Source organism: Caballeronia sp. S22 (assembly GCF_964261745.1).
GTDB classification, from domain to species: domain Bacteria; phylum Pseudomonadota; class Gammaproteobacteria; order Burkholderiales; family Burkholderiaceae; genus Caballeronia; species Caballeronia jiangsuensis.
Genome location: NZ_OZ180040.1, coordinates 799,883 through 857,553, shown reverse-complemented (window position 1 = coordinate 857,553; position 57,671 = coordinate 799,883). Strand labels below are relative to the sequence as shown.

The 57,671-nt window shown below is 59.3% G+C and carries 47 protein-coding genes and 8 pseudogenes (2 of these 55 running past the window's edge); 34 read left to right on the top strand and 21 right to left on the bottom strand.

Annotated elements, in window-relative coordinates; translation table 11 throughout:
* The 6 genes and pseudogenes from chrA to ACEN42_RS42325 form a co-directional block, all read right to left on the bottom strand.
* Nucleotides 1-7: the beginning of a chromate efflux transporter gene (gene chrA, locus ACEN42_RS42350; RefSeq protein WP_371884289.1), read on the bottom strand. It extends 1,232 nt beyond the left edge of the window; only the first 7 of its 1,239 coding nucleotides appear in the window; its start codon is at nt 5-7; its stop codon lies beyond the left edge, outside the window.
* 258 nt (nt 8-265) lie between these two features.
* Complete coding sequence (locus ACEN42_RS42345; RefSeq protein ID WP_371884288.1) at nt 266-757, bottom strand: low affinity iron permease family protein; 492 nt, start codon at nt 755-757, stop codon at nt 266-268.
* 1,116 nt (nt 758-1,873) lie between these two features.
* Nucleotides 1,874-2,875, bottom strand: coding sequence for a hypothetical protein (locus ACEN42_RS42340; protein WP_371884287.1), 1,002 nt, complete (start codon nt 2,873-2,875; stop codon nt 1,874-1,876).
* A complete protein-coding gene (locus ACEN42_RS42335) occupies nt 2,835-3,323 on the bottom strand; it encodes a hypothetical protein (protein ID WP_371884286.1) in 489 nt (162 codons plus the stop codon). The genes ACEN42_RS42340 and ACEN42_RS42335 overlap by 41 nt, the downstream gene beginning before the upstream one ends.
* Before the next feature lie 554 nt (nt 3,324-3,877).
* Nucleotides 3,878-5,007 (bottom strand): annotated as a pseudogene (locus ACEN42_RS42330) (DSD1 family PLP-dependent enzyme).
* 214 nt (nt 5,008-5,221) lie between these two features.
* A complete protein-coding gene (locus tag ACEN42_RS42325) occupies nt 5,222-6,070 on the bottom strand; it encodes a LysR family transcriptional regulator (protein ID WP_371884695.1) in 849 nt (282 codons plus the stop codon).
* A gap of 136 nt (nt 6,071-6,206) precedes the next feature.
* Between ACEN42_RS42325 and ACEN42_RS42320 the strand changes: the two genes are divergently transcribed.
* The 5 genes and pseudogenes from ACEN42_RS42320 to ACEN42_RS42300 all read left to right on the top strand — a co-directional run bounded on the left by ACEN42_RS42320 (nt 6,207) and on the right by ACEN42_RS42300 (nt 10,721).
* Nucleotides 6,207-6,518, top strand: a complete 312-nt coding sequence (locus ACEN42_RS42320; RefSeq protein WP_371884285.1) for a RidA family protein — start codon at nt 6,207-6,209, stop codon at nt 6,516-6,518.
* 62 nt (nt 6,519-6,580) lie between these two features.
* Nucleotides 6,581-7,464, top strand: a pseudogene (locus ACEN42_RS42315) (GNAT family N-acetyltransferase).
* A 211-nt stretch (nt 7,465-7,675) separates the two neighbouring features.
* Nucleotides 7,676-9,001, top strand: coding sequence for an NAD(P)/FAD-dependent oxidoreductase (locus ACEN42_RS42310; RefSeq protein WP_371884284.1), 1,326 nt, complete (start codon nt 7,676-7,678; stop codon nt 8,999-9,001).
* Nucleotides 9,002-9,093: 92 nt separating this feature from the next.
* Nucleotides 9,094-10,453, top strand: a pseudogene (locus tag ACEN42_RS42305) (aldehyde dehydrogenase family protein).
* Between the two features lie 47 nt (nt 10,454-10,500).
* Nucleotides 10,501-10,721: pseudogene (locus ACEN42_RS42300) on the top strand (hypothetical protein).
* 54 nt (nt 10,722-10,775) lie between these two features.
* Here ACEN42_RS42300 and ACEN42_RS42295 read toward each other — a convergent pair.
* From ACEN42_RS42295 to ACEN42_RS42270, 6 genes are all read right to left on the bottom strand, one after another.
* Nucleotides 10,776-11,210 carry a hypothetical protein gene (locus ACEN42_RS42295; protein WP_371884283.1) on the bottom strand — a complete coding sequence of 145 codons (435 nt, stop codon included), beginning with the start codon at nt 11,208-11,210 and terminating at the stop codon, nt 10,776-10,778.
* A 21-nt stretch (nt 11,211-11,231) separates the two neighbouring features.
* Nucleotides 11,232-11,834 (bottom strand): hypothetical protein, encoded by a 603-nt coding sequence (locus ACEN42_RS42290; RefSeq protein ID WP_371884282.1) that lies wholly within the window; start codon nt 11,832-11,834, stop codon nt 11,232-11,234.
* A gap of 335 nt (nt 11,835-12,169) precedes the next feature.
* Nucleotides 12,170-13,099, bottom strand: coding sequence for a Gfo/Idh/MocA family protein (locus ACEN42_RS42285; RefSeq protein ID WP_371884281.1), 930 nt, complete (start codon nt 13,097-13,099; stop codon nt 12,170-12,172).
* 32 nt (nt 13,100-13,131) lie between these two features.
* Entirely contained in the window at nt 13,132-14,058 is a 927-nt protein-coding gene (locus ACEN42_RS42280) for a dihydrodipicolinate synthase family protein (protein ID WP_371884280.1), read from the bottom strand.
* A gap of 55 nt (nt 14,059-14,113) precedes the next feature.
* A complete protein-coding gene (locus ACEN42_RS42275; RefSeq protein ID WP_371884279.1) occupies nt 14,114-15,847 on the bottom strand; it encodes an IlvD/Edd family dehydratase in 1,734 nt (577 codons plus the stop codon).
* Between the two features lie 123 nt (nt 15,848-15,970).
* Nucleotides 15,971-16,945 (bottom strand): LysR family transcriptional regulator, encoded by a 975-nt coding sequence (locus tag ACEN42_RS42270; protein WP_371884278.1) that lies wholly within the window; start codon nt 16,943-16,945, stop codon nt 15,971-15,973.
* A gap of 143 nt (nt 16,946-17,088) precedes the next feature.
* Between ACEN42_RS42270 and ACEN42_RS42265 the strand changes: the two genes are divergently transcribed.
* The 6 genes and pseudogenes from ACEN42_RS42265 (at nt 17,089) to argE (ending at nt 24,488) form a co-directional block, all read left to right on the top strand.
* Entirely contained in the window at nt 17,089-18,456 is a 1,368-nt protein-coding gene (locus ACEN42_RS42265) for an aldehyde dehydrogenase family protein (protein ID WP_371884277.1), read from the top strand.
* A gap of 64 nt (nt 18,457-18,520) precedes the next feature.
* Nucleotides 18,521-19,585 (top strand): multiple monosaccharide ABC transporter substrate-binding protein, encoded by a 1,065-nt coding sequence (gene chvE, locus ACEN42_RS42260; protein ID WP_061124969.1) that lies wholly within the window; start codon nt 18,521-18,523, stop codon nt 19,583-19,585.
* A gap of 118 nt (nt 19,586-19,703) precedes the next feature.
* Nucleotides 19,704-21,233, top strand: a complete 1,530-nt coding sequence (gene mmsA / locus ACEN42_RS42255) for a multiple monosaccharide ABC transporter ATP-binding protein (RefSeq protein WP_371884694.1) — start codon at nt 19,704-19,706, stop codon at nt 21,231-21,233.
* A 1-nt stretch (nt 21,234) separates the two neighbouring features.
* Entirely contained in the window at nt 21,235-22,446 is a 1,212-nt protein-coding gene (mmsB, locus tag ACEN42_RS42250; protein WP_371884276.1) for a multiple monosaccharide ABC transporter permease, read from the top strand.
* Nucleotides 22,447-23,136: 690 nt separating this feature from the next.
* Nucleotides 23,137-23,310: a cupin domain-containing protein gene (locus ACEN42_RS42245; protein ID WP_371884275.1), complete on the top strand. Its 174-nt coding sequence runs from the start codon at nt 23,137-23,139 to the stop codon at nt 23,308-23,310.
* 72 nt (nt 23,311-23,382) lie between these two features.
* Nucleotides 23,383-24,488, top strand: a pseudogene (argE, locus tag ACEN42_RS42240) (acetylornithine deacetylase).
* 284 nt (nt 24,489-24,772) lie between these two features.
* Here the strand turns inward: argE and ACEN42_RS42235 are convergent.
* Nucleotides 24,773-25,834 (bottom strand): EamA family transporter, encoded by a 1,062-nt coding sequence (locus ACEN42_RS42235; RefSeq protein ID WP_371884274.1) that lies wholly within the window; start codon nt 25,832-25,834, stop codon nt 24,773-24,775.
* 144 nt (nt 25,835-25,978) lie between these two features.
* On the opposite strand from ACEN42_RS42235, the gene ACEN42_RS42230 reads away from it, so the two are divergent.
* The 13 genes and pseudogenes from ACEN42_RS42230 to ACEN42_RS42170 all read left to right on the top strand — a co-directional run bounded on the left by ACEN42_RS42230 (nt 25,979) and on the right by ACEN42_RS42170 (nt 34,860).
* The gene (locus ACEN42_RS42230; RefSeq protein WP_371884273.1) at nt 25,979-26,959 is read left to right on the top strand and encodes a chromate resistance protein ChrB domain-containing protein; all 981 of its coding nucleotides are present in this window, start codon (nt 25,979-25,981) and stop codon (nt 26,957-26,959) included.
* A gap of 53 nt (nt 26,960-27,012) precedes the next feature.
* Nucleotides 27,013-28,140 (top strand): chromate transporter, encoded by a 1,128-nt coding sequence (locus ACEN42_RS42225; protein ID WP_371884693.1) that lies wholly within the window; start codon nt 27,013-27,015, stop codon nt 28,138-28,140.
* Nucleotides 28,141-28,175: 35 nt separating this feature from the next.
* Complete coding sequence (locus ACEN42_RS42220; RefSeq protein ID WP_371884272.1) at nt 28,176-28,907, top strand: superoxide dismutase; 732 nt, start codon at nt 28,176-28,178, stop codon at nt 28,905-28,907.
* A gap of 205 nt (nt 28,908-29,112) precedes the next feature.
* A pseudogene (locus tag ACEN42_RS42215) lies at nt 29,113-30,150 on the top strand (hypothetical protein).
* Between the two features lie 79 nt (nt 30,151-30,229).
* Nucleotides 30,230-30,589 carry a transcriptional regulator gene (locus tag ACEN42_RS42210; protein WP_371884271.1) on the top strand — a complete coding sequence of 120 codons (360 nt, stop codon included), beginning with the start codon at nt 30,230-30,232 and terminating at the stop codon, nt 30,587-30,589.
* Between the two features lie 1,253 nt (nt 30,590-31,842).
* Nucleotides 31,843-32,079, top strand: coding sequence for a type II toxin-antitoxin system VapB family antitoxin (gene vapB, locus ACEN42_RS42205; protein ID WP_371884270.1), 237 nt, complete (start codon nt 31,843-31,845; stop codon nt 32,077-32,079).
* Entirely contained in the window at nt 32,079-32,480 is a 402-nt protein-coding gene (locus ACEN42_RS42200; RefSeq protein WP_371884269.1) for a type II toxin-antitoxin system VapC family toxin, read from the top strand. The genes vapB and ACEN42_RS42200 overlap by 1 nt, the downstream gene beginning before the upstream one ends.
* Nucleotides 32,481-32,498: 18 nt before the next feature.
* Nucleotides 32,499-32,771: a hypothetical protein gene (locus ACEN42_RS42195; RefSeq protein WP_371884268.1), complete on the top strand. Its 273-nt coding sequence runs from the start codon at nt 32,499-32,501 to the stop codon at nt 32,769-32,771.
* Nucleotides 32,772-32,967: 196 nt separating this feature from the next.
* Nucleotides 32,968-33,213: an AbrB/MazE/SpoVT family DNA-binding domain-containing protein gene (locus tag ACEN42_RS42190; protein ID WP_371884267.1), complete on the top strand. Its 246-nt coding sequence runs from the start codon at nt 32,968-32,970 to the stop codon at nt 33,211-33,213.
* Entirely contained in the window at nt 33,210-33,608 is a 399-nt protein-coding gene (locus ACEN42_RS42185) for a PIN domain-containing protein (RefSeq protein WP_371884266.1), read from the top strand. Before ACEN42_RS42190 ends, ACEN42_RS42185 begins: the two co-directional genes overlap by 4 nt.
* Before the next feature lie 132 nt (nt 33,609-33,740).
* Complete coding sequence (locus ACEN42_RS42180) at nt 33,741-33,917, top strand: hypothetical protein (RefSeq protein WP_371884265.1); 177 nt, start codon at nt 33,741-33,743, stop codon at nt 33,915-33,917.
* Nucleotides 33,918-34,220: 303 nt separating this feature from the next.
* Nucleotides 34,221-34,469, top strand: a complete 249-nt coding sequence (locus tag ACEN42_RS42175; protein ID WP_371884264.1) for a DUF2471 family protein — start codon at nt 34,221-34,223, stop codon at nt 34,467-34,469.
* Between the two features lie 142 nt (nt 34,470-34,611).
* Nucleotides 34,612-34,860, top strand: coding sequence for a hypothetical protein (locus ACEN42_RS42170; protein ID WP_371884263.1), 249 nt, complete (start codon nt 34,612-34,614; stop codon nt 34,858-34,860).
* A gap of 194 nt (nt 34,861-35,054) precedes the next feature.
* Here ACEN42_RS42170 and ACEN42_RS42165 read toward each other — a convergent pair whose 3' ends face one another.
* The 3 genes from ACEN42_RS42165 to ACEN42_RS42155 form a co-directional block, all read right to left on the bottom strand.
* Nucleotides 35,055-35,213, bottom strand: a complete 159-nt coding sequence (locus ACEN42_RS42165; protein WP_371884262.1) for a hypothetical protein — start codon at nt 35,211-35,213, stop codon at nt 35,055-35,057.
* Nucleotides 35,214-35,576: 363 nt separating this feature from the next.
* Nucleotides 35,577-39,734, bottom strand: coding sequence for a CheR family methyltransferase (locus ACEN42_RS42160; RefSeq protein WP_371884261.1), 4,158 nt, complete (start codon nt 39,732-39,734; stop codon nt 35,577-35,579).
* Between the two features lie 489 nt (nt 39,735-40,223).
* Nucleotides 40,224-40,796 carry an HAD family hydrolase gene (locus ACEN42_RS42155; protein WP_371884260.1) on the bottom strand — a complete coding sequence of 191 codons (573 nt, stop codon included), beginning with the start codon at nt 40,794-40,796 and terminating at the stop codon, nt 40,224-40,226.
* Nucleotides 40,797-41,111: 315 nt separating this feature from the next.
* On the opposite strand from ACEN42_RS42155, the gene ACEN42_RS42150 reads away from it, so the two are divergent.
* Complete coding sequence (locus tag ACEN42_RS42150; protein ID WP_371884259.1) at nt 41,112-41,615, top strand: DUF2934 domain-containing protein; 504 nt, start codon at nt 41,112-41,114, stop codon at nt 41,613-41,615.
* Nucleotides 41,616-41,667: 52 nt separating this feature from the next.
* Nucleotides 41,668-42,108: pseudogene (locus tag ACEN42_RS42145) on the top strand (phosphohydrolase); the annotation flags it as partial.
* A gap of 389 nt (nt 42,109-42,497) precedes the next feature.
* Here the strand turns inward: ACEN42_RS42145 and ACEN42_RS42140 are convergent.
* The gene (locus tag ACEN42_RS42140) at nt 42,498-43,415 is read right to left on the bottom strand and encodes a LysR family transcriptional regulator (protein WP_371884258.1); all 918 of its coding nucleotides are present in this window, start codon (nt 43,413-43,415) and stop codon (nt 42,498-42,500) included.
* A 141-nt stretch (nt 43,416-43,556) separates the two neighbouring features.
* On the opposite strand from ACEN42_RS42140, the gene ACEN42_RS42135 reads away from it, so the two are divergent.
* The 5 genes from ACEN42_RS42135 to ACEN42_RS42115 all read left to right on the top strand — a co-directional run bounded on the left by ACEN42_RS42135 (nt 43,557) and on the right by ACEN42_RS42115 (nt 49,680).
* Nucleotides 43,557-45,023 (top strand): amidase family protein, encoded by a 1,467-nt coding sequence (locus ACEN42_RS42135; protein WP_371884257.1) that lies wholly within the window; start codon nt 43,557-43,559, stop codon nt 45,021-45,023.
* A gap of 96 nt (nt 45,024-45,119) precedes the next feature.
* The gene (locus tag ACEN42_RS42130; protein WP_371884256.1) at nt 45,120-46,499 is read left to right on the top strand and encodes an MFS transporter; all 1,380 of its coding nucleotides are present in this window, start codon (nt 45,120-45,122) and stop codon (nt 46,497-46,499) included.
* A gap of 97 nt (nt 46,500-46,596) precedes the next feature.
* Complete coding sequence (locus ACEN42_RS42125) at nt 46,597-47,724, top strand: porin (RefSeq protein WP_371884255.1); 1,128 nt, start codon at nt 46,597-46,599, stop codon at nt 47,722-47,724.
* A gap of 55 nt (nt 47,725-47,779) precedes the next feature.
* Nucleotides 47,780-48,802, top strand: a complete 1,023-nt coding sequence (locus ACEN42_RS42120) for an MBL fold metallo-hydrolase (RefSeq protein WP_371884254.1) — start codon at nt 47,780-47,782, stop codon at nt 48,800-48,802.
* Nucleotides 48,803-49,485: 683 nt separating this feature from the next.
* Nucleotides 49,486-49,680: a hypothetical protein gene (locus tag ACEN42_RS42115; protein WP_371884253.1), complete on the top strand. Its 195-nt coding sequence runs from the start codon at nt 49,486-49,488 to the stop codon at nt 49,678-49,680.
* 132 nt (nt 49,681-49,812) lie between these two features.
* Here ACEN42_RS42115 and ACEN42_RS42110 read toward each other — a convergent pair whose 3' ends face one another.
* Nucleotides 49,813-49,962 carry a hypothetical protein gene (locus ACEN42_RS42110; RefSeq protein ID WP_374191239.1) on the bottom strand — a complete coding sequence of 50 codons (150 nt, stop codon included), beginning with the start codon at nt 49,960-49,962 and terminating at the stop codon, nt 49,813-49,815.
* A 794-nt stretch (nt 49,963-50,756) separates the two neighbouring features.
* Between ACEN42_RS42110 and ACEN42_RS42105 the strand changes: the two genes are divergently transcribed.
* The 3 genes and pseudogenes from ACEN42_RS42105 (at nt 50,757) to ACEN42_RS42095 (ending at nt 53,938) form a co-directional block, all read left to right on the top strand.
* Nucleotides 50,757-51,671: a LysR family transcriptional regulator gene (locus ACEN42_RS42105; protein WP_371884251.1), complete on the top strand. Its 915-nt coding sequence runs from the start codon at nt 50,757-50,759 to the stop codon at nt 51,669-51,671.
* A gap of 185 nt (nt 51,672-51,856) precedes the next feature.
* Entirely contained in the window at nt 51,857-52,624 is a 768-nt protein-coding gene (locus tag ACEN42_RS42100) for an SDR family NAD(P)-dependent oxidoreductase (protein ID WP_213233135.1), read from the top strand.
* A gap of 445 nt (nt 52,625-53,069) precedes the next feature.
* Nucleotides 53,070-53,938, top strand: a pseudogene (locus ACEN42_RS42095) (LysR family transcriptional regulator).
* 275 nt (nt 53,939-54,213) lie between these two features.
* Here ACEN42_RS42095 and ACEN42_RS42090 read toward each other — a convergent pair.
* From ACEN42_RS42090 to ACEN42_RS42080, 3 genes are all read right to left on the bottom strand, one after another.
* Nucleotides 54,214-55,650 carry an IS1182 family transposase gene (locus ACEN42_RS42090; RefSeq protein ID WP_371884250.1) on the bottom strand — a complete coding sequence of 479 codons (1,437 nt, stop codon included), beginning with the start codon at nt 55,648-55,650 and terminating at the stop codon, nt 54,214-54,216.
* A 517-nt stretch (nt 55,651-56,167) separates the two neighbouring features.
* Nucleotides 56,168-56,437, bottom strand: coding sequence for a DUF1488 family protein (locus tag ACEN42_RS42085; RefSeq protein ID WP_371884249.1), 270 nt, complete (start codon nt 56,435-56,437; stop codon nt 56,168-56,170).
* 106 nt (nt 56,438-56,543) lie between these two features.
* On the bottom strand, nt 56,544-57,671 hold the 3' portion of the coding sequence (locus tag ACEN42_RS42080) for a tyrosine-type recombinase/integrase (protein WP_371884248.1). Its footprint extends 51 nt past the window's final position; the window shows 1,128 of its 1,179 coding nt (coding positions 52-1,179); the start codon falls outside the window, past its right edge; the stop codon is at nt 56,544-56,546.

Sequence of the window (57,671 nt, the reverse complement as noted above, 5' to 3'; positions counted from 1 at the left end):
CGTCCATAAACTGCCTTCTGGGAGAATTGTGCGCGCATCTTACATCGGCGATCGCCAAGCCAAATACCATCCCGGCAAGACAGATCGCTTTCAGGCCGCGAACGTCCCTTAACTGGAAGTCGAATGGCCGGTGAGGGCGACCTGAGCCGGTCGCCGTCCGCCTCAGTGCGGCCACTTTCGGTCATTCGCTCGCCGTCTAGAAAAGCGCTAGCCAAGGTGTTGACGCGCGCAAGCGAATGCGCCCCGCAGTCGGACAGCGCGTTTGCTATCCGCATAGCGGCGCGGCCCCCGGTTTGGCATCGCGATTCTCATCGCCTCGCCGCTCGTCATCATTGCCATCGTGGTTGTCGACGAACGGCGAACCGGTGTCGCTATCGCCCGCGCGCAGCGCGGTCCGCGCTTCTTCCGCCAATTTTTCATAGTGTTTTCGGAAACGACTCAGATCTTTTTCCTCGAGTTCTTCGAGATCGAGCAGCGCGTTATGCGCACCTTCCATTGCGCGGATCAGCTCGTCGAGCTTGATCTGCATCGCGGCCGTGTCACGGTTCTGCGTGTTCTGGATCAGGAAGACCATCAGGAACGTGACGATCGTGGTCGACGTGTTGATCACGAGTTGCCATGTGTCGCTGTAGTGAAAGAACGGGCCGGTGATCGCCCACACGAGCACAAGGGCAACGGCCATCACAAAGGTGGCGGGCCTACCGGTCATTGTGGAAAGGTAGCTCGCGAATTTCGAAAACCACTTGCTGCTCATCATGATCTCCGGTAGTCGGGTCAATATACCGGATGATGGCATAGACGGTGGATTCGCTTCTTTCTACTGATGTGACTTGCAGGCACTAAAGGACCGTTTCAAAGTGGGACGACCGTCTCTTGTGGGTCGTCAAGCGTCCCTTGGCTTCGCGCATGTGTTTTGGAAGTCCGCGGCATTGGCGACCTTCCCCTTAAGCATCGACGTCCAAAGCTCGTCGCGGCGAACCGGCGGCAGCTCATGCCATTGACTCAGCACCATCCCCGCTTTTTCGTAGTCGCCTTTGGCGCGCATCGCAGCATAGTTCTCTTCAATCGTAACAATGTGGACTGCCTCGTAGCCGAGGAGAGTGATAAGGAACTCCTCTCAGTTTGGTCCAACTTGGCGGTGACGTTCGACTAGATCCGTGAGCGTTGTTTGGATGCGTCGATAGTGCTCGAGGCGTAGCCCGGTCCCGTTGCCAGCTGCTGCTGTCCGGGAAACCAGGCCAGTGAACCGGCGCACGCGCAACTTGACGCTCTCGGCCATCACATGCGTGTACCAGGCGCGTGCGCGACTCGCTGTGACATTCGGGCGCGCGGCGAGCCACATCATCTTTTCATAGATGGATTCGAGGGCGACGCGAAGTTCCGGCGATGATGATTGGGGGGCGTGATTTGGCGTTCCCGTTGACACGCATACGAAACTCCAGTAATGCGTATCAAGCGGCGTGCTATCTGATTAGCAACGGCCGGTCGGACTTTGATGTCGGCCTCGTGCAGGTGAACGGTGAACCGTAACCTTTGAAGCTGTTACACCACGATTCGAGCCATCGAAACGGTTTCAGCGCCGCGGTTTTCGCATCCCGCACGGATATTGCAATAAGATCGATTATCGAAATAGCGTCGTTCCGGATACGGACCAGGCGAGGGTACATGACTGCAGGGCGGCAATACTTCGGAGTACGACCGCGACGGCAAGCGCTACTGCAAGACATACGCACCGGTTGCGGCACGATGTCCGTGCGCAGCGCGCCCGTGATCGTTCGGTGGGCGGGCCATGGCCCACAGCAAGACGACGACCTACCCGGTAGACGGACTATGGCGTGGACGGTTTCGCCGACGAGGATCCGGAAATCGAAGATCAAATTGCCACGCATCGGCAGCCGATCGCCGGTTTCGCAAGTCGCACGGGCATCCGTCGGCACTGCGATCGGGTGCATCGCCGAGGGGCTGAGCCGACGGGTGAGCGGGACGACAATAGAAATCCTTTGCCACCGCTCGTCTTGACGAAGGAGCGAAGGCCTGTCTCATCAAGCACGACCTTCACCAGCGTCGCGGCTTCGAGCATCGCGGACCAGGGCAGCGCGGGGTCGGGGTCGAGATCGAAGATCACGCGGTCCGGATGGGCGAGATCGGGCGCGACGCCGTTCCACGAGTGAATTTCAACAACGCTCATTTGCGCTAGGCCGGCGAGTGCCTCCGCGGTTTTCACGACCAGTAATGGCGCATGATTGGGGAACACGCTCGTGGGCAGCTCCTCGATTCCAGGAATTCGGGCGCGTTCACTGTGCTTCTGGAGGAACTGTTCGCCCTTACTGCCGTCGGGCGCTCGCACCAGTGCTAACGGTCTGCAACGCAGATAGGGCAGTGCCCATTCGGCGATGGCGTCGTAGTACCGGACGATGTCGAGCTTCGTCAGTCCCGAGACGTCGTCCATGATCCGCTGCGGATTGCTGATCCCAATGTCGTGGATGAAAACTGTGCCACGTGAACCTCGCTTCTCATGGTTCGAGCCGCCGACCCCGTACATAGGTTCGTCGATGGCCTTTTCTTCGATCATAGCGCTCGCTGGTTTGTCTTCTCGCAACGCTTGGAAGACCGGATGTTGCACCTCGCCCGAGGATGTCCATTCGAGAAAGGCGACTTCGGCAACGATGGCGGGAGCCAAATAGTAAAAGTCGCAGCCACGCTCGGGCGTTGGGGCATTGTAGAAGGCGGGCTTGGCCTCGCGATGCGCTTCGGCGCGCTTGGCAAACGACGCGGCGCGAGAAGGGGCAAAATGAGGCGCAACGTGCCCTGCGTACCGCAGCGAACCATCCTTTTCATAGACGCCTAACAGCAGAGCGCACGCCTGACTTTGCATCCTTGACACGGGAGAATCCCCCGACGACGAATTCCTGGCGGGTATTGCATTTGAGCTTGACCCAGTCGGTCGACCGACCCGAGCGATAGGGGGCGTTCGCTCTCTTGCCGATAATCCCCTCGAGTTGCATCTTGCAGGCTGAGGCAACGAATGACACTGGATCTTCGGCGAAGTCGTCGGAGAAGCGAAGCAGCGAATGTTCAATGCCGCGCGTGAGTTCACGAAGAAGGCTCCGGCGATCGCCAGGGGGATGCTCGCACAAATCGGTACCGTTAAGCCACAGCAGGTCGAATACGAAGAGGACGATGTCTGACGTACTGCGTCGATCAAATGCGTTCTGCAGGGCGTTGAAATCCGGTTTGCCGCTCGCATCGAGGACCACCGCTTCTCCATCGATCCATGCGGAATCCACGTGCAGGGTGCGCAGGGCTTCCGACAGTCGCGGCATGCGATCAGTCCAGTCATGCCCGAGCAACCGCGCTGATTCGGCTGCGTAGCGATCGCGCGAGCGCTTCACTAAAAGGGGCTTCGCGCATCTCTGTCGATGCTCGATTGAGTATAAAAAGCACTTTGGCGAATCGCCGTCCGCTTCTCTACGTTGCCGGCGCAATTCGGTGAGTAGCGGCATCAACCTGCCGGGGTGAGTGAGTATCGCTAGCAGACTCTTGGCATCCTAACCGCCCGCGTTTTCAGTGAGGCTAGCGAAATGACGAGCAACCCGCGAGCGCTATTCCATTTCCCTATCAGGCCAGATCGCGTCTTACGCGATGCATGACGGCGAGTGTGATGAAGAGGAAGTCGGCGAGTGGATGCTTCGACCACCCATTTTGGACCTTCTGCCGGCGAGACGACAACGGTCGCTTCCAAGGACACTCGGTCACCCGTAACTTTCGTCGGCCGAGCGGCACCGGGCCAAACCAGCGAGCGAGCTTTCGCAAACGGCGAATAGGCATTTTCGACGCGCCTCCGTCGTTCGAACTTGCGGCGCGATCACCGCGCGTATCACCAGCCGTAGAAACGCGGCCAGGTTTCCACGCTGCCGTCAGCGGTAAGCGCATGATAGACGGGATGCTGCGCGCCGGTTGCACATGCGTGGTTAGGCAAAATACGCAAACGCGTTCCGATTGGAAAGCGCGTCTCTATGTCTTGATCCGGCGTGCCGATGCGCGAGATGATGCCGTGCTCCTGGTTCGCGCCGCTCATCATATAGTCGCCTACGACCTCGCCGTCTTCGAGGCAGACCAGCCCATAGCCGAAGTCCTGCTTCGGGCGCTGCGTGCCCCGGTCACGGCTCATCGCCATCCAGCCTGCATCGACGATAACCCAGCCTTTCTCCTGCTGGTGGCAATGACCGTGGTCAACACGCTCAGCGCGATCTCCGAGGTCTCGCTTACGCCTACGTTTTGCATCACAAGGTCAAACAACACATAGACACCCGCGCGAACTTCGGTCACACCGTCCAGATGCGTGGCGGCCAGCGCGGTCGGCGTCGAGCCAATACTGACCACGTCGCACGGCAGACCGGCCGCCCGAATGCGTTGCGCTGCGCGCACGCTACGCGCGCGCTCTTGTTCCGCGATGCGAACCAGGTCTTTATGCGTGTCGTAGTCATAGCTCGAACCCGCATGGGCGATGACACCGCCTAGTTGCATACCGCCTTTGACGAGCGTGGTGGCGACCATGAGGAGCAGATCGTCTTCCGGTTCGATACCCGAGCGGTGGCCGTCCACGTCGACTTCGATCCACACTTCGAATTCTTCCTGATGCTCCCGGCCAAACGCGACGATGGCCTGTGCGCACACAATGCTATCCGCTACGATCTTTAGCGCGCAGCCTTTGCGACGCAGCATCAGTGCTTGCGGCAGTTTGGCGGGCGCCATGCCGACCGCGTAGACGATGTCACGCATGCCGCTCGCAAAAACCTGCTCGGCTTCCTTCAGCGTTGACACGGTGATGCCGCGCGCACCCGCCTCCACCTGGGCTTGCACCACCTGATTGCATTTGGTCGTTTTCACGTGCGGCCGGAAACTCACGCCGAGCGCATCTAGGCGGTGCTGCATCCGCTTGATATTACGGATCATGCGTTCGACATCGATCAATGCGGCCGGGGTATTTAGGGACTGCAATTCCATCTGCGGCTCCTTCCAATTCCATGCGCGAGTGGGGTCCGGGTATCGGCATGACGCCGTGCGGATCGAGCCACCAATATAGGATTCGCGTCGAAGCTTGTGTTTAACGAACAGTAAAGCGAGCGTTAAACCAGATTGAACATCAGAGGGGCACGGGGCCGGATGCCGCGGTGGGCCTGCCCCAAAGCGCGTCGGATCGATATGAGTGAAGCGCGCCTCAACTGCGCCACGAAACTGGGTCGAACGCGCGCTTGGCGGCTTCGAGAAACACTCGCTGACGGATCGTCAGGCCTTGACGGGTCGGCATCAACGCCATCACCGGCGCGGATTCGAGACGCCATGCCGGCAAAACACGTTTGAGTTTCCCCGTTGCAATCAGGCGCGCAGCGTCCCATTCGGAGCGCTCGACAATGCCGAGTCCTTCGACGGCCCAGTCGCTGACAACCGTGCCGTCGTTGGACGACAGCGCCCCGTCCAGCCTGACGGTGACGGCTTTCGCACTGCGTTTTTCGGCGGCGTCGGCTTGCGTGAAACGCAGACGCGTTACGTCCTCGTCGTTTTCGCGCAATGTCAGCCACGGGTACTGCGTGAGTTCCGACGGATGCGCGAGCTTTGACATGCGGCGCGCGAGGCCAGGGCTTGCGCAGAGGATGCGGTCGTTGGGGGCGAGGTAGTGCCCGATCCACGACGACCCCTTGACGTTGCCGATGGATACCACGGCGTCGGCACCATGAGCCGAAGTGAGCGGACTGTCGGACAGGATCAGCGAAATCTCAAGGACCCGCAAGTGTCCGCCGACGCCGCCCAAGTCGCCCGAGACGCGTGACGGAATCGACTCGATCCGCTCCATGATCTCAACGGCTTCCTGAACCAGCCGCTGACCTTCCGTCGTGAGCGAGATGCCGCGGGCCGCACGCGTGGCAAGACGAACGCCCATGCGGTCCTCGATGCGCTGAAGACGAACTGTCACCGCCGGCGGCGTGAGATTCAGCAGCCGCGCGGCAGCGGCAAGCGATGGCGATACACCGAGCGCGCGAAAAAGACGCATGTCATCCAGTTCGATCATTAAACGGCCTTTAACGGTGTGTTCGATGCATATTAAACATGACAAAAAGTTTTTTCTATAGTGCGTCGTACAAGCCCGGTATTGGCTGTGTCTGAGCGATGACACGGGGAATTCTGATTCAACGTGGAGCACTCACATGAACCAATCCGACCATCCGGGGCATCTTTTCCAGGCGCTAAGCCCGGCCGAACTGGCGCCGCCGGGCGGTCACTACAGTCATGTTTCGATTGCCAATGGACTGGTCTTCGTGTCTGGTCAATTGCCCATCGACACGCACGGCACGAAGCTCACCGACAGCGATTTCGACACCCAGGCCGCGCAGGCGCTCGCCAATTTGGGCGCGGCGTTGCGCTGGGCCTGCGACGCCAAGCCCGCTCGCGCGGTCGTGCCGGTTCCGGCCTTGCACTTTGGCCTGAAGATCGAAATCGAAGCAGTAGCGACGCTGTAGCGTCGTCTCGGACCTCGCCCGGCTCGGGCACCCATACGGCAAAACGAATCAGACAAGAGGCAATGATGAACGCACCATCCACGACGAGTCTCCACTATCGAGCCTTTACCGCCGCCGATATCCCGACGGCGCACGCGCTGTCACAGGCGGTCAGCTGGCCGCATCGCGCGGAGGACTGGCAGTTCGCCGCCGCGCACGGCACCGGCTTCGCGGCCGAAGAAAACGCAGTCGTGATCGGCACGGGACTGTGCTGGAAATATGGCTCGTATCGAGCATCGCTGGGTCTCGTGATTGTGTCGCCCGAGCATCAGGGGCGGGGGATTGGTCGCAAGCTGATGGAACTGCTGCTCGAACAACTTGGCCCGCGCATCACATTCTTGCACGCGACGCCTGCTGGCAAGCCGCTGTACGAAAAACTCGACTTCACCGTCTGCGATACGCTCGATCAGCATCAGGGCAATGTGAGCGAAGTATCGCCGGTGGCATTGCCCGACGGCGAACGGCTCCGCGCGGCGACCGCCGACGATGTTCCTACGCTCATCGAACTCGCCACGCGTGCCTATGGCCTCGAACGCAAGGCGATGTATGCGGCGCTGCTGGAAATGGGCGAGAGCGCGGTACTCGAACGTGACGGCGAGATTGGCGGCTTTTCGGTGCTGCGCCGCTTCGGTCGGGGTCTTGTGCTCGGTCCGGTCGTCGCAATGCCTTCACCGGACGATTGCACGCCCGGGCGCTAATCGGCCATTGGCTGGCCGGGCGCGAAGGCAAGTTCGTTCGTATCGACGTCCCCTCGGGCGCGATGCTGGACGGGTGGTTGATCGCGCAAGGCCTCAAGCGCGTCGACACCACGGCAAAGATGGTTCGCAGTGCACCCGCCGATGCACATAGCGGTCCGCCCGATGCGGTCTACCGCCCGTACGGACTCGTCAGTCAAGCCATGCGCTAGAACGGCAATGCGGCGATTGCCCGGCATGAATGACCGGAAAGCGCACAATCCGATGCGTCGTTGCGTGCAGGGGCCTGCGAAGAACAGGGTCGTTTCGTGTAGACCAGTCTATTCGATATTTTCTGCCGCGAGCCCTCTGTAGTATTAGTTGCAGCCGTCCGGCGCGAACCACGCGTGGCACTTGATATCTCGATGAGAAAGGATTTTGCAGATGCGCGTACCGTTGACCCGCATTGTTACCACCCCGGCGCCGCCGGCCATCGCCGATGTCGTCGTGATAGGCGCGGGTATCGTCGGCGTGTTCACCGCATGGTTTCTAGCGAAGCGCGGCGTGAAAGTGGCGCTGATCGAAAAAGGCATTGTCGGCGGTGAGCAATCCAGCCGGAACTGGGGTTGGTGCCGTCAACAGAACCGCGACGCGCGCGAATTGCCAATCGCAACCGAAAGCCTGCGGCTGTGGGAACAGTTTGAGGCCGAGTCGGGTGCGACGACTGGCTTTCGTCGCAGTGGACTGCTGTATCTGAGCAACGACGAAAGCGAACTGGCTGGCTGGGCGAAATGGTGCAACTTCGCGCGCTCGGCAGGCGTGAGGACGGAAGTGCTTGGCGGCAAGGCCGCAACCGAGCGCGGCGGTTCGACAGGGAAAATTTGGAAAGGCGGTGTGTTTGCGCCGACGGATGGCACTGCGGACCCCGGCGCTGCCGCGCCCGCGGTGGCGCGCAGCATTATGAAACTCGGCGGGACGGTGCACCAAAACTGCGCGGCGCGCGGGATCGAAACAGAAGGCGGACGCGTCAGCGCCGTGGTGACGGAGCACGGCACGATCCGTACGAAGATCGCGGTGCTGTCGGGCGGTGCATGGGCGTCGACGTTTTGCCGCCAACTCGGTATCCGTTTGCCGCAAGCCACGATCCGCTCGTCGCTGATGTCGGTTTTGCTACCGCGCGGCACGCTGCCCGACGCGATGCACACGAAGGCCATCACGATTACGCGACGGGGTGACGAAACGTATTCGCTTGCCATCAGCGGCCTTGGCAAACTGGATCTCACGCTGCAAAAGTTTCGTTACGCTAAAGACTTCCTGCCAATGTTCACGCGTCGCTGGCGCAGCCTGAGCCCGGGATATCTCGAAGGCGTGCGCTCCAGTCACGAGAATATGGGGCGCTGGGCACTCGATCGCCCCACGCCGATGGAAAGGATGCGCGTACTCGATCCATGCGTCGACCAAGCCACGATCAAAACAATTCACCGGCGGGCCATCGAACTGTGTCCGGCCATTGGTGCGGCGCAGGTGGCGGCGTCCTGGGCCGGTTATATCGACTTGACGCCGGATGGCGTGCCTGCCATCGGCGAAGTGAACGAAGTGCCCGGCTTCGTGCTGGCTGCAGGCCTGAGCGGTCACGGTTTTGGCATCGGTCCGGGATGCGGTCATCTCGTTGCGGACCTGGTGATGGGCCTGAAACCGATCGTTGATCCCCAACCTTACCGCCCGGAGCGCTTCGACCAGTCGGTGTGGGGAAAGGTCGCCGAGTTTTAACCGTCGCGCACCCCGACACAACATTGCAAGTCATCGCGTTCGCCCTCGCAGGACGCATGGTCAAGACTGTCAAGACTCCAGGATACGCTGCAATGATTTCGCCCGTTCTTCATCTGAAGCAAGCGGCCCGGCTGGACCGGTTCTATATCGATGGCGAATGGACGCTGCCTTCGACCATTTCAGCCATGGCGCGCACTGCGGTAATCTGCCCGTCTACGGAGGAAACGCTGTGCGAGATTCCGCTGGGTGACGCGAAAGACGTCGACCATGCCGTGCTAGCGGCGCGTAGAGCATTCCCGCAGTGGTCCGCGACGTCGCCGCGGGCGCGCGCGGCGCTGCTGGATCGCATACATGGGCTGATGACTGAGCGCACCGAACTGTTCGCCCAGGCGTATTGTCCAGCGCGGCGCCACGGCAATTGCACGCGAACCTATCGGCGTGTGCGCACTCATCACGCCGTGGAACTGGCCGATATACCAAATCACGGCGAAAGTCGGCCCGGCACTGGCTGCAGGTTGCACGGTTGTTCTGAAACCCAGCGAACTATCGGCGCTAAGCGCGTTGCTGTTTGCCGAAGTGATGGCCGATGCAGGCATTCCCGAGGGCGTGTTCAATCTGGTCAGCGGGACAGGACCGGAAGTGGGTGCGGCACTCGCCTCACATCCTCAGGTGGACATGGTATCGATCACCGGATCAACGCGTGCGGGCGTGCTGGTCGCGCAGACGGCTGCGCCAACCGTCAAGCGCGTGGCTCAGGAGCTTGGCGGCAAGTCCCCAAATATCGTGCTGCCGGACGCTGATCTGCCGCGCGCTGTTTCACTTGGCGTGGCGTCGGCTTTCCGTAACATGGGCCAGTCGTGCAGCGCGCCGACCCGGATGATCGTCCCGCGCGGCGTCCTCGCTGAAGTTGGGGCACTCGCCGTGGCGGCAACCGAGCAGATCCGCGTCGGCGATCCATTCGCGGAGGCGACGACGCACGGTCCGCTCGCCAATAGGGCGCAGTTCGACCGGGTACAGCAAATGATCGAAAGCTTCATCGACGAAGGCACGAAACTGGTCTTCGGCGGAGCTGGCAAGCCCGAGGGGCTTGCTACAGGCTTCTATGCGCGTCCGACAATCTTCTCCGACGTCCACGCCGAGATGAGCGTGGCTCAGCAGGAAATCTTCGGGCCGGTGCTGGCGATCTTGCCTTATGACACGGTTGACGACGCCATCGCTATCGCAAACGACACCGTCTATGGACTCGGCGCGCACGTGCAAGGCACCGACAAGGCGCTGATGCGTTCGGTTGCGTCGCGTATCCGGTCGGGTCAGGTGCATCTGAACTATCCGGCGTGGGACCCACAGGCGCCGTTTGGCGGCTACAAGCAATCCGGCAATGGCCGGGAGTATGGTGTCGAAGGCATGGAAGAGTATATGGAGATCAAGTCGATCCTCGGTTACTACGATTGAAACCATGCGGGGCAGCTGTCTTGGTTCTTTACCGAGGAGGTGCAACGATGGCAGGCGACAATTCGTATAAGCCCGGTGAGATCGTCAAGGTGTCCGGCATCTTCTCCGTCGTCCATGACGATGGCAAGAATACGTTTGAAGTCACGTGCGTCGAGGGCGAACATTTCCTCCGACTGGAAGCGGCAAGGGCGCCCATTTCGAACTCAAAAACGCGGCGACGCACTCGCACAAGCACGGCGAACTGAAGGGCACGGAGGCACGTGGCTAAGTTGCTAACATTGACAGCTAAGGTCCGATCGATCGGCGTGCAAGCGCTACTTGTCTAGCGCTTCATGCCGCTCGCGCGGCGCATCGCGGCAGTGATCCGTTGCCGCTTGCGCCAGTAACCCTCCCACGGGTCGGCTGCGAGCGTGCGTTGTCGGTGGACGGCTTGCGCCATGGTCCACTGATCGCCGCTTTTGACGTCCTTCAACTCATCCCACGATACCGGCATCGATACCGCCATGCCTGGGCGGGCCCGCACTGAAAACGCAGCCACCGTACTGGCGGTACGTGAAAAACGGCGACTTTCCGCTCGCGCCCCTTTTCGCGTTGGCGGCCCTGCCCGACGCGACGTCGGCAGTTTCCACATTCGCGCAGTTTTCAGCACTGCGCAAGCCTGGATTGCCATGTGCACTTCATCGCTCGCGTCATAAGTCAGGCGGGCGACTGCAGCGTCCACGTCACCGCGGCTTTCCATGACCATCGACTGGAACATGTCCTCGAGCAAAACGAAGGGCTAGGCAAATTGCTCAAATGTATTGCGATGAAGTCGGCCGGCACTTCTCTTCACGTCCCGCATCATCTGCGTCATGCGCGTCGGCTGGTGTCCCTCGGGGATGCGGAATTTCCTTGGCACGAATGTTCCGCCCGCACAAGGGTTCCACGTTTTCTCGTCGTCCGAGTAGAAGATGGAAAAAATGAATACGCCCCCTTCGGGGTAATGCTGACGAATCAAAGGCGTTTCCTTTAGACCCGCTATGGGTGTATGGTCTGCAGTCGTCTCCCAGCACAGGGCGATGCGGTGAGTCGACAAGCTTTCCTGTACACCAGCCACGGTTGCCGTTAAACCGCTATCCGCCTTGCGCCATGGCGCCTCGAACACGGTCACTGGATACGGCAACAGCAACAGTTCCAGATGCGTTTCGCGAATGTTTTGGACGTCGACCAGTTCGGCGCAGTTCGGCAGCAAAAATTTTGGCGCTTCTGACAGCATCTGGATCACGGCCTGGAGACGCGGGGCCGTGCCGGTGAGTCCTCGTGCACGGACCGCCTTCGCCGTGTCTTTAAGCTGCTCGATTGCATGACTGCAATAATTAACCGGCGTGATGGCATCGGACATGGTCAAGACTCTGCTCTCATCCAAAGCGGGTTGATAATTAATATCTGGCCCGCGACGGAAGTTCGCCGAGCATCGCTCGCGAAAACATGCCACAGTCCGAACGTTCGGGAACGTTTTCAGCAAAGAAGATGATTGATTTTTGCGACACAGTCGCTCCCCCGCAAACGATGAATACGTTCAACGTTGTGCGAAGAGGAACGAAGTGGTTCTGAACCGACAAGTCAGACCGGCGCGCTGATGCGCGCGAGTCCCCGAGAACATCAAGATGGATGAGAACGACGATCGGCGGATCGTCGTCTTACGACAGTGCTTCCGACGGGCGCAACGTCATCCCTTCAAGGCACAAAGGCTTCCGTTTCCACACGTCGACCAAGCAGGAATGCGTCAGCGACGAGACGCAGAGGCCGCACGTCGACATCATGCGAGTGCTCGCTAATAAGCGCGTGAAAACGCTCGTACAGTGCGCCGTACTCCCGCTCTGGCTCGAGAGACACCGGTTCGCCGGAGATAACCAGACGCTTTCCCCCTTCGCGAATGGATAGCAATCCTGCATCCGTTTCCACGTCGATGTCCCATTGTTCGACGGGACCGTGACGCCAGTCGAATTCCGCGGTCACAGGTGCTCCATTCGTGTCAATGCAGTCGAGCTCGGCAGCGATCGGGGTATGCGCATTACGCGGCACGACGAGTTGTGCCCCGCGCAATAGCACTTCGCCAGGCAATATTTCAGTGACGATCGACAAAGCATTAATGCCCGGATCGAAAACGCCCAGACCCCCCGGTTCCCAGATCCATTGTTGTCCCGGATGCCAGCGTCGCACGTCCTCTTTCCAGCGTGTTCTAACCGCCTGAACCTGCCGGCCGCTGAGCCAGGCACGAGCCGGCGCAACGGCGCTGGCGTAGCGCGAGTGCCAGGTCGCGAACAGAGTCAAGCCATTGGCGCGTGCGATCTCATGCAAGGCATTCACCTCGCCCAGGTTTGCGCCCGGCGGCTTTTCCAGCATGACGTGCTTGCCCGCTTCGAGTGCTCTGCGTGCTAGCGCATATCGTCCCTGCGGCGGAGTACAAAGGGAGACGGCATCGACTTCAGGTTCGGCGTTCAGCAACGAATCGATGTCGCGATAATTGCGTACATCCTGTACCTCCGCGTGCTGGCTTGCACACGCGACAAGCCTGAAGCCGGAACTATTGGCGATGGCCGGCAAGTGTTGATCGCGCGCGATCTTGCCAATGCCTATGACGGCAAGAGAAAACACTGAGGCCATGTCTGATTGTCTCGGAGAGATGATGTCTGCTGTCAGGCCCAGCGCAGCACGAGCGGATCGAGCCGTCGGGCAATGTCGATGAGTTCTGTTCGCGTTTCCGGGTGCATCGCCGGCAGCGGGTGACGCGGACTTTCGCACGCGATGATCCCGCCTTCCTTCATCAGCGCCTTTGCCGTGAGCAGCCCTGCCTGTCGGTTCTCGTGGTTTATCAGCGGCAGCCAGCGCTGATAATGCGCGAATGCTTCATCGCGCTTGCCTTCATGGTACGCCGTGAGGATCGGGCGAATACCATCCGGGAATCCACCGCCCGTCATCGAACCTGTTGCCCCGGCATTCAGATCCGCAAAGAGCGTGATCGCTTCTTCGCCATCCCACGGGCCTTCGATCGCCTCGCCGCCGAGCCGGATGAGCTCGCGAAGCTTCGCGGCCGCACCGGGCGTCTCGATCTTGAAGTACGAAACCCGTTCGATTTCCCGCGCCATGCGCGCCAGGAACGTCGCGGAGAGCGCGGTCCCGCTCGCGGGCGCGTCCTGAATCATGACGGGAATCGTCACGGCATCCGACAGACGCGCGTAGAACTCGAATATCTGCGTTTCCGGAACACGGAACGTCGCGCCGTGATACGGCGGCATCACCATCACCATCGATGCGCCCACCGACTGGGCCTTGCGGCTGCGTTCGATGCAAACGTCGGTGCTGTAATGGCTCGTCGTCACGATGACGGGTACAGCGCCCTTGACATGCTCCAGGATCGTACGTGTCAGGAGCTCACGCTCCTCATCCGCGAGAGCGAACTGCTCTGAAAAATTCGCGAGAATGCACAAGCCGTCCGAGCCTGCGTCGATCATAAAATCGACAGCCCGCTTCTGGCTGTCGAGATCGAGCGCGCCAGATTCAGTGAAAGTGGTCGGCACCACTGGAAAAATACCGCGATAGCGCGGCGTGCCTTGAGTAGTCATTGCGTGTTATCCGACAAGGTCTGGTTCGATTGTTGATTCGAAGAACGTAAGTGCGCTAATGCGAATGGCGCGGCACCGCTGCACCGCGGCAACCTACGAGGAAGTCGAGATCGCACCCTTCGTCGGCCTGCAAGACATGATCGACGTAGAGCCGTGCGTAACCCCCATCGCCATCCACACGCGGCGGCTGATGGTCGCTCATGCGGCGCGCGAGTTCTTCGTCGCTGATGTCGAGATGCAGCGTGCCCGCGTCGCAATCGAGTTCGATCCAGTCGCCGTCGCGCACGGCGGCAAGCGGCCCTCCCGCCGCCGCTTCGGGCGCGACGTGCAGGACCACCGTGCCATACGCGGTGCCGCTCATGCGTGCGTCGGAGATGCGCACCATGTCCTTCACGCCCTGACGCAGCAGCTTCGGCGGCAAGCCCATGTTGCCCACTTCCGCCATGCCCGGATAACCCTTCGGACCGCAATTCTTCAGCACGAGCACGGAGTCCTTGGTCACATCGAGCGATTCATCGACGATGCGCTCCTTGTAATGCTCCAGGTTCTCGAACACGACTGCGCGCCCGCGATGTTTCAGAAGGTCCGGACTCGCCGCCGAAGGTTTCAGCACCGCGCCGCGCGGCGAGAGATTGCCGCGCAGCACGCGGACGCCCCCATCGTCGATCAAAGGATTGTCGAGCGTGCGAATCACTTCGTCATTCGTGTTCGGCGCGGTCTTCACGTTCTCCCACAGCGTCTTGCCGTTGACGGTGAGCGCATCGGGATGCGGCAGGAGATTCGCTTCGCCAAGACGGCGCAGCACGGCCGGCAAACCGCCCGCGTAATAGAACTCTTCCATGAGGAAACGGCCCGAGGGCATCAGATCGACGATGGTCGGCGTATCGCGCCCGATGCGCGTCCAGTCCTCCAGTTCCAATGGCACGCCGATGCGTCCCGCGATCGCCTTCAAATGAATCACCGCATTGGTCGAGCCACCGATCGCGGCGTTCGTGCGGATCGCGTTTTCGAAGGCCTCGCGTGTGAGTATCTTCGAGAGCGTCAAGCCCTCGAGCGCCATTTCGACGATGCGAATGCCCGACATATGCGCGAGCACGTAACGGCGCGAATCGACGGCGGGAATCGCGGCGTTGTGCGGTAGCGACGTGCCGAGCGCTTCAGCCATGCACGCCATTGTCGATGCGGTGCCCATCGTGTTGCAGGTGCCAGCGGAACGCGACATGCCCGCTTCCGCCGACAGAAACTGATGCAGATCGATCTCGCCCGCCTTCAGCGATTCATGCAGTTGCCACACCGCCGTGCCCGAGCCAATGTTCTTGCCGTCGAGCTTGCCGTTCAGCATCGGGCCACCCGTGACGACGATCGCGGGCACGTCGCAGCTTGCCGCGCCCATCAGCAGCGCGGGCGTGGTCTTGTCGCAGCCGGTGAGCAGCACGACCGCGTCGATGGGATTGCCGCGAATGGCTTCTTCGACGTCCATCGCGGCGAGATTGCGCGTAAGCATCGCCGTCGGACGCAGATTCGATTCGCCATTGGAGAACACTGGAAACTCGACGGGAAAGCCGCCCGCTTCGTAGACGCCACGCTTCACGTGCTCGGCGATCTTGCGGAAGTGCGCATTGCACGGCGTCAGTTCGGACCATGTATTGCAAATGCCGATGATCGGCCGGCCGTCGAATTCGTGATCGGGAATGCCCTGATTCTTCATCCAGCTTCGATACATGAAGCCATTCTTGTCGTTGGTGCCGAACCATTGAGCGGAACGGAGCGTGCGTTTTTTGTCATACATGGATGTTCTCGAGAATAAAGGCAAGATTCGCGGAGAAGGTTAGCCGCGCCAGGACATATTGGTCCAATCACTTATTCGGCGATCCCGATACCAGGATCGATATACGGGAAAACGCGCATCTCGTCACTTGCTCAATGCTCCCACCGGCACGCCATAGACTTCGGCGGCAGCATCGCGCAACGCATGCAACACGACGGACGCCGCCGGCGACAGCGCATGATCTTGTCGCGTGATGATCCCGAAGGCGTCCATCCCGCAAGACAAATCGATCGCGAGACGCCTCAAGGTTCCGAAGTGCTCATACTGTCGGGCGACTTCATCTGGCACGACGGCGAGCATGTCGCTTTGCAGCAGCAAGCTCGAGATCGCAAGAAAGTTATTGGTGTTCACGACGTTTTGCGGCGGATTCAGCCCAAGCTCGGCGAAAGCCATATCGATGCGATGACGCAGCACACTGCCAGGCGGATGCAAAACCCACTCCGCATTCACGATGTCGCGCATGGTCAACTCCGCGGTGTCTTCCAGCGGATGTCCCGGCCGCACGACCACGCAAAGCGGCTCATCGGCGATCGGCGCGTACTGCACCGAATCTTTCAATTGTCCATGTTGTTCGTGCACGCGGCCGATCATGACGTCGAGCCGGCCCTGCGCCACGAGCGGCAGCATCACATCCGATGTCTCCACCTGTAACCAGATCTGCAGCAGAGGGTACTGTTCCTTCACGCGGCCAATGGCGAGCGGCAACATCCTCGCCGCCGCGGCCGCGATCACGCCGATACGCACCTGCCCCACGAGCCCGACGCGCAGCGCGGCGATCTCCTCCTGGGCCTTGTTGAGATTCGACAGAACCATGCGCGCGTGGCGGATCATCACTTCGCCGTACAGCGTCGCGTGCATGCCGTGCGGCGTGCGATCGAAGAGCCGCACCTCCAGCACATCCTCGAGTTCCTTCAACAGTCGCGATGCGGCGGGCTGCGTCATGCCGAGCACATCGGCCGCGCGTCGCACGTTGCCCTCCTCTTCCATCGCGGCAAGCAGCAACAACTGGCGCGTCTTGAGGCGCGCGCGCACAAACCAGTTCGAATATCCCTGTCCCAACGTTGCACTCCGGTTTTGTTTTTCAACTTGCTCGACATACCCGCTTTGGTATCGATGCTGGCAAAAAAGTGATTGGAAAGGAATCGGGGGCTTCCTTAGAATCCGACCGTCGATCTACCCATGAGTCGGAAACGCGCCTCGACATGAAACGCGAATCGCATCTTCCTCCGGTACTGAAGCACTATGTGAACGGCGGCTGGACAACCAGCGCGACCACGGGTGTTTCCGTCAATCCGTCGGATCTGGATGAGCCCGTTGGCGAATACGCGCGCGCCGACGCCCGGATGGTGGACGCTGCGGTCGATTCGGCGAGCGCTGCCTGGCGCGATTGGTCGCGGGCCAGCGCCGCCCGCCGCGCGCGCGCGCTCGATGCGATCGGCAGCGAACTGCATGCGCGTCGAGCGGAACTGGGTTGTCTGCTGGCGCGCGAACAGGGCAAGACCTTGCCCGAAGCAATCGATGAAGTCGTTCACGCCGGTCAGGTCTTTCGGGTTTTCGCTGAAGAAGCCGCGCATCAGCCGGGCGGACCGCTGGGCGTCGTCGCGGTCATCACGCCGTGGAGTTTTCCACTGGCGATCCCCGCCGCAAAAATCGCCGCTGCGCTCAGCGCGGGCAATTGCGTGGTGTTTAAGCCAGCCGAGCTTGTCTCGGGTTGTGCGTGGGCGCTGGCGGACATCATCGACCGTTCTGGCCTGCCAGCGGGGGTATTCAACCTCGTACTGGGCAGCGGGCGCGTTGCCGGGGCGCGTCTGGTGGCCAATGAGATGGTTCGAGCGGTGAGTTTCAGCGGATCGGTAACGACCGGGACGAGCGTGTTGCGAGCCAGCGCTGCGCGTCAGATAAAGGTCCATCTGGACACGGGAGGACATAGCGCGCTGATCGTGTTGAACGATGCAACCCTGAGCACGGCCGTCGATGCGGCCATCCAGAGTGCGTACGGCCTGAACGGGCAGCGTCATGCGGCGGCATCGAAGCTGATCGTCGAACAGGGTATTCGACATGCGTTCACCGATGCACTGCTCGCCCGGCTTTCCGCGCTTCGCATCGATCATGCGTTGAAAAGGGGAACCGATATCGGTCCCGTGTCCAACGACAGCCAGTTGCAGCGCAGTCTCGATGCATCCGCGATGGCGATAAAGGAAGGCGCGACGCTGATTCATGGCGGTCGCGCAATCGAGCGCGAGACGCGTGGGTATTTCATGGAGCCGGCGTTGCTTCTCGGCGGGCCTGAGATGCAAATCGCTCGGGACGATATCTTCGGACCGGTCGCGGTTGTCCTGGCCGCCGATGACTACGCCCACGCTCTGGATCTCGCGAATCAAACGGCATCGGGTCTTCCTGCGCCATGCACCGGGCTCTGCACGACGTCGCGCAAACATGCGCGGCATTTCCGTCGCCACAGTCATAGCAACAGGGTAACGGTCAATCGGCCGACCACGGTGGCAATCGGGTCAGGCGCTGAATGCCGTCCCAGGTCAACTACGCTTCGCCAATCGCCACGCCTCTGTTGATGCAGCAGAGGCGGGCTCCCAAGCAGTCATGCATCAATTAAAACGTGAGACACCAGGAGACAACATGAAATCGCTAAAACTAATCACCGCTACCCTCGCGCTGGCTCTTTGCGCCACGGCACCCTATGCCAACGCCGAGGACAAGGGCGTCGTAGGCATCTCGATGCCCACCAAGTCGTCCTCTCGCTGGATCTCCGATGGTCAAAGCATGGTCGATGCTTTCAAAGCCAAAGGCTATCAGGCGGATCTCCAGTATGCGGAGGACGAAGTCCCGAACCAGATTGCCCAGATCGAGAACCTCATCACCAAGGGCGTGAAGATTCTCGTCGTCGCGCCGATCGACGGCACCACCCTCTCGAACACGCTGAGCAAGGCTCAGGCGCGCGGCATCAAGGTGATCTCGTATGACCGCCTGATTCGCGGCACCAAGGACGTCGACTACTATGCGACGTTCGATAACTTCGGCGTCGGCGCGATGATGGCCGACTCGGTGGTCAAGTCACTCGACCTGAATAACCGGAAGACGCCTGCGAACGCCGAAATCTTTGCCGGTTCGGCTGACGATAACAATGCGCACGTCGTCTATGACGGCATGCTGTCGGTCATCAAGCCGTACATGGACAACGGCAAGCTCGTCGTGCGCAGCAAACAGCTCGCATTCGACAAGGTCGCCACGTTCCGCTGGGACGGCGCCACGGCTCAGGCCCGCATGGACAACCTCCTCTCCGCGTATTACGGCAATGCGCACGTGGACGCCGTGCTGTCGCCGTATGACGGCATCAGCGTCGGCATCATTTCGTCGCTCAAGGGGGTCGGCTATGGTACGGCACAGCAACCCATGCCCGTCATCACGGGACAGGATGCCGAAATCCCCAGCGTGAAAGCGATCATTCGCGGCGATCAGAAGACCACCGTTTTCAAGGATACGCGCGAACTGGCGAAAGCCACCGTCGAAATGGCTGACGCGGTGCTCAATAAGAAGACGGTCCCGGTCAATGACACGAAGACCTACAACAATGGCGTGAAGGTCGTTCCCACTTACCTGCTGAAACCCGTTCTGGTCGATAGCGGCAACTGGAAGACAACCCTCGTCGCGAGTGGCTATTACAAGGAAGCCCAACTGAAGTAAGACTCGGTTGCGTCGTCATCGCACAAGCTTGCGCGATACGAACGGGCTTCGAATGATTGGCTGGCCGGGCATCCGTTGGGGTGTCCGTGCCGGCGTCCACGCCACTGGTTGGAAGGTCATGGATACGATTCTGGAAATGCGTGGCATTCAGAAGAGCTTTGGCGGCGTCAAAGCTCTGAACAACGTGAATCTATCGGTCCGCGAAGGCCAGATTCACGCGATTTGCGGAGAAAACGGCGCCGGCAAATCGACTCTCATGAAGATCCTGAGCGGCGTTTATCCGCATGGGACTTATGAGGGAAAAGTCGTCTATCGCGGAGAGGAACGCAAATTCGCCGGCATCCACGATAGCGAACGCGCGGGCATCATCATCATTCATCAGGAACTGGCGCTGGTTCCGATGCTCTCCATCACCGAGAACATTTTCCTCGGCAATGAACAGGCAAAGGGCGGCGTGATCGACTGGGAGTCATCCTACGCGAGAACCCGGCAACTGCTCGCGAAAGTCGGTCTCAGCGATTCGCCCGATACCCCGGTTGTCACGCTCGGCATCGGCAAACAGCAACTGGTCGAGATTGCGAAAGCATTGTCCAAGGAAGTCAAGCTCCTAATTCTCGACGAACCGACCGCGAGCCTCAACGAAAAGGACAGCAACACGCTGCTTACGCTTCTGATGGAGCTGCGCGAGCGAGGCGTGACCACCATAATCATTTCGCACAAGCTGAATGAAATCTCGCGGGTGGCCGACGCCATTACCGTCATTCGCGATGGCTCGACCGTCGACGAACTCGACTGCAAGGCGCAAGCGATCAGCGAAGACCGCATCATCAAGGCGATGGTCGGACGCGAGATGAACGACCGCTATCCGCCGCGAACGCCGAAGATCGGCGAGACGATGTTCGAGGTCAGCGATTGGAGAGTGCGTCATCCAAGTCAGACGGATCGCATCGTCATCAAGGGCGTGAACTTCCATGCGAAACGCGGTGAAGTCGTCGGCATAGCCGGGCTGATGGGCTCCGGACGGACCGAACTCGCGATGAGCGTGTTCGGCCGCTCTTACGGTAAGAGCATTTCAGGCTCCGTCAGGTTGAACGGAAAGGAAGTCGACGTGTCCACCGTGCCGAAAGCAATTAAGCATGGGCTTGCGTACGTGACAGAGGACCGCAAGGGCGCGGGACTGATTCTGGACGACAACATCAAGCAAAACATCTCGCTTGCCAATCTCAAGGCGATCTCCCGCTTTACCGTCGTCGACGAGCATAAGGAAAACGCGATCGCGTTGGACTACAAGCAAAAGCTGCGCATCCGATGCCACGGCATCCGTCAGAAAGTGGGCAATCTCTCCGGCGGCAATCAGCAAAAGGTCGTGTTGAGCAAGTGGCTGCATTCGGCACCCGAGGTGCTCATCCTGGACGAACCTACACGCGGGATCGATGTCGGGGCGAAGTACGAAATCTACACGATCATCAATCAGGCGGCCAATGACGGCAAATGCGTCGTCATGATTTCTTCCGAGATGCCCGAATTGCTGGGCATGTGCGACCGAATTTACGTCATGAACGAGGGCTGCATCGTCGGCGAAATGCCAGGCGCCGAAGCGAGCCAGGAAAAAATCATGCGTGCCATCATGAGAAACGGAGCCAACTGAAATGCGCGAGACTCTTCCAACTTCCGTAACGCCTGAAACGAAGGGCCGAAATACGGAATACACCCAATCGATCAAGCGCGGACTGCGCGAATATGGCCTCGTCGTTTCGCTGGTCATCATCATGGGATTCTTTCAGGTGTCCACGAACGGCACCTTGATGCAGCCGCTGAACCTGACGAACCTGGTTCTTCAGAATAGCTATATCGTCATCATGGCGCTCGGCATGTTGATGGTAATCGTAGCTGGTCAGATCGATCTGTCCGTGGGTTCGACTTCGGGATTCATCGGCGCGCTCGCGGCGTTGCTGATGGTCCAGTGGAGCGTCGATCCTGTTCTCGGAACGCTCATCTGCGTGGCCGCAGGCGCATTGATCGGCGCGGCACAAGGCTATTTCGTCGCGTTCTGGCGGATGCCCTCGTTCATCGTGACCCTCGCGGGCATGCTCGTGTTCCGCGGACTCACCATCACTTTGCTACAAGGCCAATCGATCGGTCCTTTCCCCGACGTGTTCGCCATTGTCAGTTCCGGCTTCATCCCAGATTTTTTCAACGGCCAGAAACTCCGGATCACTTCGCTTCTGCTCGGCCTTCTAGTTGGTCTCGCATTCTTCCACATCGAGTCGCGTCAACGGAGCAAGGCGGCGAAGCATGGGGTCGATAGCGGCTCGTTCGCTATGTTCATCGCCAAGAACGTGGTGCTGACCGCTTTCATCGTCTATTTCAGTTATCTGCTGGCGTCCTATCGAGGCATGCCCACGGTACTCATGATCATGGGTGTGCTCATCGGTGCTTACACCTTTGTGATGAACCGAACGACCATTGGCCGGCGCATCTATGCAGTTGGCGGCAATGTGAAGGCGGCGAAGCTCTCCGGCGTCAACACGGAGCGCATCTCGTTCTATGCGTTCGTCAATATGGGCATCCTCGCGGCGCTCGCTGGCCTCATCTTCGCCGCCCGTCTTAACAGCGCGACACCGAAAGCCGGCACGGGTTTCGAGCTGGATGTCATTGCCGCATGCTTTATTGGCGGAGCGTCTGCATCGGGAGGCGTGGGAAAAGTGATGGGTGCGGTGATCGGCGCGTTCATCATGGGCGTGATGAACAACGGCATGTCGATCATGGGTATCGGTATCGATTACCAACAGGTGATCAAGGGATTGGTTCTGTTGGCGGCTGTCTTCATCGATGTCTATAACAAGAACAAGATCGGCTGACGAACTCCGCGCTTGCGACTCGATTGCAACTGTCAGTGCGTCCTTTGGCACGAGAAACGATGGGAGACGGGAATGTCATCGACTTACAGCGGAATGCTAGAAAGTCTAGTGTCACGGATCGCAGGTTGCTGGCCGATGCGTTAGGCGCGCTGCTCAGGGAGCGGTCCTGTGCGTTGCAAGTTGCGGTAGAAGTCGCATCTACCAAGGGGCGTCGCACGACAAGCGTGGATGACTTCGGCTCGCCGAACATCCTTCGAATGACCCGGCTGCTCACGCAGCCGGAGTCGTCGCTCGATTTGCAAGAGGCTTGATTGCGAGCAACCCGGATCGATCGTCTCAGGTGACGATCGATCAAAGACTATTCCGTGGCGGTTCTGCGCCACGATGAATCTTTTTCATCAAACGATGATAGCTCGACACCCTAGAGCGCTTGCGAACGACGCTCGATGTATCACTGACAGATTTGTTCAGTAAGAGCGCTTCGGAAGGCGAAGAAAAGCCCGAAGCGCGCCGTGAAGGTAGCTTCGTACGGCGAAGCGCGTCGAGACCGAAATTCTCGGTGCAGGCGTCCGGTCTGCGCAAGGAGTTGCTGACGCCGGAAGGTCAGCATGATCTGCAATTCATGCTGATCCACTTCGATCCCGGAACCAGTTCGTCGGAAGCGCTGATGGCGCGGGAGAGAAAAGCGGAATGGTCCTCACCGGGAAGCTCGAGTCGATGGTCGGCAACCAGACCGTGGAGATTGTCGACGGTGGCAGTTTCCAGTTCAACAGCGCGCTTGCGCATCGGGTTCGGAACGTATCGCCGGAAACGGCGAGCGTCATTTGGTTCATGGACACGCGGCGCCCGCGCGTCGAGATGTAGCACCGGAATCATGGAGTTGATGGTGAAAAGTAAGGCATGGCCGTTCCACGTCGCAACGCGGGCGGAACTCCAATGAACCTCAGTCGTTCAGCGGAGCTGTTGCGGCGGTTGATCGCTTATCCGACCATCTCGCGCACGCCCAACCTCGGGCTGATCCAGCATGTCGCTGGCCTGCTCGAGGCAGCGGGTATCCCGTGCACCATCGTCTCCAACGACGCCAGCACCTGCGCGAATCTGTTTGCCAGCACGTGACCGGCGAAGGTATCCGACGTGATGCTTTCGGGACATACCGATGTCGTTCCAGTCGAAGGACAACTCTGGACGATGCCGCCCTTCGAGGCGACAGTCCGCGACGATCGAATCTATGGGCGCGGCGCCGCCGACATGAAAGGCTTCGTGGCCTGCGCGGTCGTCGCCATGCTCGATGCCTCGAAGCGCACGTTGCGCAAGCCATTGCAACTGGCGCTGTCGTACGACAAGGAGATTGGCTGCGTCGGCGTACGGCGTCTCATCGATGTGCTGGAAAGGTCGCCGGATCGGCGGGAACTGTGCCTAGTCGGCGAGCCGACCAGGATGCAGATCGTGACGGGCCACAAAGGCAAGGCGGCCTACCGTGCGTTCTGCTGAGGAGAAGAGGGGCACTCGGCCCTGGCGCCCAACTTCCGCAATGCCATCCATGTCGCGACGGATTGGTCGCCGCCATGCGCGCGACACAGCAAGCGCTCGCGCAGGACAGCGTACGGGATGAAGCCTACGACATCCCCTATTCGACCCTTCACGTAAACATCGTGCCCAATCAATGCGTGCTCGATTTCGAAATTCGAACCCTGCCGGGCAACGACGGAAGGACGCTGCTCGACAACGTTCGGACGCGCTTTGCGCATTGTTCGGATGCCGCGCCGCCGGTGATTGAGGAAGTGAGTGCGTACCCCGGACTCGATACGCACGCGGCGAGCGATGCCGTGCGTCTCCTGGAAGCCTTGCCGGACGCGACCGCGAAGCAGAAGGTCGCCTTCGGCACCGAAGGCGGCTTGTTCTCGACACGGCTGTCGATCCCAACGGTGGTCTGCGGTCCCGGCGGCATCGAAGTCGCGCACAAGCCGGACGAGTATGTCGCGTTGGAACAGCTTAAGGCGTGCGATGTGTTTCTGGCCCGCATGATTGATTCACTGACGTAACTCGACTGGCGGCGTTCGATCACTGCATCCGAGGAACACGGATGCAGTGATCGGAGACTAGCGCGCAGCGAACGCTCGCCTCCTTTTTTGCACTTTTAACATAAAGGAATTTAGCGAATTTACGTGGTACAACTACGTATATCTCGCGTTATTAGAGATTGCAAGAAGCGAGTCACTGATGATCCGCGGTGGCTCGTCGATGAATCGAAGCGCCATCCGGCGGACCCAACCTGACCGAGTTCGGCAATTTGCTGCCGCTCGCCCAAAGCACTGTCGCGAAAGGATCAATACCGGTGTCGATGGTGAATGTCCAGGTAGTGAGCATGCGAGTGCGTAATTGGTAGATGGACGTGCGGATGGGTATGCGGCTCATCGTCAGAATGCGAAAAGTCATATGTATGCTGGTGATGCTCATCATGACGATGCCGATGCGTGTGTTCGAGCATCTCGTGAGTGTGTTTATGCCCATGACGTTCACGCACATGCAGCCAGACCCCGAGTGCCATCAACATGGCCGCAATCCAGAAGGATACGGCGGGTAGCTGCGGCCATATCGCAAAGGACACTGCTACGCCGAACAGGGATGCCACCGAGAAGTACGCGCCGGTGCGCGCGGTTCCGAGATCGCGCAAAGCCACGACGAAAAGAACGAGGCTGATGCCGTAATCGGCAAGCCCCGTTAGCATCGCCTCACCGATAGTCGCCATACCGGGCTGCGACGAACCCATCGCAAGGGCGATCGCGAGATTGACAGGCCCCGCGACGAGGCCTTTCGCACATGGGATGACCATCGCGTCGTTGGTCGACGCCTTGCGGGTCAAGGTGTTGTCGATGGCCCAACAGAAGCAGGCCCCTGCGATCAAAATCGCGCCCACGGGAATGCCTGCCTCGCGCGGCCCTTGCCACGAAAGGACGACCCCGCCCGCAACGATCGCCACCATGCCTAGAAAGACTTGAACATCAACGTTTTCACGAAAGACGACCCAAGCAATCAAGGCAGTCAGAACGCCCTCGAGATTCAGCAGCAGCGAGGTGGTTGCAGCCGGTGTGCTGGAGAGCCCGAGCATGGGTAGCGCGGGGCCTGCAACACCTCCTGCCGCAATCGCTCCGAGAAGCCACGGTATCTCTGCGGCTTTGATGCGGTGCTGGGAAGTTGTTTCGCCGCGCATTCTAAACGCTCGCAGGGCGATTCCGAACCCTAAGCCGACGCCGCTGCCTAGATAGAACAGGCCAGCCACCATGAAAGGCGACGCACTCCCGAGAAGAAGCTTGGCGACAGGCGTAGCCGCTCCGAAGAGCGCGGCAGCGGCGAGCGCGGTCGCGATGGCTCTGAGTTGTTCGTTCATCCGTTCATCGACTGAACCTGGGCTGATCAAGAAACAGGATTTTAGCGAGCAGAGCGCATGCCGCGCTCCGCAAGATTCTCTTCGGTGGCGAACAAGAGAAAAGTTAACTTGTAGATCTTAAAACGGAGACGTAGCATACGTTACATGAATCCTCTTTCTACATGGTCCCTGTTGATTCTGACCCTCCCCACCGAGAGCGCCACCGCCCGCATGCGGTTCTGGCGTGCGCTCAAGGCCAAAGGTTGCGCGGTCCTGCGCGACGGCATTTATCTGCTCCCGTTCACGGCTGAGCGGGAGACGGCGCTCCGCGAGCTTGCGACGGCAATTGGCGACAGCGGCGGCACGGCCCATCTACTGCGAGCGCCCAGTCTTAGTCAAGAGCAGGAAGCCGAGTTTCGCGATCTGTTCGACCGATCCAACGACTACGACGCCCTGATCGGCGCCCTAAGTGACGCGCGCAAGATCGTCTTCGGACAGGCAGAAGCGGAACTTCGGCGACTGCTGCGTCGCTTGCGTAGGGATTACGAAAGCATCGTTGCGATAGACTTTTTCCCCACTGAGGCTGCAACTCGCGCGGATGCGGCTTGGCAGGATTTCGTGGCGCATGTCGATACTGTGATGTCTCCCGGCGAGCCTCATCCGACTGAGCGTGCGATCCGAACACTTGCGCTGAAAGATTACCGGGGGCGCACGTGGGCGACAAGGAAGCGTATTTGGGTTGATCGGGTGGCGAGCGCTTGGCTCATCCGCCGCTTCATTGACCCCGACAGTCGGTTCATCTGGCTGACATCCCCGGACGCTTGCCCGCCCAGCGCGCTCGGATTTGACTTCGATGGCGCAGCGTTCACGCACATAGGCGAACGCGTCACTTTCGAGGTCTTAATGGCGAGCTTCGAGCTTGAGAGCGATCCGGCGTTGCTGCGCCTTGCCGCGATGGTCCACACGCTCGATGTAGGCGGGGCTCCCGTGCCCGAGGCGATTGGCTTCGAGGCCATCATGGCGGGCGCTCGTGAACGCACTGTTAATGATGACGCGTTGCTCGACGAGATAAGCCGCGTACTCGATTCCATGTATACGCATTTCGCAGCGGTCACGAAGAGCGCGGGCCAAGGAGGTCGATCGTGAGCACGACGGCGACAGCCACACCTTCCTATTCGCTCCGTCGGTTGTTGCTGTATATGCTGAAGCTCGGCACTTTCGGTTTCGGCGGTCCCGTTGCGCTCGTCGGTTACATGCATCGGGATTTGGTTGAGCGGCGCGCGTGGATCAGCGACGACGACTATCGTGAAGGCCTCGCACTCGCGCAGATGATGCCGGGACCACTGGCCGCACAACTGTCGATCTACCTTGGGTATGTGCATTACCGCGTCGTCGGCGCGACGGCTGTCGGCGTTGCTTTCGTGCTGCCTTCCTTTCTCATGGTCGTGGCGCTCGGCTGGGCGTACGTGCATTTCGGCGGTTTGCCGTGGATGCAGGCGGTCTTCTACGGCGTCGGCGCAGCCGTCGTCGGCATCATCGCAATGAGCGCCTACAAGCTGACCAATAAGACGCTTGGCGCTGACAAGACTCTCTGGGCCATCTTTGTGGTGCTCATCGTCGTGACCGTTGTGACAGAGTCCGAGATCGCCTGGCTGTTCATTGCAGGCGGACTCGTCAACATGTTTCGCCGGTCGCCGCCCGCGTGGCTCGGCAAAGGTGGTGCGAACGCACTCGTTTCTGCCCAGGGACCCGCGCTAAGCGGTGTGCTGAGCGGCCTCGACTTGTCGTTGCTCAGTCAGATTGGCCTGTTCTTCGCAAAGGCCGGGGCATTCGTCTTTGGATCGGGCCTAGCAATCGTTCCGTTCCTGTACGGCGGTGTGGTCACCGAGCACCGCTGGCTGAACGAAAAGCAGTTTGTCGATGCCGTGGCCGTCGCGATGATCACGCCCGGGCCGGTCGTTATCACCGTCGGGTTCATTGGTTATCTTGTAGCGGGTCTTCCCGGTGCCTGCGTCGCCGCGTTTGGCACGTTTCTGCCTTGCTATCTATTTACCGTGCTTCCGGCCCCGTACTTCAAGAAGTATGGAAGGCTTCCCGCCGTGAAAGCGTTCGTCGATGGCATCACTGCGGCTGCGGTTGGTGCCATCGCGGGCTCGGTAATCGTGATCGCGAAACGGTCGATTGTCGACTGGCCGACCGCGTTGCTCGCCGTTGCCACAGTTCTGCTGCTGTGGCGCTTCAGGAAGCTGCAAGAGCCTGTCATCGTCTCGGCCGCTGCGCTCATCGGTCTCGCGGTCTTTCCGCTTCATCACCTGTACGCGCACTGAGCGGAGGTGCGCGCATCGGAGCTAGGGAGTACATCATGGCAACTCGGCGCACCTTCCTTCAAAACACCGCTGCTGTCGGCGCAGGTCTGCTCATGGCGAAAACGAATCCAGCGGACGCGGCCGAGAGCGCAGGCTATGTCGACAAGCTGACCGACGCTGACGGCAAATATGCTGCCGCCCCGCTACCGTATGCCTACGATGCGCTCGAACCGGTCATTGACGCACGCACGGTCGAGCTGCATTACAACTTTCACCACAAGCCCGCGGTGACGGCGGCGAATAAGGCAGAAGATGCGCTAGCCAAGGCACGCGACACAAATGACTTGACGCTCGTGAAGCATTACGAGAAGGAGCTCGCATTCCAGCTTTCGAGCCACATCTTGCATACCGTTTACTGGACGAGCATCTCAGGTAAAGGCGCAGAACCCAGGAGCGAACTGGCAAAGGTAATCGACAAGAGCTTTGGCTCATACGCGAAGTTCAAAACGCAGCTCGTCGCTGCCACGATCGCGACTGAAGCATCGGGCTGGGGTGTAGTGGGCTATCACCCCGCGATGGGCAAGGTCATGATCCTCCAATGCGAGAACCATCAGAAACTCACAACTTGGGGCATCCAGCCGATTCTTGTGCTCGATGTCTTCGAGCACGCGTACTACTTGAAATATCAGAACCGCCGGATGGAGTACGTCAATCAGCTGTTCAACATCCTGAACTGGGACAACGCGTCCATGAGGCTCCAAGCGGCCGTGCCTGCGCGCAACGCATAAGCGTGCCGCGGGGCGCACGCTCGCGCCGGCGTTGTTGCGATGATTCCAGCCATCACTCGTTTCTCATCGAGATTCGCACTTCAGGGCGTCTCCCGCCGGCGTATGGGCGGCTGCTCGCGGCGCGAAGTCTGCGTGGATCTTGCGACGGATTAATTTCGGTGCTGCTTCCCGTTTACCGGCATGTACGCCTCGACGGAGACGGTTCATGATCCCACGACCTTTTCGGTGCCTTGGGTCGCTTATCGGCGCGGCGGTGTTGAGTGTGTCCTTCGTGTTGCTTCTGCCGGATCACGTCGCGTCGGCAGCGGACCAGGGAACCGCCACGCATCTCCCGCTTCAGCACCTTGCGGACATTTCGATGCCAGGACGCACGTCTCGTTTCGATTACAAGAGTGGCGATCCCGAGCGTCATTTGTTGATGATTGCCCACTTGGGAGATGGAGAAGTCGTCGCCTTTGATACGCACGATGCACGGGTGATTGCCACGATAAGGAACGTGTCCGCGGTGCATGGCGTGCTCGTTATTCCCGAGTTGTCGCGTGTATTCGCCTCGGCGACCGGAACGAACGAAATTGTTGCAATCGACGAAAAGACGCTAAAGTTGGTCGCGCGCGTGCCGGGCGGTGTGTACCCCGACGGCATGGCCTATGCGCCCAATGTACACAAGCTTTACGTTTCCGATGAGACGGGAAAGACTGAGACCGTTATCGACGTGACAACGAACCGGCGCGCAAAGACCATCGCGCTGGATGGCGAGGTCGGCAACACGCAATACGACTCGGTCTCACGGCATATCTTCGTCAACGTTCAGACGCGTCGGCAGTTGATCGAGATTGACCCCTCGACGGACGAAATCGTCGCCCGCATCGACTTGCCCGGAGCAGAGGGGAACCACGGCCTGCTCATCATGCCGCAATCCCGACTCGCGTTCATCGCCTGTGAGGGGAACAGCAGATTGCTGGTGCTCGACCTGCGCACGAAGCGCGTGTCGCAATCGTTCGACGTAGGAAAAGATCCCGATGTGCTTGCGCTCGATGCTTCGACGAACACCGTATATGTGGCTGGCGAAGCAGGTGTCGTGTCGATGTTCCGTTAATACGGGACTCGTGTGGCAAAAGTCGGCGAGGGATACTTGGGGCCGAACGCCCATGTTGTATATGTCGATGCGGCGACACATCGATCGTACTTCGCTCTTAAAGATTTCAATGGACATCCGGTGTTGCGCATCATGGCGCCGGAGTGAAGGTTTCACCGCTTGAAGGGGAGCGCGCGTGCGATTACGCATGATCACGCGCTCAATGAAAGCTGAGGGGAGAACGAACATGAAGACGCTTATCGGAATCGCGGCGCTTTCTGCTGTCACTTCGACCTTTGCCGCGCCACCTCACGTTAGCGATGGCAGGCTCGTTGATGACCATGGGATGACGCTCTACGTTTTTGGAGGGCAAGGCGCGCCGGATGCCAAATCATGCGAGGGCGACTGTGCCCGAAACTTTCCGCCCGCACTCGCGAGCAAGGACGACAAGGCCTCAGGCTTGCTCCAACTGGTCGATACAGGCAACGGTGATCGTCAATGGACCTATGGAGGAAAGCCGTTGTATCGCGGCATGATGGATAAGAAGCCGGGCGATCGTGCAGGCGACGGGCTGAATACAGTTTGGCACAGTGTTCAGCCGCACTAGCGCGTGACGAGGTTCTTTTGCACTCGTGGGACTACTATGTGGTCGAACTGTCCGCGCGATGGTCCGTTAACGCCGTGGAAGTGGACACAGACTATCGTCGCAGTTCGACGGCTGCATAGGGTCGGCAAGGAAAGGTCGCAAATTGACATGATCAGCGGCGAGCAGCGCGTCCGACGAACTGACGAACTTCCGGGGTCGGCCACGAGAGGGTCGACGCAGAGCCTTAAACCGCAGACAAGCGACCGGCCTTTTTCCTCTACATCCCAAATCATGAAGCAGCGTGTACGGACAAAACTGATTCAGAGACGAGAAGCACAGCCGCGGGCGGCCCGAAAGTCTGCAGCCGGAGAATACTTGCGGCGGGATGACCATAGAGCTCGATTTGCCGCTATCTATGCTCAGCACTCGGAGTTGTTCAAGCGACTAGACGACGCTTAAGCATGAGAAGGTGATCGATGTGCCTCGCTGCGGCCCGTCTATACGGCGCTTGCACCGCGTATTACCGGGCGAAGGGATGTCGACGGTAGCCTATGCCGAAGCATTCTGCCTCGGTAGGCGTTCAACGAACGCGTTTTTGAAGCGGTCTCGATGATCTCTTGGTAGTAATCCTTGATCGTTTTTCGGGCGCGGCCATCCGCGCACCTGGATGAGATGTCCTAAACATTCGATGTTATTGGACGGGAAGTGCCAAAGAGCCTTCGGTTCAACCTTTACGCGCTGACGCTCCGGAAGCACCGCCTTCACAGCGCGATCGTAGCGATGCCCGCACCCGAAAATGATTAGATCGGGCCTAAGCAGTTCGCTAAGGAGAAACGGCGCCGACAGCTCGCGAAAATGTTGAGTAAAGTCGGGCTCAGGGAGGGCAAGCGCCTTCGCATAGTAAGAATCCAAGACTGCTTTACGTCGTGTTTGAGCATGATCTGTTCTCATATTTCGTCGGCGGCGGTGCAGCCCTTCGACCTCTCGATATTGCGGCGATTGTGACAGCAGTCGATGATTTCGGCTGCACAGCGATTGTCTGCTCTGGATTTCCGCGTCTGTACTGTGAGGGCATGTGCCTGGTCGCTGGCGTACCGTGACGATGCCAAATGCCTTTGCGAGCCGGGCCGTTCGGAGGTCGCAAGCCTCAGCCGCCGCGAAGATCTTTTATCGGTCCGTTCGAGGACTCAACAACCAATGTACACACGCGTATTTACAAGTGTTTGAAAACCGCCTATAGTACATCCACAGTACACACGCAACAGAGGGATTAGATGCAAACCACGCGAGTTTTCAGGAACGGCAACTCTCAAGCCGTTCGCATCCCTGCCGATCTTGCCTATGAGCGCAGCGACCTTGAGCTTGAAATCGAACGCGTGGGCGACGAAATCCGCATCCGACCGGCGCGCCGATCGCTCGGCGGGGTGTTGAAAAAATTCGCCAAATTCAGCCCCGATTTCATGGCCGAGGGACGAGGCGAGCAGGAACAAGCAGAACGCGAGGGCTTGTAATGCCGCGCTTCATGCTCGACACCAATATGTGCATCTACCTGATGAAACACCAGCCCGAGCAGGTGGCAAAACGCTTCGCGGAGTGCTTTGTCGGTGACGTGGTCATGTCAGCTATCACGTATGCAGAGTTGGAATACGGTGTCGCCGTTTGTGCAAATCCGGCGAAAGAGCGGCGCACCCTCGCCGCGTTGATTGAGGACATTCCGGTGGCTCCGTTCGATTCTGCGGCGGCGGTGGCCTATGGCCCGATTCGTGAAGCTACTCGGGAGCGCAAGAAGGACCACCTCGATAAGTCGATTGCCGCCCATGCAGTTGCGCTCGACGTTGCCCTCGTAACGAACAACACAAAAGACTTTGCCAGTTATCCGGGCGTCAAGCTCGAGAACTGGCTGAGCGACTGAGCAAAGGAAATCACGAACATGAGCGCCCTAGCCGAATCCACGTCTATCAAAGCGATGGCCGAGAAGATCGAGCGTCTTGAGAAAGAGCTTGCCACTTGGCACTCTGCGTCGCACCTCCCTTCACAGTTGGGAGACTTCGCACGTATTCTGCGCACTCATGGAATCGCCACCGTTTTCCACGCCGGGAGGATCGATCCCATAGACGGTGGGACGGCAGCGGAGAGCGATTCCGGATCGCTGTTCGACGCCACGGATGGCTTCGACGAAGTTAAGAAAGCCAAGGTGGCTTGAATCCGAAAACACGGCAGCTTTATCGCGGTCGTGATGGCGGCGTCCTGCCGGAGCGCGCTATCGAGCGCGAATGCCTGCCATCAGACCCTTACCGAGCGGCGACTGAAAAACGCCCGCCGTTCGGACTTCCCAGTTCCCGCGCTCAGGGTTGCAGAATTCCTCTCCTTACCTTAAAGTAAGGATATGGGAGGGCACTATGACAGCAGCAACCGTTACGTCCAAAGGCCAAGTCACGATTCCTGTGGATGTGCGAAATCGTCTTGGCTTGGAAAGCGGCGACCGCATCGAATTCAGCTTCAACGAGTCCACCGGTAGGTACGAGGTCTATCCGGCCACGCGCTCCATCGCGTCACTAAAGGGTATCGTTAGAAAGCCGAGCAAAGCGGTGTCAATAGACGACATGAACCAAGCGATTGCGGAGCAAGGAGCATCCGCCCGATGATCGGACTTGATACAAACATACTGGTCCGGTACTTCGCGCAAGATGACGCCGTGCAATCGAAAAAGGCGACGACGCTGATGGAGTCCTTGACGGCCGAGCGGCCCGGGTTTGTCTCGCAGGTCGCACTGATTGAGGTCGTTTGGGTGCTAGCGCGCTGCTATGACGTTAGTCGCGGAGAGATCAAGGACATAGTTGACTCGATGCTGGGGACGAAGGAGTTAGTCATAGAAGCGGCGGACACGATTCGAAAAGCGCTTCGTATCTTCGCGGCGTCGGAAAGGGCTGATTTTGCCGACTGCGTGATCGAGCGGGCTGGCCACGTCGCGGATTGCGAGTACACCGCCACCTTCGATGTTACCGCTTCAAAGGTCGCCGGAATGCGCTTATTGAAGTGAATAGCGGCGATCGGCGATAGACGTAGGGAGCTGTCGGTGTCGCGGTTGTGATTAGTGGCGTCTTTTGGGAGCGTGCCATTGAGGGCAAATGGCTGACACCAAGGCGTATCAACTGACCGCGGGAAGCGAACCATGTCCAATTTGACTCGAGCACTTGCTCTGCGGGCAGCGATTAACGTTTTGCGTGATTCTGCCGAGTCGCGAGAAATGCCCAACGGCGAGCCGCTAACCGAGGCCGTTGTGCAGCTTCATTTCGATGCGGCGGACTTGCTCGAAGAATCCTTTTGGGACCTTAGTGATCACGAGTGAGGAAAACGACGCATCGAATTAGGACATGAGACGATGGCTACTATCGAACTCCGAATCAACGATCATGAACTTTAAGCCGAGCTTACTGCTGGACTTAGGGTAATCATTCGTGAGCGTGATGTGGCCGAGGTTGCTTACTCGCTGAGTGAAGCATTTGCCGCGCTGCTTCCGCACGGTCCGGAGTATGTGCTCCGGTCAACCGTCGACGATGCAATCAGGGCACTGTTGCGAAAACACGCACTGCCCAACTAAAGGAGAAAGAATGGATGCGCTGTATGCCGCGATGCGGCTCTAAAAGACTCCGTGCCTGCGGCGGTGCAACGCCATCGGGCGGCTGGCACGTTGACCTGGGCGCTGATTCATAGAATTGAGTCGGAGGTTCTCAGTGAGGTTGCGTCCAAGAGCGAACATAGCGCGAGGATGCTGGGCACGTTGCGAGCATCTCCGACATTGGGCTATCCAAACGACGACCGACCGGTTTCGTTCGAAGGCCACGACGTGGTTCCCTCGGTCTTCGGCGCGATCTACGCCGAGTGGAAACGCATCACCTGACAACGAGAAACACGTCAGCGAGACCTTATATGGCAGAGACCGAACAAGCTCATTCTTCCTTTGGGTGAACGGGTGAGTGTGGCCGGCGTACGCAGCGTCGGCTGTACGGCGGGACCCAGCGACAGAGAGACCAGAGACAAAAATGGACATTGCTTGGAACGACAACCTGCTACGTATCTTCGGGCTTGCTGCTCTGGTCGGAATCTGCTCTGGGGCCCTGGGCCTCGTCGGGCTTCTGGTGGGACAGGCGATAAATCTGTGGGCCGCTGAGTTGCATAGCGCCACGGTCGACGTTTCTGGAGCCGGTGGCATCGGCGGGGCGATAGGCTTAGGCCTCGCGGTGGCGATCTTCGTATGCGCGCTCAGTGCTGATGCGAAGCGTGACGTTTGACCCAAAGGGCTTCGTAAAACTACTCTTATCGCTCTTTCTCGCTCGCCATCGCGCCAACGGCGATCGGCGTTGGATCGTGACAGACGGCGAAACCGGTGAGCAGCGCAGCCTGACCATACGCGAACTGACGCCCGGCTACGACAAGATGCAATGGTCCGGTCGCCGTTTCCTCGACGATTGGACAGATTCAAGATTCAAGCGCCGGCCGCACCGGAGAGCGCATCTGCCAACGCTGGACTTTCAATACTCAGGATTACGTTGACCAGCAGGGCGTCAGAAAACTGAGCTTCGTCCCTCAATGGGCGCATACCCGGATCGGAATGGCCTTCGCTTGGTACTTCTATGGGTTGCATGGCAATCTGGTGAAAAGTGGGCAGATGGAGCGCGTGTTAGAGGCGGCGGAATCAGGGTTGATCGTCTTGCCCGAGCACGACTATTGTGTCCTCCCAGGTTGGGGCGACGCGCCCTACAGGTGCTGACGCAGAGGGGTCCGCTTTGTCCTCGCCTTGAACTTCCGCGTCCGGCCGTTTCCGGTCCTTCGCCCGTGCCTTTGCAAGGACCTTCGAACGACGGCTTGCCTCCGAAAACGGACCGGCGATTGAGCGGGCACCGATCTTCCAAGAAAAAAACTTTCAGGCTTAGACCGGGCCGCGTTTTTGGCTATGCAGCGCCACTGCAGACTTCGGAAGATGGATGGGCATCAGTTGAACCATCCGCTACTTGTTTGACAATTTTCCTTCGATAGCAGCGAGCAGCGCGTTGAGCGACACTGGCTTGCCCAGATGCGCATCGAAGCCAGCACGAAGTGCCTCGGCAGCATCTTGCGCGCGACCGAAGCCGGTTAAGGCGATCGCCGGAATTGTTTTGCAAGCGGGCAGCTCGCGCAACTTCGCAATCAGTTCATAGCCGCTCATCGTCGGCATGCCGATGTCCGACAGAATAAGATCAAATTCGCTCTCAGTGGAGGCCACCAAGGCTGCTTCGGGACTCGATTCCGCTCTGACCTGCGCCCCTTCCAATTCGAGCAAGCTTCGGAAGCCTTCCAGGCCTTCCAGCGAATCGTCAACAAGCAGCACGCGCAGACCTTTCAGAATGCTGGGGTCAGCGGCTTTGTCCGGGCGGGTAACAAACGAGGATGGAGGAAGACGTGGCAGCGACAGCCGGAAACAAGACCCTTTCCCCACGCCAGCGGATGTCCCCTCGATGCGTCCGCCGTGCATTTCAATCAGTTGCTTGGTGAGTGACAGGCCGATGCCCAGTCCGCCCCGGTCACGTCGACCACCGCCATCGGCTTGACTGAACATGTCAAAGACCTTCGGCAGAAATTCAGGAGTGATGCCTTGCCCCGTGTCGGATACTTCGACGCACACGAACCGATCATCGCTCGTGAGCGACAGACTCACGCGTCCGCCAGGCGGCGTGAATTTCACTGCGTTGCGCATCACATTCCAGATCATCTGCTCCAGGCGTACCGGATCGGCCTGAATGATCAACGGCGCGTCGACGCCCGACACCGACATTTGAATTTGCTTGTTCACCGCTTCCGTCTCGCTCGCCTCGACAATCGAGCGCAGAACGGATGCGAGATCGACCGGTGAGAAGTGCAACGTCAGTTTGCCCGTGCGCACTCTCGACAGGTCTAACAGGTCATCGATGATTTTAGATTGTCCGATTACCGAACGTTGAATCGCATCTGCGGCGTCCTGAACCAGTGCAATATCTTTCACTTCAGGCGAGCGGCTCAGCAATTCAGTCTTGACGTGGATCAGGTTAAGCGGGTTCTTCAACTCATGCGATAGTACCGCAAAAAACTCATCCTTCTGGCGGTTTGCCGACTCGGCCTGGGCCCGGATGGCGCGCTCAAGTGCCAACTGCTGTTGCTGCTGGCTCTCTACACTCTTGCGGTCCGTCAAATCACGCGCGATCTTCGCCAGACCCGTGAAAGCGGGAGTCTCGATCGACGTCATTACTCCGCTGCAATAAATCTTTCTTCCGTCTTTTCGCAGATGCCAGCGCTCGTCCTCGGCGCGACCCTCTTTCCTGGCCGTTTCGCGCTCGGCAACCGCTGCGCCGTTCGCGCGGTCTTCCGGAACGAAGATCAGATCGATCGGCTTGCCTACGACCTCGTGTTCCTCAAAGCCGAAGATGCGCTGCGCACCCCGGTTCCAACTGAGAATCGTGCCGTCGGGATCTTGCACGATGATTGCGTAGTCGTCGGTGGTCAACGCCGCGAGCTTCAGACGTTCTTCGCTTGACCGGGCAGCTTCCTCGGCCCGGCGTTTCTTGGTGATATCAACGAGTGTAAGCACGGCGCCGTCGATACGATCATCCAGGGTTCGGTAGGGCAGAACACGGCACAGAAACCAAGTATCGTCGTTCGTGCTGACTTCTCGCTCGGTGAGTTTCAGGTCCTCGAACGCGTGTCGCGCGTCAGCGGCCAGTTCCGGATAATCCAGACGGTGTGCAAGATGGAGCAGCGGGCGCCCGATATCCGTCTCGATCAAATTGAATAGTGCTACTGCTGATGGCGTATAGCGTTTGACTCGCATCGAACGGTCGACGAAGATGGTCGCGATGCCAGTGGACGCGATCAAGTTTTGCAGGTCATCGTTGGCTTTGGCGGTCTCTTCTACCTTCGTCTGCAAAGCACCGTTAACCGTTACTAGCTCTTCGTTTACCGATTGCAGTTCTTCCTTACTGGTTTCGAGTTCCTCCGAGGCCGAACGCATCTCTTCGTTGATCGCCTGCAACTCTTCGTTGGACGCCTTTAGCTCCTCGCTAGAGGCGTTGGCATGCTCGACGGTCGATTGCAACAGCTCCTTCATGCGCCGTAACTCGGCCTCGAGGTGAGCAACGACAGGGCTCTCGTCAGTCGACGGAACTTCGGGTGCGTCGGGCAGCGTTGTCTCATCTGCCTCGTCGAAGAAGACCGCAAGGACGTCCCCGCCAGCGGGATCGTGGAACGGGCGCACGGTCATATTGACGTAGGAGGAAGCGGTACCGCGCGCGAACCTCACGCGTTCTGCATCAACGCTTTTGCCGTGTCGCAGCGCCTGAAAGAGCGCAGTTCGAAGCTCCAGTCGCAGGTCCGGATTGATCAGGGTGAGCAGATTGTGCGAGGGTTCGCCGCTGACGTAACGGAGGAACCGGCCGATGTCCTCTGACATATGCAAGATCTCGCCGTCCCGATCGACCAGCACGCTCGGCGGCGCATACTGTTCCATCGCGCTTCGGTGCAAGGCGGCAAACGAAGAGTTCGTGCGACCATTTGCTGGTTTCACCGGGCTGAAGTGAGTTGGCTGCAACAGTGGGCCGGCGACCGGCAACACGGGGGCGGTGCGCGCACTCGCGAGCGTCTTTGCGCGATAAATCCGGTTCTTCTTGTCAACCGCGGTGAACAGGTCATCCGCGATCTCGGCTGACTCGGAACTACCGAGGAAAAGATAACCGCCGGGCTGAAGGGCAAAGTGAAAAGTCTGCAAGACTTGACGTTGCACGGCGCGATCGAGGTAGATCAGCACGTTTCGGCATGACACCAGGTCGAGCCGGGAGAACGGCGGATCACGCAGCAGGTTATGTGCGGCGAACAGGACCTGCTCCCGCAAGGATTTGGTAATGTGGTAGCGCCCGTGTGCGAGCGTAAAGGACTTTCGAAGCCGGGCAGGCGGAACGTCGGTCACAATCGGCGCCGGATAGATGCCGTCGCGCGCTCTCTCAATAGCGCTCTCATCGATATCGGTCGCGAATACCTGGATGCCACAGCCTTTATCGGCTTCCGCAACACATTCGTTGAGCAGCATTGCCACCGAATAAGCTTCTTCTCCGGTCGAGCAACCCGCCACCCATACGCGGACGCTAGCGTCCTCAGACTTGTCTTCGCAGATGCTCCGCACGATCTCGCGCTCGAGCGCCTCGAAAGCGTCCCGATCGCGAAAGAAATTGGTCACCCCGATCAGCATGTCTTTGAGTAACGCGGCAGACTCATCCGGGTGAGCGTCGAGAAATCGCTGATACGAGGGCAAGTCCCGAAGCGCATTGACTTGCAGGCGGCGCTCAATGCGTCGCAGGACGGTGGCGCGCTTGTAGTGGCGGAAGTCATGCCCGGTGCGGGCACGTAGCGTCATGAGGACCTGCTGTAACGCAGCCTCAGCTACCGACGTCGAATCCAAGGCCCCACTACCATTAGCCTCAGTTGGCATTACGGGCTGATCGTCGTCGACTGGTGGCAACTGGATCGCGCGCGCGTTGTCGCGTAACTCGATGAGCTTCTGCGGTATGTCAGCGACGGGCAGCGCAATATCCACCAACCCTGTCGCGATTGCATTGCGGGGCATTTCGTCGTATTCGGCGTCTTCAGGACTCTGCGCTATCGTGACGCCGCCATGCTCCTTAATCCGACCTATTCCGACCGTACCGTCGCTACCAAAGCCCGAGAGAATCACGCTGATTGCGCGGGTGCGGTGCGCTTCGGCGAGACTGCGGAAAAACAGGTCAATCGCCACCGGCCGTCCCGGTTCGCGATTAGACGGCTTCACACTCAGGTAGCCATCGTTCATCGACAGGTCGGTGGCTGGTGAAATCAGATAGGTATGGTTTTTTTCGATCTGAATCGGCTGCAGCACTTGAATGACCGGCATTTTAGTGACTCGCTGCAGCACGGCGTCGGCCTGGCTCTCATGGTTGGGAGATAGGTGAAGCACGATCACGAACGCCATGCCCGCGTCATTTGGCATGTGCTCAAAGAAGCGCGTTAGCGCTTGAATTCCGCCGGCCGATGCACCGATGCCGACGATCGGAAAATCGAGCGACGGCATGACGGGTCCGGTTACGTCGCGCGGGTCACCTGACGGTTCAGGCGCTTCATTGCTTGCCATGAATGACGACCATAGTTGAGCTACACGCTTGTTCGCAACTTCACCGACGAAATTCGAGCGTGCGACGGATTGACTAGTCGAGCGTACACCTCAAGCCCTGCACGCGTAATCGAAACAAGGGTTCGCCGACTCCGTCACGGCTTTTCGGGAAAATATTCCATCGCGCGCAACCTGCGACTTGGCAATGTAGCAAATAATGCGACCAAGCAGGCGGCCGCTCTTCGATTCGTAGAGTTGATTTCGTAAGACCAGTCGCCGCCGGTTGGATGACGCTCGACCAAGGTGGCGAGTTGCGGTTCGATGAACGCGGGCATTTCGCCCGGTGCGGCGATCGGTATCGGTACTCACGTTATTCGGGATCGTCCAGCGCCCCATCTCCGCGCCCACCATTTAAACGGTCAAGCTAGTAACGGCGAACGCTGGAGGTTCGCGAGCAGACCGGCGGGCCCAGGATAGATCGCAACACACCCGGCGTCTCGCAGGGACTGCTCAGGAAACGCGCCAGAGAGCAGTCCGACCGTGCGCAGGCCTGTCTTTTGCCGCAGCCTGAGCATCATAGGGCGAGTCGCCAATCACGATCGCGCGGTCGGCCGGTACATGTAGCTTTTGCAGGGCGACTATGAATACGTCCGGTGCCGGTTTTGATTGCTCGACGTCTTCCGAGGAAACCGTCACGTCAAGTAACTCCGTGATGGCAGCGAGCTTGAGGTACACCTCGAGATCATCCCTCTTCGCCGACGACGCGACGGCGAGCCTTAAGCCCGCATCGCGTAGTTTTTTAAGAAGTTCAGGCACCGCTGCGAAGGGCCGAACCATCGGCAGGTAATGCGCCTTGAAGTGCTTTCCCCTCCACGATTCGAGCGCTTGGCCGTGGTCTTGCAGTTCAGCGTCAGACAGAAAGACCGGCATCAGGTTGTCGCCGCCCTTACCGATTTGACTTCGCGCCTGTTCGAAGCTGACGTCATGTCCGAAATGATGAAACGCCTCGTGCCACGCTAGCGCATGAAGGTCGACCGAGTCCACCAGCGTCCCGTCGATGTCAAAGATTGCAGCAAGTGGCATAGGGCCTCCGTGGATCAGAAGGCCTTGCAAAGCGCGTACCTGCGGGAGTTTTCGCGAAATGGTCGATCAATCCGCCGGCTTGCGGCACGGCGACTGCAAGGTCCGCGCTCGGTGCTAATCCGTATCTTGCTCGATCACCGCTCGCCAACCCGTAACCTATCTCCTGGACAAAGACGGGTACAGGCATGACCTCATCCGACATTTGAACGCGTATCGTCGACGGAGCAGCTGAGCCGCGCAATCCGCGCTATGCGAGTTGAGCGCAGGAAAGCAACCTGCTATGGTCCCGCTGATGCCTTTGCCCACGGAGTCCGAATGCAACCTAAGTCCAATCTCGCTTTGCCCGAAGAAGCCATTCGAACCCGCGCCTATCTTTTGTGGGAAGCCGACGGTTGTGTGCACGGCCGCGATGATCACTACTGGCGCGAAGCAATCGTGCAGCTTCTGGCGGAAGGGATTCAGCCATCGCCGAGCCATTCGGCAGAGCCCCATATGGTCGTGGTCGAGAAAGCGCCAAAGAGGTCAACGACGGGCAAGGGCGTAGTGAGGAAAGTCGCGAAGAAAACCGTTGAAGCGGACGACACCGCAAAGGCCGAGGCCGAAAAGGAAGCAAACAAAAAGGCCGCAACGAAGGCGACAACGAAGGCCGCGGGCAAGGCACCGCATGCCGCCGTTGACCCCAAGACCGCAACGAAAAAATTCAAAACTGCCAAGAAAGCGAGGGAGGGTAGCGGCGATGAAGCGGCGGTGCCCACACCCGCACGACCCAAGAAGCCTCGTAAGAGCGTGTCCGCCGAATCGAAAGTCTCGGCGCAATGACCGGTCGAGTGAAGGACAGATCGATATGTTCGAGGTGATCGACTTATTGCTGCGCGAAAGTGAAGTGCGTTTTGAAGTCGACGGTGCCAACGCTGCGCGCGATTTCCTACGCAGCCATCATGTCGACGAGGCGGACGTGGCTAAGGTGTGGACAGCCGTAGCGCTCCATACGACGCCGGGCATCCCTGAGCACATGCACGGCGAGATCGCGCTGGTGCAAGCCGGAGCTGGAATGGACGTGGCGGCACGGGGCTTCCATGACTTCACAGAGGAACAGCGAGCGGCGGTCGTCGCAGGCTTTCCGCGCGGCGATGATTTCACCGGTAAGATGATCGACGCCTTCTACGACGGCATGAAGCATCGCCCAGGCACCACGTTCGGCACGTTCAACGACGATTTTCTGGCATGGAACGATCCGGGCTTCGAGCGCGCGAATCTGTGCAGCATCATCCTAAATTCCCGGTGGCGCGGTACGTCTTCCGCGACCCGTTGAGGCCCACTCTGGAATGCCGCCCCGGACACACGTGCTCGCCGCCAGGGACATAAGGTCACGGGTCCCGCACGCGGGTCCGACGAGCCGGATGTGCGCGGCACGCTGGTTCCGTTGGTCTGACCGATCGCAGTGCGACGGCATGGGCTCTCGATGGGCTAGCCGAGCGTTATGCCTTCGATTGCGCCGTCGATGACGCGGCGTGCGGCCCGTTGGCCGGTGTTCAAGCGCTTGCTCTCGAAGGCCTTGAAGTGTCCTTTCGCGCGGTAACCACGGCGTCAAGAAGCTGAAGCCCGCGGCGATCGCGGGCACGGCGTGAGGCGTTCATTGCCGGCCGCGCTCGACGCAGTCAACGCGCGGTCTCCTGCCAGCAGCAAGTTCGGAAAAGCCCCTCATAGCGGATTTTTTGAGATAGCACCGGGCATGAGGCTGGCAACTGTATGCCGTAGCCAGACGTTCCCGGGATCGCTGTGAAAACGTGCGTGCCAATGCTGCTTCACTGAATAGCGAGGCAGTTCAAAGGGAACGATCAAGTATCGAATCGGCTCGCGCGATACCATCGCCAGGGCGTAATAGCGTGGCACGGTCGCGAGCAACTCAGTCTCGCTCACTATTTGCGCAACGGCCAGAAAGCTCGGCACTCGCAATGCGATGTCTCGCGTGACACCAGCAGATGTCAAAGCCTTTTCGACCATCGCGGTATGTCCCGTTGCCGGATTGAAAACCTCCACGTGTCGTTCGGCGACATAGGTGCTCTTGCCAAGCCGCTTGCCAATACGCGGGTGCGAAAGGCTCGCAATACACAAAAAGTCTTGTTCGAACAGGGCTTGCTGATAGAAGCCGGCGTCGACCTGCGGCATATAGCCGACCGCCAAATCGACGGCGCCGTCTTCAAGCCTTCGAGGACTGTCTGGACTGATCTTCTCGGCCTCGATACGAATCCTCGGCGCATGCGATTGCAGGTGTCCAAGCAACCGCGGGAGCAGAGCAGTTTCGCCGAGATCGGTCATGCACACGCGGAACGTCCGGTGTGAACTGGTCGGTTCAAAGACGAGCGCGCCTGTACGCGCGACTTCCAAATCTTCACGAACTTTTTGCAGCACCGGTTGCAGCGCGACTGCGCGTGGCGTTGGCAACATGCCGCGTGACGTTCGCACAAAGAGTTGATCGCCGTAATAGTCTCGCAGGCGATTGAGCGCAGTGCTGGCCGCGCCTTGAGTCATGTCGAGCCTGTCCGCAGCGCTTGTCACACTGAGTGTCTTGTAGATCTCATCGAAAACCCAGATCCATTCCACGTCGAGCGAAGCCATTTTTTCATTCCCAGTAATATCGAAAATTTCGATAGGCGGTATCCCGCTACTCGGTTGTCTCGATAGTAGCGCGATGGAAGAATACACGCATCAACTTAGATATCTGAACCCAATGTGACTTACGATCAAGCTCGATTGAATATGTCAACCATGCACAACAGCCATTGGCTGCAAACCGAACGATCTGCCAGCACACTCCCTGGTGAAATCTGGCGCTGGGACGCTGTCGATATTGCCGCACAGGTGCGCGCGCGTTCCGTCTCTTGTGTGGAGGTGCTGAAGGCGTTTCATCAGCGGATCGATTCGATCAATCCGCGACTCAACGCCATCGTTCATGAGGATCGAGAACGGGCTCTCGAAACCGCGAATCAGGCAGACGCTCTTCTGCGCAGCGCGCCGCATCAGGCAGGCATTCTGCATGGCGTGCCCTTGACGGTAAAGTTGAACGTCGATGTAGCGGGCGAAGCCACGACGAACGGGAATCCGGCTTACGTGCAACACATTGCACCGGCGGACAGTTCCGTGGTTGCCAACTTGCGTAGTGCTGGCGCAAACATCATCGGCCGCTCGAACGTACCGCCGTTCTCGTTCAGGTGGTTCACAGAAAACCCGCTATACGGCAGGACGCTGAATCCCTGGCGGGCCGACATTACTTCGGGCGGGTCGAGCGGCGGCGCCGCTGTATCGGTCGCAACGGGCATGTGCGCGCTTGCGCATGGCACCGACATCGCCGGGTCGATTCGCTATCCTGCGTACGTCAACGGTGTAGTGGGCCTTCGCACCACGCCAGGACGCGTGCCCGCCTATCATCCGACTGTCAGGCAGCGCTTCTTTGGCCTTCAATCGATGTCTGCGCAGGGCCCGTTGGCCCGGTCGGTCGCCGACGTGCTGCTCGGACTACGTGCGATGACCGCCGCCGACACGCGCGACGCGACGTGGGTCAATGCGCGTATGGAACACGCCGATGATCATTCGGCAGTGGTGGTCGCCCTGGTCGACGAAGTGCCCGAAGCGACCGTCTCTCCCGAAATCAAGATCGCATTGCGGGAAGCAGCGAAAGCGCTTGCCGATGCCGGCTATGTCGTTGAGCGGGCGAATCCTCCCGAGATCGGGCAGTGCGTAGACGTGTGGCAATCGATCGTCATGACAGAGGTTCGCCTCGGCATGATTTCCGCCGTGGATTCGATGGAAGACCCGGATATCAAACGATCGATTCACAACATGGTTGATTGTGCGCCAGTTGTCGATCTTGGAGGTTACGTTCGCGCCATCGCACGGCGGGACGAATTGCGTCGCAAGTGGAACGAGTTTCTTGGCCGTTATCCAATCGTACTCTTGCCGAGTTCATGCCGCCTGCCTCAACCGTGGGGTGCGGACCTTGGAACGATCGAAGAGATGCGCGCACTCATAGCCGCGCAGAGTCCCTTGATGGCCACCGCGGCACTCGGCCTTCCAGGCATCAGCGTTCCGATGGGTTTGAGTGGCGGACTACCGGTCGGTGTGCAACTGGTGGCCAACAGCTTTCGGGAGTTGCGTCTGCTGGCTGCCGCGTCCGTCATTGAGCGTTATAAAGGCGATACGTCAGCACTAGACTACGGGGCGGGCTGAGTAACGCGAGCAGAATAATTAGTCACTCACACGTCGGACGTACATCGTAGTGCGAATGAATAATATCGTTAAAGTCGAACAATCAGGAGATGATTCATGTCGTCGGATAACACGCTATCTGAAGTCCTGGATGTACAGTACTTCATCGATCAACAAAGGTTTTCACCTTATCAGTGGCTCATCCTGGCGCTATGCTTCATGATCGTGGCGGCCGACGGGTTCGACACAGCGGCAGCCGGATTCGTTGCACCGGTACTCGCCAAGGAATGGGGGCTGACCTGGGTCCAGCTCGGACCCGTGTTGAGTGCCGCACTCATCGGATCTGTAGTCGGCGCGCTTGTAGCAGGCCCCCTTGCGGATCAGATCGGTCGAAAGCGAGTCTTGGTCGGTTCCGTCGTCACCTTTGGCGCGCTGAGTCTTGCGTCGGTGCAAGCCAGTTCCATCGAAGCCTTGACGCTCTTTCGCCTCGGTTGCGGAATTGGCTTGGGCGCGGCCATGCCGAACGCGACGACACTGATTTCCGAATACGTACCGGCAAAGCACCGGGGACTGCTTGTCAACGTGATGTTTTGCGGCTTCACGATAGGCGCTTCCGCTGGCGGATTTGCAGCCGCTCTGCTGATACCGGAGTTCGGATGGAGAAGCGTATTCTTCGCCGGTGGCGTCGTGCCGCTGCTGCTTGCAGTCGTGCTGCTCGCCTGTCTGCCCGAGTCGGTTCGCTTCATGGTCACGAAGTCATGGCCCGCGGCCAGCATCAACAAGGTACTCGGTCGAATTGCGGGCACACCGTTGGAAGCATCCCGATTCAAGCTTCATGAAGGCACCGAGGTGGAGAACCACACGCCCGTCCTGTTGATCTTGTCGAAGCGGTATCGCACGGGAACCCTGTTGCTGTGGCTCACGTATTTCATGGGTCTGCTCGTCTACTTTCTGCTGACCAACTGGCTTCCGACCTTGTTGAAGGACAGCGGGACGACATTGAAGCAGGCATCCCTGATTACGGCGTTGTTCCCACTCGGCGGCGGTATTGGATCGGTCGTCTGCGGATACGCCATGGACCGCGTCAACACTCATCGCGTAGTTGCTGCCGCTTACGTGCTGACCGGTGGCCTGCTTTGGGGCATTGGACAGCTTACCGGCGAGGTGGTCTTGATTGGCGTGCTGATATTTGTCGCCGGTAGCTGCCTGAACGGTGCGCAGGTTTCCATGCCGGTGATCGCTGCGGACCTTTATCCGACGAATGGGAGAGCATCCGGTATTGCGTGGATGCTCGGAACCGGCCGCATTGGCGGGATCGTTGGCTCGATGGCGGGCGCAAACCTTCTGCAAGCCGGGCTTGGCCTCGGCGTCATCGTTAGCATGCTTGCGATTCCAAGCTTCATCGCAGCCTTCGCTCTTTTGATGAAGGATTCCGTAGCGTACAAGCAATCGCATGCGCCTGTCATTTCAGAACAACTTACACCCGGTTCGGAATAGCACAGGTTGCTAGGAGATAGCAAGCTACGGCGCTATTGGCATAACGCATAGGATAGTGAAGCAATCGGGCGGTTCGAATTTTGTGGATTGAGACGCAATGAAAAGAGTGTTGATCGGCTTGTTCACTGGATTGGGCTGGATGAGTGGCTACGCGTTTGGGCAAAGCGTGCAGACTTATGGAATCGTCGATACAGGTATCGAATATGTCACGCACGCTGGCAATCCTGGCGGCAGCCTCGTTAGGATGCCCGCCGTCACCGGCTCCACTCCTTCACGTTGGGGATTGCGTGGGTCCGAGCCAATAGGAGGGGATTATTCCGTGAAATTTAATGTGGAAAACTCCTTCAATCTTCGGGCCGGAGATCTCAATCAAGGCGGGCGTCTCTTCGGCCGCCAGGCGTGGGTCGGGATCTCAGGACCAACGGGTTCGTGGTTCTTTGGCCGACAGAACACGGCAACGCTCTACACGATTTTGGATAACGATGTCATGGGTCCTGCAATCTACGGGATCGGTTCCATTGACGCGTACATTCCTAATGCTCGGAGCGACAATGCGGTTGGATATCTGGGTACATACCGCAGTTTCACGATAGGAGCGACGTATTCGTTTGGTAGAGATGCGGTCGGGGGCAATACGCCGGGGCAAGGCCTATGCGCCGGATCGCTACCGGGCGCGCCGACCGAATGCCGACAGTGGACAACCATGATCAAGTATGACGGGCCAACGTTCGGCGGCGGGATCTCGTACGACGAGCAGCGAGGCGGGACAGGGGCCGCTGCCAACTTCTTTGATGGGATGCCGCCCGTGCCGATGGCTAGTGCAACTGACGTCGATGCGCGGTTGCTGGTCGCGGTGCATGTCGCGTTCGGCAAGGCAAAGGCCGAAGGCGGCTGGCTGCATCGCAACACGGGTAATGAATCTTCCCAGCCGATTATACGCTCGGACATCGTATTCGGTGGACTTTCATATCAGGTGACACCTTCGACCGTTGCCGAGGCGGAGGTGATCCGAGTTATCAATAGGCAGCACGATACTCGCGCAACCTTATCCACCGTGCGTGGATTCTATCTGCTTTCGAAGCGTACGGCTCTGTATGCGCAAGTGGGCTACCTCTGGAATAGTAGCCAGGCTGCGTACACGATCAGCGCGGGCGGAGGCGGTAGCACGCCACGCCGCGGTGCTAATCAGCTAGGCGCGGTGATCGGCATGCGGCAATTGTTCTAGCGCATGATCTTGCGCCGCCCCACCCGTTCTTTCCGACCTTCCGAGGTACCTCCGAATGAAGACATCTTCAAGATCCATTGCGACCGAAAACGGCTCGCGAATCCGTTCCGGACTGATATCCCTGTTCATTTCGCTTGGTGCAGCGCTCGCGTCCGTCTCTACCGCAACGCTTGCCGATCCGGCTAGTCAGAGCATGAACAGCATGAATGCCACGCGGGACGACTACTTTCACACAGGCGCCGGTGCGCGGTATTTGCGCAGAGCGGAGACGGATATCGTCGTGCAACCGCTTCGCGGCAACATTACGGAGTTGATGGGATCGGGCGGCAATATCACCGTTCTGTGCGGCAAGGAAGGAAAGTTCCTCGTCGATGCAGGCGTCAGCAAATCGAAGGAGAAGTTGCGAGCCGCACTCGATAAAATCGGTCCCGCACCGTTGAAATACGTGGTCGATACGCATTGGCACTGGGACCATACCGACGGCAACGGCTGGATGCACGAAGCTGGCGCCACGATCGTTGCGCACAGGAACACCTTGAAGCATCTCAGCGAAACGACTCATGTCGATGCGTGGAACTGGACGTTCGAGCCCGTGCAGGAAAGTGCAAGGCCGACGCTCGTTATCGACGACAAGAGGACGTTCTCATTCGAGGGAAGCACCATCGAAGTCGAGAATTTTGGGGGCGGCCATACGGACGGGGACCTGTGGGTGTATTTCAAGGACGCCGACGTGCTGGCCCTGGGCGATACTTTCTGGAACGGCTTTTATCCGTACATTGACAATGAGGATGGCGGCAGCATCGATGGCGCGATCAAGTGGGCTGACAAAGCCATCGCGCGCACGACCGAGCACACGATCGTGATCCCCGGCCACGGTCCTGTCGGTACGCGAAGTCAACTCATCGCATTCCGTGACATGCTGGTCACGGTACGCGGCAACGTCGCGGCGCTAAAACGACAAGGCAAGTCACTTGACGAAATCGTCGCAGCGCAGCCGACGGCCGCCTTTGATGCTGTCTGGGGAAATTTTGTCTTCAACGGCGCTCAGTTCACGAAGATGGTTTATGCCGGTCTTTAAGCGATCGGTTATTTGCCGACTGCCCCGGTCACGCGAGGATGAATTCGACTGAAGACAATCAATTCGAGAAGCTGGCTAATCGTGAAAATCACCCGACCGGGTGGCCGATGCGGCCCGACTTTACTTTTGGCTATGCGTTGCACAGCTCTACGAGTGCAGATTGCCTGACCGATCCGAATACGCTTTCGTGTTTCTGATGTCTCAGGCCGGATCCTTCGGGTCCGGATTTATGAGCGCTATCGATAGGTAGCGCTCTTTTTTTAGGCGGCATCGCAATAGATTTTTGCGACTGCAACGCGTCAGCACGAACATCGGTGACCGCCGTCGGACTTTTCGATGTCGCCTTATGCTAAGGAGCGGTCCCTCACGTCGGTCCAACCTGAGTGGCTCCTCAGGGTCGGCAAGGGAAGCTCGCCCGCCGGCGCGTTGAGCGGCGAGCCGCGCGAGAGTGAAGCGGTGACAGTTGCGGTTTAATTGATCTGGATGGTTCTGCGTGTCGTCGCTCGACGCAAACCCTCGGTCCGTGGACTGCTGACGTTGGCATCGCCCGATTGAGTGACTCCGTTCGTCATTTTCCTTCGTAATCGGCAGATTGCTTCCTGCTTTTCCGGGCTGTGATACGCTGGATTCGAGAAACAATAAGTCGGGACCGAACAACGCCTAGGTGCGATCCAGGAGACGCGATGGAACAAGACAAAGACGAACCCATTATCTTGCATATTTACCGCCTTCCGACCGGTTTATGGGGCGGGCGGCTGTCTGCGGGCGAGGACACGATAGGCGAGCTAGGGGCTTTTCCGTCCACGAAGGAAGTAGAGCAGGCGGCCGCCGATACAGGTCTATACCCCGATCGGGTCGAAATAGAGACGGAGCAATAAACCCCCTGTGATGCCTTACGACCTCCACTGCTCTCTCTGGCCCGTCATTTAATATCAAATCGCCGTTAGGACGGCGGAGCTTGTCCGCCTTCACATATACCTGGCGGTTTCAGGCCGAAGTGCAACAAGGGGTTAATGCTTAGCGTCTTGAGGTTGACTTGCTGAGGCGAGCGTGGCGGCGAAGACCTCGAACTGGCGGCGCAGTTCGCCGCGCGGCTGAGCGTAGATAGCCGTGTAGATGGTTTCGTGCGATACGTGCTGGGTCGGGTCGGTCGGATACATTCGCCTAAGTGTGCCCGATATCTGCTGGGGCGACCACTTCCAGTCCAGCAACGTGAGCACAACCCGCCAGCGAACGCCCTGCGTGCAAAGCTTGGCGGGGCCGCACCCAGCCCTACGGCGGGCGGCGCATAGTGCTTGAGCTGGCACGGATGCGTAGCCAGCAGGAGAGCTGTTGCGCGTCAGTTCACGGCTCACGGTGGACGGCGAGCGCCCGAGCATTCGGGCCATGGCCCGAATGCTCACATCCTCCAGTCGCAGGCTTGCGAGGGCGAGGCGTTCTTCAGGTTGAAGATGCTGGTATGAAGTAGTTTTGTCGGGCAGTGCAACACCTTATACGAGATAGGTGTTGCACCTCGCGTTTGAGGCCGCCCCTTTTTCCACGCGGCTAAAGACGCACCTGCGCAGCCAAGGGTTTCAAAAGGACGAATAGTAATCCTTCGTTTCGAGCGCTTCCGCGGCTGATGCCGTCGCGTTCGCACTTCTGCTGCGCTAGATGGCTGATCGAATGAACGTGTGCGCGTCTGGGTGCAGCGCCATCAACGCCCGCGGCACGCGATCGATCCCGCCGAAGGCGTCTTCAACCGGCCTCAGCGACGCTCAGCCCCCTTGAGGGCAAGCCGCCAAGGGGCCGCATTCTACTCAAAATCAGTCATCGGAGTAAGGAAAAAAGAAGCGGCCCCAGCATCTGATCGGCTAAGTGAGGTCGGCGCCCCGCCTAACGCGTGCTTTGTCTGGGGAGGCCGTCGTTTCGCTACACTGCGCATTTTCGCTGACGATCTGATAGGAGAGGGTGCATGGACCGCATGGTGGCGATGGAGACCTTCGTAACAGTTGTCGATGCGGGTTCGTTTTCCGCCGCCGCGCGCCGCCTGAAGCTCGGCCAGCCAGCCGTCTCAAAGGCGGTCGCACAGCTGGAGGAACGTCTAGGCGCCCGTCTGCTGTTGCGATCGACACGTGGCCTCGCGCCGACGGATGCCGGTCAGCGTTTCTACGATCACGCACTGAGGGCCGTCGATGAGGCCGATCAGGCCGAGCAGGCTGTGCGCGAGTCGTCGGAAGGCTTGTCGGGACGGTTGCGCATCGGCGCAGCCGTTACGTTCGCCCGGCTGCATGTCTTGCCAGCCCTCAAGTCTTTTCTGGATCAGCACCCCAATCTGAGCATCGACATCGTACTTGACGATCGGTCCGTCGATTTGCTTGGAGAGGGCGTCGATGTCGCATTGCGTATGGGCACGCTGGACGATTCGACCATGACCGCGCGTCGCATCTCCAGCGCGCGGCGGTTCGTCGTCGGCACACCGTCATATTTCGCCGAAGCCGGCGTTCCTCAAACACCTGTCGACCTTAACCGGCATCAGGCAGTCGTTTACTCTCTGCGAGGCGGCGGTGAATCGTGGTTGTTCAGCCGCAGTGACGGCTCCGACTCGACCGTGACCTTGTCCGGCCGGATAAGCGTGAACGCGGCTGAAGGCATGCGCACGGCGGTACTCGGGCACATGGGCTTTGCCGTCGCTTCGGAATGGATGTTCGCCCCCGAACTCGCAAACGGGACGGTTCAGGCCGTCCTGACTGACTGGACGTTGCCGCCGATCGACCTGTGGGCGGTTTTCCCGTCCGGTCGCATGGCAACCACGAAGGCGCGTGCCTTCGTTGCGTTTGTCGAGCACCTTCTCAATGAGCGCAACTCTGGCGCAGGCCTCACCGGCTAGACGCTGCGCACCTTTGCCCCCTCGCAGCAGGAATAGGCGCTATTCCCCGCCCGCGGCTACCGGGCGATTCCGCCTCAGCGGAGGATACGCATCAACCAATGCACGAAACATTGGCTCCGATGCAGCAGTCCCTTCCGGCTGTTCAAGCCGGAGGACCGCTTCAAAACCTACTGTTGAGGAAAAGGATGACCCAAGCTCTGAAAGGCAAACTCGCGCTCGTGACGGGCGCTTCGCGTGGAATCGGCGCAGCTATTGCGGCGCGTCTTGCGCGCGACGGCGCATCCGTCATCGTTCACTACGCATCGAGTGCGGCGCGGGCCGAAGCCGTCGTCAAGGAAATCCGCGATGCCGGCGGCGAGGCTGAGGCTGTCGGCGCCAATCTGTCGCAGCCAGAAGGCGTCAAGAGCCTCATTGGGTCGCTGAATGGTGCGTTCGGCGGCCGCTTCGAAGGGCGGCTCGATATTCTCGTCAACAACGCTGGCACAGTCGAATATGGGCCGTTCCTCGATTCGTCGGACACGTCGTACGACACGCACTTCAACCTGAATGTCCGCGCGCCGATCGAACTGGCAAAAGACGCGGCAGCGCGCATGGTCGCTGCAGGCTGGGGACGCATCATCAACGTGGGCTCGGCTTTCGGCGAAGCAGCGCCCTTGCCTGGCGTGACGCTCTACATCGCCTCGAAATTCGCCCTCAGAGGCTTTACGCGCGGGTTATCGCGTGAACTCGGGAAATTCGGCGTGACCGTGAATGCCGTCCAGCCCGGCCCGATCGATACAGAACTCGCTCCGCAACCCGGCACGGAAGACCACGCAACGATGACGAAGCTCGCAAGCGTTGGCCGTTTCGGAAAACCGGAAGAAATCGCGGCGGCCGTGGCTTATCTAGCCAGCCCTGAAGCAGGCTATACGACCGGGGAGAGCCTGACGGTCGACGGCGGATGGATTGCCTGACACGGGCCGGCAAGCATGTCGCTGGCACTGCGGCGGCGCCGTGATATCGGGGTTTGCAAGACCGTACCAACGGGCCGTCCAGTACAAATTTCACTAGGAGTACCAGGCATGACTACGTACATCGTTTTTACACGTGAGGTGACCCGAGATCAGCGTGAGCTGGACGCCTATCAAGCAAGTGTCGCAAAGACCTTCGTCGGCCATCCGATCAAAATTCTTTCGGCATACGGACCCCAACAACGGCTCGAGGGAATCGCACACAGTTGGCGGAACCGATGGGGACAGCATCAGGAGCGGCTGCGCGTCGCATGTGCGACCGCTTTCGCTTCGATGTCAGTGCCAGTGGTTGACCGCCTGAGGTCAATCGGAGACCCTCGCCGCCGAGGTGATCGGCCCTTACACGAAGCCCTTACCGACGAATGGCCAGGTGCAGCTATAACTCATCATGCTCAATCCGCAATGGCTGCGCACGTTCGCTGCGCTGACCAAACTCGGCAACTTCACGCGCGCGGCGGAACGGCTCGATCTGACGCAGGCGGCCGTCTCTCAACATTTGCACCATCTGGAAGATGCGCTCGGTCTGCTGGTGATACGCCGACCGCGTGCCATCGAACTGACGCCTGCCGGGCGCGCGTTGCTCGACTATTGCGAAGCGATGAAACAGGCACGCCGGCGGCTCGATGCGCGCGTGTCCGGTCCTGCAGAAGCCGGAGAGATCGGGTTGATCACACCAGAAAGCATTGGACTGGCGTTGTTTCCGCTAATGCTGGATTGGCAGGCGCAGCATCCGCAATGGAAGATTCGTTATTGTTTCGCGCCGGATCCTGAAGTGCCCGACGCGGTCCTCACCAATCGATACGAGCTCGGCATCGTCACATCTAAGCCCGATGATACGCGTCTCACCGCGAGCAAATTCATGCAAGTGCCCTTGGAACTTGTCGTGCCAGCGGGTGCAGAGGTGCGTGCGTGGAGCGATCTCGAAGCGCTCGGTTTCATCGATTATCCGGATGGGCGGGCGATGGCGAATCGCTTGCTAACCCGGCGCTTTCGGAAGAACGCAAGCATCGCGGACCTGCCGCGCAACGGTTTCAGCAACAGATCGCACTCATCCTCGAATTCGTGGCGCGCGGGCTTGGATTCACGGTCATTCCGCGTTATGCGCGGGCAGCGTTCGCGCGGCAGCACCAGATCGAAGTGGTGGAGTGCGCTTCGCCCGTGGTCGAGCCTTTATGGCTCATCCATCGCGCGGAATGGCCGTTACCCGCGCCCTGCGCGCGGGCGGTGAGGTATTTGGAGGAGCGGATGAAGGGGTAGTTCGCGATGATGGCTTATTAGACGCCGCCCCGATCTCGCACATGATGTCGGTCCCGCGTTGCACCGGCGTCCTCGAGACGTCCGAGGTCTCCTGAAAGCCGCCGCCCAACCGACGTGGCGCCGGCGGACCGCTCCGGGTCGAGGTTGTGTGAAAACAAGAGAAGCACCTCGGCGAGCACACGGATGTACCCGATCAATCGACGGACGATCGCATAAGTGCGTTCAAGAAAAAAAATTTGCCACGCGTCCCGGTCAAGGCGAGCCGCCGCTCGCCCTTATGTTCTTATCGCTTCGATCAGCGACGACGTACCCAGAATACTGATTGCTCGCTTTACGTTGTACGCCAAGATATGAAGGCTCATCTCGGTTCGCACCCGAGGAAGCGTTTTCGTCAAGAAGTGCGCCGAGCCCATCCAGAACTTGAGCGTTCCGAACGGGTGCTCGACCGTCTGCCGTCGTAATCTTGCAGCATGTGGATTCTTATCGAGGCGACGTTGCATCTCCTCAAGTACCTTCTCGTGCTCCCACCTCGCTATCCTTCGATACGGACTCGGCGTACATTGCGGTTTGAGTTTACAACTTGGACATGCTGACGGCCAATATTTGTGAATCGTCAGTCCCGCCTCGACCGTCTTGAAGCGCCAAATAGCTCTTTCTCCTGCCGGGCAGCGGTATTCATCTTTAGCCTCAATGTAAACAAAATCCCTTTTGTCGAAACGGCCTTCTGCCTTGCTGTTGGATGTCAGCGGTTTCGGAACTAACGTTTTGATGCCTTGCATCTCGCAGCGCAGGATCTCATCGCTTTTGTAGTAGCCGCGATCGGCAAACGCCGTCAATTTCTTTTGACCGATAGCGTCTCGCGCCATCTCCGCCATTCTCGCCAACTGCGCTCGATCGTGACCAACATTGACGACGTCATGTGCAACGATCATGTGACTCTTGAGGTCTACAGCGGTCTGCACGTTGTAGCCAACCATTCCCGTGCCGCGTCCACTGGTTGCCATTGAGCGGGCGTCCGGATCCGTTAGCGAGATTTGGCCATCGGACGCCTCGCGCATTAGCGCCTCAATTTCGCCGAGCTTCTGCACTTGTGCTTTGAGACTTTGGATCTTCTCTTTTAAATGAGGGATGCGTTCATCTGGCAGGCTCGACGGCTCTCGATCGGCCCGGTCCAGTTCATCCATATAGCGAGCAACGCTTTGTTCGAGTTGCTCCATGCGAGCCTGAAGCTTGCGGTCAGTGAAGTTCTTATCACGATTGTTGACCGCCTTGAACTTGCTGCCGTCGATAGCAACGGTAGCGTCTGTGAATAGCTTCAACCGACGGCAAAGCACCACGAACTCGCGGCACACTTTGCGGATTGCAACGCCGTTGTCCTTCCGGAAGTCAGCGATGGTCTTGAAGTCAGGCACCAGGCGGCCTGTCAGCCATATCAATTCGAGATTCCTTCGTGCTTCCCGCTCGAGGCGGCGACTCGACTGAATTCGATTCAAGTACCCGTAGATGTAAAGCTTGAGCAAGGTCGACGGGTGATATGCTGGCCTGCCCACCAAAGAGGGCGTGGCCCGCTCAAACCCAAGGCCTACTAGATCAAGCTCATCAACGAAAACGTCTACCACTCGTACTGGGTTATCTGCATCGACGTAGTCGTCGAGACACTCCGGTAGCAGTGCGACTTGATCTCGCGCCGCGCTTTCAATAAATCGCTTCATGGGCCACCATCGGAAGACGTGTTGACTAACTATAGGCAATCAACACGTTTTTACACAGCCTCGGTCGTAAGGGTGAGTTCACTGATGAAGGCAGTTGCCATCCGAATGCTCGCCGCCGCCAACGTCAGCGAGCCGGGAGGTTGCAGACGTAGCGCCCAGCCTCGTCCGAGTCGGTTAAGACCGAGCCACGCATCGACGAATTGGCGGTGCCGTGAAGGCGACTGGGGTGCGAGGACAGTTGCGTCGCGGTGACATCTGCGACTCAAAAAAAGAATGCCCGTCGACGACCGGCGGGCAAAGCGCGAGGGCACATCGCTGCATGCCCAGTTTCGAAAGTAAGGCAAGCAGCGGCGGGCGGCAATCTCAGGATGATTCAGAGAATTTCAGGGAAGGTAATAGACGGGGCCGCGCGTTACTTCCGGCGTTTTTCTGCAACTAATCGTCTGCCTCACAAATACCCTAGACAGCTGCGCCATCAATACCGTGCCGTCAGCGTAGTCGAAGCCCGACGGTCACCTCAGCCGCGGGCGAAATCAGCCGTCGTCAATTCAAGGCGTGCCGAGGGATGCGCGAGCAGCTTCCGATGAGCGACGGCGTAGATACGGTTGGCGCCATCGCGAAAAGTCTTCAACGTTTTGGCATCGTCCGCATCGGGCGGCAGCCAGAAGCAGGCCTCCAGCGCGGCGCGCGCAATCATGCATTCGATGGCGCCGTTCTTGCCCGCGAGGACGAAGATCACGCCGCGTCGATTGGCCGAAATCTGAGCTTCAGGGTCGAGTGCTTCCATTGCGAGCGAGTCGTAGTGCGAGTTCGAGCGATTTTGGCATGACGTCGCACGATTTGGGACGCGTGTCGCTTGACTGTGTGCGCCACAGCGCTCCTGCCCAAGTCCGTCACCAGTCGATGCGATGTTTCTCGTCGGTTTCCCGATGACGTCGATCATCGTCGATATGCAGGTACAGGCTTGTCGTGGTCAGCGATGCGTGTCCGAGATTGTCGCGTACGAGCCGCAAGTCGACCTGTTGGTCAGCCATGTGCGAGCCCGCGCTGTGGCGCAACCAATGAGCCGAGGCTTTCTCCAGCAGATCGGCGTGGGCAGCGGACGATGCGTCGCGCTCGCGTAGTCGCGCTGCGGCGCTCGCGAACACCGCTTTGACGATCGCATGCAACGCGGCGCGCGTCAGCGGCGCACAGGTCTTGGTGCCGTGGTTCGCTGCCGTCGCGCCGATCGGCAAGACCAACGGCGTATCCTCATTCGGAGAGGGGAGCGCGCTCAGCCCGAGGTGTTGTCGGTAACGCGAGAGTTCCAGCATCATTTCCCGCGTGGCCGGCACCAGACGGTCCTTGCCCCCTTTGCCATGCACGGTGAGCCACCAGCGCATCGTGCCATCCGCATCGCGCCGAACGAAGAACTGGCCCATGGTATTGGCACCGACCTCCGCGATGCGCAGTCCCCCGAGGTAGAGGAGGGTGAAGAGCCACCGTACCCGGTACGCATGAGCGATCTCGCGGTCGGTCTCCCGCGGCATGGTGGCGATGGTGTCCTTGACCTCCTGCCAGATGTTCGGCTCCAGATAACGAGTGATGCGCGGGGCCGCGTGTCGGGCGCGCTGTCGGGAAAGCGAGAGTGGATTGCCGGCCAGATAGCCCGCCTGCACCAGCCACGAAAATAATGCATTCAGAATCACGATCGCCTGGCGCTGACTGGCGGGCGACAGCGGACCATAGAACGGACGCCAGCGCACGTCGCTGCGCGCGTGCTTGCGGCCGCCGCCGGCGACCCACGTCGCGGCCGGTTGCGGATCGGCCAAGAACTGCTGATAGCGCAGGCAGTCCTCGTGCGTGAGCGAGGACAGTGGCTTGCCCACCATCACGACGGACCAGAGCAAGAGCCGCTCAGCATCTTTGCGGTAGTTCTCGAACGTGGTCTTGGTGTCCGTGAAGCGTGACAGCCACGCCCGGATCGCATCGAGATCGTTGTTGGCGGCGATCTGCGCGCGCCCGGTGACCGCGCGATTCAG

What these genes read in the sequence shown, in the direction of transcription:
- ACEN42_RS42180 (WP_371884265.1), top strand. Translation starts at nt 33,741, where the DNA reads ATGTCCAATTTGACTCGAGCACTTGCTCTGCGGGCAGCGATTAACGTT.
- chvE (WP_061124969.1), top strand. Translation starts at nt 18,521, where the DNA reads ATGAAATCGCTAAAACTAATCACCGCTACCCTCGCGCTGGCTCTTTGC.
- ACEN42_RS42235 (WP_371884274.1), bottom strand. Translation starts at nt 25,834, where the DNA reads ATGAACGAACAACTCAGAGCCATCGCGACCGCGCTCGCCGCTGCCGCG.
- ACEN42_RS42110 (WP_374191239.1), bottom strand. Translation starts at nt 49,962, where the DNA reads ATGTATCCGACCGACCCGACCCAGCACGTATCGCACGAAACCATCTAC.
- ACEN42_RS42160 (WP_371884261.1), bottom strand. Translation starts at nt 39,734, where the DNA reads ATGGCAAGCAATGAAGCGCCTGAACCGTCAGGTGACCCGCGCGACGTA.
- ACEN42_RS42210 (WP_371884271.1), top strand. Translation starts at nt 30,230, where the DNA reads ATGAAGACGCTTATCGGAATCGCGGCGCTTTCTGCTGTCACTTCGACC.
- ACEN42_RS42280 (WP_371884280.1), bottom strand. Translation starts at nt 14,058, where the DNA reads ATGACTACTCAAGGCACGCCGCGCTATCGCGGTATTTTTCCAGTGGTG.
- ACEN42_RS42245 (WP_371884275.1), top strand. Translation starts at nt 23,137, where the DNA reads ATGGTCCTCACCGGGAAGCTCGAGTCGATGGTCGGCAACCAGACCGTG.
- ACEN42_RS42140 (WP_371884258.1), bottom strand. Translation starts at nt 43,415, where the DNA reads ATGGCTTCGCTCGACGTGGAATGGATCTGGGTTTTCGATGAGATCTAC.
- ACEN42_RS42120 (WP_371884254.1), top strand. Translation starts at nt 47,780, where the DNA reads ATGAAGACATCTTCAAGATCCATTGCGACCGAAAACGGCTCGCGAATC.
- ACEN42_RS42150 (WP_371884259.1), top strand. Translation starts at nt 41,112, where the DNA reads ATGCAACCTAAGTCCAATCTCGCTTTGCCCGAAGAAGCCATTCGAACC.
- ACEN42_RS42225 (WP_371884693.1), top strand. Translation starts at nt 27,013, where the DNA reads ATGCTGAAGCTCGGCACTTTCGGTTTCGGCGGTCCCGTTGCGCTCGTC.
- ACEN42_RS42115 (WP_371884253.1), top strand. Translation starts at nt 49,486, where the DNA reads ATGGAACAAGACAAAGACGAACCCATTATCTTGCATATTTACCGCCTT.
- ACEN42_RS42325 (WP_371884695.1), bottom strand. Translation starts at nt 6,070, where the DNA reads ATGATCGAACTGGATGACATGCGTCTTTTTCGCGCGCTCGGTGTATCG.
- ACEN42_RS42190 (WP_371884267.1), top strand. Translation starts at nt 32,968, where the DNA reads ATGACAGCAGCAACCGTTACGTCCAAAGGCCAAGTCACGATTCCTGTG.
- ACEN42_RS42265 (WP_371884277.1), top strand. Translation starts at nt 17,089, where the DNA reads ATGAAACGCGAATCGCATCTTCCTCCGGTACTGAAGCACTATGTGAAC.
- ACEN42_RS42310 (WP_371884284.1), top strand. Translation starts at nt 7,676, where the DNA reads ATGCGCGTACCGTTGACCCGCATTGTTACCACCCCGGCGCCGCCGGCC.
- ACEN42_RS42220 (WP_371884272.1), top strand. Translation starts at nt 28,176, where the DNA reads ATGGCAACTCGGCGCACCTTCCTTCAAAACACCGCTGCTGTCGGCGCA.
- ACEN42_RS42105 (WP_371884251.1), top strand. Translation starts at nt 50,757, where the DNA reads ATGGACCGCATGGTGGCGATGGAGACCTTCGTAACAGTTGTCGATGCG.
- ACEN42_RS42295 (WP_371884283.1), bottom strand. Translation starts at nt 11,210, where the DNA reads ATGTTCCAGTCGATGGTCATGGAAAGCCGCGGTGACGTGGACGCTGCA.
- ACEN42_RS42165 (WP_371884262.1), bottom strand. Translation starts at nt 35,213, where the DNA reads ATGCAACCCATAGAAGTACCAAGCGAAGGCCATTCCGATCCGGGTATG.
- ACEN42_RS42335 (WP_371884286.1), bottom strand. Translation starts at nt 3,323, where the DNA reads ATGCCGCGACTGTCGGAAGCCCTGCGCACCCTGCACGTGGATTCCGCA.
- ACEN42_RS42345 (WP_371884288.1), bottom strand. Translation starts at nt 757, where the DNA reads ATGATGAGCAGCAAGTGGTTTTCGAAATTCGCGAGCTACCTTTCCACA.
- ACEN42_RS42085 (WP_371884249.1), bottom strand. Translation starts at nt 56,437, where the DNA reads ATGGAAGCACTCGACCCTGAAGCTCAGATTTCGGCCAATCGACGCGGC.
- ACEN42_RS42090 (WP_371884250.1), bottom strand. Translation starts at nt 55,650, where the DNA reads ATGAAGCGATTTATTGAAAGCGCGGCGCGAGATCAAGTCGCACTGCTA.
- ACEN42_RS42170 (WP_371884263.1), top strand. Translation starts at nt 34,612, where the DNA reads ATGGACATTGCTTGGAACGACAACCTGCTACGTATCTTCGGGCTTGCT.
- ACEN42_RS42320 (WP_371884285.1), top strand. Translation starts at nt 6,207, where the DNA reads ATGAACCAATCCGACCATCCGGGGCATCTTTTCCAGGCGCTAAGCCCG.
- vapB (WP_371884270.1), top strand. Translation starts at nt 31,843, where the DNA reads ATGCAAACCACGCGAGTTTTCAGGAACGGCAACTCTCAAGCCGTTCGC.
- ACEN42_RS42340 (WP_371884287.1), bottom strand. Translation starts at nt 2,875, where the DNA reads ATGCAAAGTCAGGCGTGCGCTCTGCTGTTAGGCGTCTATGAAAAGGAT.
- ACEN42_RS42200 (WP_371884269.1), top strand. Translation starts at nt 32,079, where the DNA reads ATGCCGCGCTTCATGCTCGACACCAATATGTGCATCTACCTGATGAAA.
- ACEN42_RS42155 (WP_371884260.1), bottom strand. Translation starts at nt 40,796, where the DNA reads ATGCCACTTGCTGCAATCTTTGACATCGACGGGACGCTGGTGGACTCG.
- ACEN42_RS42100 (WP_213233135.1), top strand. Translation starts at nt 51,857, where the DNA reads ATGACCCAAGCTCTGAAAGGCAAACTCGCGCTCGTGACGGGCGCTTCG.
- ACEN42_RS42135 (WP_371884257.1), top strand. Translation starts at nt 43,557, where the DNA reads ATGTCAACCATGCACAACAGCCATTGGCTGCAAACCGAACGATCTGCC.
- ACEN42_RS42285 (WP_371884281.1), bottom strand. Translation starts at nt 13,099, where the DNA reads ATGGCCTCAGTGTTTTCTCTTGCCGTCATAGGCATTGGCAAGATCGCG.
- ACEN42_RS42290 (WP_371884282.1), bottom strand. Translation starts at nt 11,834, where the DNA reads ATGTCCGATGCCATCACGCCGGTTAATTATTGCAGTCATGCAATCGAG.
- ACEN42_RS42185 (WP_371884266.1), top strand. Translation starts at nt 33,210, where the DNA reads ATGATCGGACTTGATACAAACATACTGGTCCGGTACTTCGCGCAAGAT.
- ACEN42_RS42130 (WP_371884256.1), top strand. Translation starts at nt 45,120, where the DNA reads ATGTCGTCGGATAACACGCTATCTGAAGTCCTGGATGTACAGTACTTC.
- ACEN42_RS42230 (WP_371884273.1), top strand. Translation starts at nt 25,979, where the DNA reads ATGAATCCTCTTTCTACATGGTCCCTGTTGATTCTGACCCTCCCCACC.
- ACEN42_RS42195 (WP_371884268.1), top strand. Translation starts at nt 32,499, where the DNA reads ATGAGCGCCCTAGCCGAATCCACGTCTATCAAAGCGATGGCCGAGAAG.
- mmsB (WP_371884276.1), top strand. Translation starts at nt 21,235, where the DNA reads ATGCGCGAGACTCTTCCAACTTCCGTAACGCCTGAAACGAAGGGCCGA.
- ACEN42_RS42275 (WP_371884279.1), bottom strand. Translation starts at nt 15,847, where the DNA reads ATGTATGACAAAAAACGCACGCTCCGTTCCGCTCAATGGTTCGGCACC.
- ACEN42_RS42125 (WP_371884255.1), top strand. Translation starts at nt 46,597, where the DNA reads ATGAAAAGAGTGTTGATCGGCTTGTTCACTGGATTGGGCTGGATGAGT.
- mmsA (WP_371884694.1), top strand. Translation starts at nt 19,704, where the DNA reads ATGGATACGATTCTGGAAATGCGTGGCATTCAGAAGAGCTTTGGCGGC.